Below are 57,671 nucleotides of genomic sequence, written 5' to 3' on the forward strand. Positions count from 1 at the left end.
CCGAACTCAGAAGTGAAACGCCGTAGCGCCGATGGTAGTGTGGGGTCTCCCCATGTGAGAGTAGGGAACTGCCAGGCATCAAATTAAGTAGTAAGCCGGTGCATTAATCCGGTGGTTACAAGCAGTCTTCGGTGGAGCGGTAGTTCAGTCGGTTAGAATACCTGCCTGTCACGCAGGGGGTCGCGGGTTCGAGTCCCGTCCGTTCCGCCACTTATTAAAAGCCCTGAGTTAACGCTCAGGGCTTTTTTCATATCTGACGATTAATTATTGCGAAATTAGCAAAAATCCTCTGCGTTTTACGATCTTTTTCTCTATAACACCGCCAGCGATAATCGTCCTCAGTTAACGAACATAACGATTGAGGAATATTATGACTCTCCCTGCATTTGGTCTGGGCACTTTCCGCCTGAAAGACGACGTAGTTATCGCATCAGTTAAAACCGCTCTTGAACTTGGCTATCGCGCAGTGGATACAGCACAGATCTATGAAAACGAAGCAGCTGTAGGACAGGCTCTTGAAGAGAGCGGTGTACCGCGTAATGAACTGTTCATCACCACCAAAATCTGGATCGAAAACCTCAGCAAAGACAAGCTCATTCCAAGCCTGAAAGAGAGCCTGAAGAAACTGCGTACCGACTATGTCGATCTGACGCTGATCCACTGGCCGTCACCGAACGATGCCGTCTCCGTAGAAGAATTCATGCAGGCGCTGTTGGAAGCGAAAAAGCAGGGTCTGACCCGTGAAATTGGTATTTCCAACTTCACCATCCCGCTGATGGAAAAGGCGATTGCCGCTGTTGGCGCTGAGAATATTGCGACCAACCAGATTGAGCTGTCTCCATACCTGCAAAACCGCAAAGTCGTAGATTGGGCAAAGCAGCACGGTATCCATATTACCTCTTACATGACGCTGGCCTACGGTAAGGCTCTGAAAGACGAGGTAATTATCCGTATCGCAGAGAAACATAACGCGACTGCTGCGCAGGTTATTCTGGCATGGGCAATGGGTGAAGGCTATGCCGTGATCCCATCATCAACCAAGCGCGAAAACCTGGCCAGTAACCTGCTAGCGCTGGATCTTCATCTGGATGACGATGATAAAAAAGCGATCGCAGCACTGGAGTGCAACGACCGCCTGGTGAGCCCGGAAGGTTTAGCCCCTGACTGGGATTAATAAGACCCTCCCTCTGTAACCCGAACCCTCACACAGCTCCTCCGGGAGCTGTTTTTATATGCTCGCTCAGGAAGTCGATAAAGGCGCGTATGCGCGTGCTTACCGCTCTGTCGCTGTAATAAACCGCGCTGAAAGGCATCTCTACCGGCAAACGTTTATCGGCCATTAGCTCTACCAGTTCACCCCGCGCTATCTCTTTATCAATCATATAGTCTGACAAGCAGGCGATCCCATTCCCTTCCAGGCAAAGCTGCTTCAGCGTTTCTCCGCTGTTAGACGATAACCCGCAGGTAATTTCATGAAGCTGGCCATCATGACAGGCAACAGGCCAGGTGTTCAGCGACACCGGCTCCGTAAAGCCCAGGCACAGATGCTGCTTCAGTTCTTCAACCGTCTCCGGTTTACCATGTTCAGCAATATACTGTGGCGACGCGATAATTTTACGATAGCTGGCAAACAGCGGGCGGGCCCGCAGGCTGGAATCCGTCAGGGTTCCCGCCCGAATAGCCACATCCACTTTCCGCTCGATGAGGTTAATAAACGTCTCGGACGAGACCAGAGAGAGCGTCATCTCCGGATAGCGTTCACGGAAAGGTTTGATTAACGGCATCAGAAAATGAAGCACAACCGGCGTGGCAGCATCAATGCGCAGCAACCCGCGCGGCGTGCTGCGGGTTTCCATAATCTCTGTCTCCGCTGCGGCCATCTCCTGCAGCACCGACTGCACGCGGCGGAAATAACGTTCCCCTTCTTCCGTCAGACTGAGCTGCCGCGTCGTTCGGTTGAGCAGACTCACCCCAAGCTTCATCTCCAGCTTTTTCACCGAACGGCTAATGGCCGAGTTAGCCTGTCCCAGCTGCTCGGCTGCGCGGCTAAAGCTGCCGCTTTCGACGACGGCGACAAAGATTGTCAGCTCTTCAGACGTTGCTTTCATTGTTGCACCACCTGCAAAATTCTATTGATATTTTGACCATTTTTGTTATTTAAGCACTGGCGCATACTGCCTGTCATCTTAATCCTGATGATACGGAGTATTTTATGCCACTGGCGCTACTTGCCCTGACGATCAGTGCCTTTGCAATTGGCACGACCGAATTTGTTATCGTGGGACTGGTTCCCACCATCGCTAACCAGCTTGCCATCTCGCTGCCCTCAGCCGGGTTGCTGGTGTCCATCTACGCCCTGGGCGTTGCCGTCGGCGCGCCGGTGCTGACGGCCCTGACCGGACGCTTTCCGCGTAAACAGCTGTTAGTCGCGCTGATGGTGCTGTTTACCGCCGGGAACATTCTGGCTTGGCAGGCACCGGACTACACCACGCTGGTGATTGCCCGCCTGTTGACCGGTCTGGCACACGGCGTGTTCTTCTCGATTGGTTCCACCATTGCAACCAGCCTGGTCCCCAAAGAGAAAGCGGCTTCAGCGATCGCGATCATGTTCGGTGGGTTGACCGTCGCACTGGTCACAGGCGTACCGTTGGGAACGTTTATCGGACAGCATTTCGGCTGGCGTGAAACGTTTCTGGCCGTCTCCTTACTGGGCGTTATCGCTCTGGTGACTAGCCTGCTGCTGGTACCGTCGAATATCCCGGGCCGGGCGAGCGCCAGCCTGCGCGATCAGCTGAAAGTGCTTACCCATCCGCGTTTGCTTATCATCTATGCGGTTACGGCTCTGGGCTATGGCGGCGTATTCACTGCCTTCACCTTCCTGGCACCGATGATGCAGGACCTGGCTGGCTTCTCCCCGAATGCCGTGAGCTGGATTTTGCTGGGATACGGTATTTCTGTGGCCATTGGCAATATCTGGGGCGGTAAGCTTGCGGATAAGCATGGTGCGGTACCGGCGCTGAAATTTATCTTCGCCGCCCTGGTGGTTCTACTGATGATTTTCCAGTTCACGGCTTCAATGCAATACGCCGCGCTGGTCACGGTACTTGTGATGGGGATCTTCGCCTTCGGTAATGTGCCAGGGCTTCAGGTTTACGTTGTCCAGAAAGCCGAGCTCTATACGCCGAATGCGGTGGATGTGGCATCCGGTCTGAATATTGCCGCTTTTAATATTGGTATCGCGCTGGGCTCCATTATTGGCGGACAAACCGTCGAACACTTCGGATTAACCCAGACCCCATGGATTGGCGCGGTGATTGTCCTGGTCGCCTTCCTGCTGATTGGCCTGAGTGGACGCCTCGATAAGCCAGCCCGCGTAGCGCTGGGATAACATCAGTAAGTGCTTGCTTACAAAACTGGAAAGCGGTTTCTCAGAAATTGCGTTGAAAGTGTGACCTAAAGTCCCTATAACATTAGAACCAGTCCGTTTTCAGGGCTGGTTCATGTTACAGGGGCTTGTTTCCAAAAGTGCGAAAAAATACCTATGCCATGCGTTATGTTGCCGGAATGCCCGCGGAGAGGATCTTACCTCCGGGGTCGTTTGCGAGCATAAGCCAGGCATTACCCGCCGGCACACCGTTAAGCAGCGATGATAAAATCCGGGTTCTGGTCTGGAATATCTTCAAGCAGCAGCGCGCGGAGTGGTTATCGGTACTCAAAAATTTTGGAAAAGATGCCCACCTGGTTCTGCTCCAGGAGGCGCAAACTACCCCTGAACTGGTACGGTTTGCCACCACGAATTACCTTGCCGCCGACCAGGTGCCGGCATTTGTTCTGCCGCAGCATCCCTCTGGCGTAATGACGCTTTCTGCTGCCCATCCGGTCTACTGTTGCCCGCTCCGCGAGCGCGAACCTATCCTGCGTCTGGCGAAATCAGCGCTGGTGACGGTCTATCCGCTGCCGGATACCCGTATGCTGATGGTCGTCAATATCCACGCGGTAAACTTTAGCCTCGGCGTGGATGTGTATAGTAAGCAGTTACTTCCTATTGGCGATCAGATTGCGCATCACAGCGGGCCCATCATCATGGCAGGCGATTTTAATGCCTGGAGCCGTCCGCGCATGAATGCGCTGTATCGCTTTGCGCGCGAAATGTCGCTGCGTGAAGTTCGCTTCAGTGATGACCAACGTAAAAAAGCTTTTGGTCGTCCTCTCGACTTTGTCTTCTATCGCGGTTTGAGCGTGCACGACGCCTCTGTACTGGTGACGCGCGCTTCGGATCACAACCCTCTACTCGTTGAATTCAGTCCCGGCAAACCTGATAAATAATGGTGTGTCAGGTCTGCCGTGGGGCAGGCCGCGCGGGTGCTGCCCTTTTATTTTTAACCAACAAAGGACAGTACGATGACAACAACACACTCCCATCATGACAACGTAGAAAAACAGTTTGGTTCTCAGGCAAGTGCTTATCTGAGCAGCGCCGTGCATGCTTCAGGTCGCGATCTGGTGCGTCTCGGTGAACGTCTGGCGGCATTCCCGCAGGCGCACGTGCTGGACCTGGGATGTGGGGCAGGGCACGCCAGCTTTACGGCTGCGCAGCAGGTAGCCCACGTTACCGCATATGATTTATCGAGCCAGATGCTGGACGTCGTTGCTGAGGCGGCGAAAGCGAAAGGGCTGAAAAATATAGATACGCGGCAGGGCTATGCGGAGTCTTTACCGTTTGATGACGCGTCGTTTGATGTCGCGATCAGCCGGTATTCCGCACACCACTGGCATGACGTCGGCCAGGCATTGCGCGAAGTCAGACGTGTTCTGAAGCCGGGGGGCACCTTCATCATTATGGACGTGATGTCTCCCGGACATCCGGTGCGTAATATCTGGCTGCAGACGGTCGAAGCGCTGCGCGACACCTCGCACGTGCAAAACTACGCCAGCGGGGAGTGGTTAACGTTTATCACTGAAGCCGGGCTGATTGCGCGCTCGTTAATAACAGACCGTTTACCGCTGGAGTTCAGCTCCTGGATAGCCCGTATGCGTACCCCGGAGGCGTTAAGCCAGGCAATTAGGCTTTACCAGGAGAGTGCGTCCGCAGAGGTGAAGGCGTACTTTGAACTGCAGGCGGATGGCTCATTTACGAGCGATACCATCATGGCTGAAGCGCAAAAAGCGGGATAAACAAAAAAGGCACCGAGGGGAATCGGTGCCTTTTTATCTTTCGATCGTGTTATCAGGAGTCTGGCGTGGCGCTGTTCTTCACAAACAGCGTCAGCTGGTCGCCCGGTTTCAGATTGTCAGTATCATTATTCCAGCGCATCACATCTTTGATGTTCACACCGTGTCGTTTTGCGATACTGGACAGTGAATCGCCTTTGCGCACGCGATAGGTGATGCTATCGCTGTTGCTGGCGAGACGCTGTGCGCTGTTACCTGCACCCACCGTCAGTGTCTGACCCACCTTCAGCCCAGAGCTGCGCAGATTATTCCACTGCTGCAGATCTTTCGCCGTCACGCCAAGACGTGAGGCAATGCCTGAAAGGGTATCCCCTGAACGCACCTTATAGCTGCGGCTGCTAACGGATGAAGCATCGGCGATCAGCGTTGACTGAACGGCGGCAATCTCACCCGATGCTAAAGACTCACGTAACTGCGCCGCATGTTTCTGCGGAACCATCACATACTGCGGGCCGCTTGCCCCCAGCGTCGAGCCTTTAACGCCTGCATTAAAGGTTTTCAATTTACTTACCGACATACCCGTCATATCAGCAACTTGTTGAATATCAACCGGATTGCTGAGGCGAACGCGCGCCAGTGCACGACTTTCGTCTGGTGTTGGCAGTTGTACACCGTAACGCTTGCTGTTCTTGAGAATATCGCTCAAGGCCAGCATCTTCGGTACGTAAATCTTCGTTTCCTGTGGCAGTGAGAGCGACCAAAAATCGGTGGATTTACCCCGTGCTTTATTCGCTTTCATTGCCTTCAGTACACGACCTTCGCCACTATTATACGCTGCGACCGTTAACAGCCAGTCGCCGTCAAACATCTTGTTCAGACGTTGCATCATGTCGAGAGCGGCTGTCGTTGAAGCGACAACATCGCGACGCGCATCATAGTTGCGGGTCTGTTTCAGACCATAGTTTCGCCCGGTGCTCGGAATGATCTGCCAAATGCCTGCGGCATTGGCGCCAGACGTCGCGTGTGGGTCAAAAGCGCTCTCCACTATGGGTAGGAGTACCAGCTCCATAGGCATGTTACGTTTTTTAACTTGCCCGGCTATCCAGTACATATACGGCTCTGCCCGTAACGTTACATCGTGGAGATAGCTCTTATTTCTTAAATACTTCTGTTTCTGTTCGCGAATCCGGCTGTTTTCCGGAATTCCCATCTTTAGCTCGTCGCCAATAGAGGTCCACAAGTCTTGCTCCTGCGCGAAAGATGTCCCATCGTCCATCCAGCGCGCCGAACTTGTAAACTTCCCTGCTTCCCCTTGACCAGCTGCAGAAAGGCTCTGTGCGTGCTGTTGTACGTTGCTGCCGTTCTGCGACTGGCAACCTACAAGCAGGACAGAGGCGAGTAATATCGCTTTTGCCTTCATGTGTGTGTCAATAGTTGCTTAAAAGACGAGCGATGATAACGGCGAAATTTTGAAAAGGCAACCCGCATTTATCTGAAGTTATCTTTCTTTGACCTTAACCATGCAAATCGCTGTTCTGGTTGTTGCAAATTTGTTTCTTGGTTAATTTTATTAATTAAATCAATATCATCTGTTCGTAAAAATAAATTAATCTGGCGCTCATTTTTCAGAATTACGGGCAGTGTATTTTGGTTTTTTGCACGTAACTCCTTCACTTTGTGATAATAATCCTGAATCGCCCGATCCTCAGGTAAGAGGCTTGCAGCAAACTTCATATTTCCTAATGTATACTCATGGGCGCAACAAATAAGGGTGTCATCCGGTAACGCACTAATCTTTTGTAAAGACTGATACATCTGTTCCGGCGTGCCTTCAAACAGTCTTCCGCAGCCGCCAGAGAACAAGGTGTCGCCACAAAAAAGATAAGGTTTGCTGTAGAAACACAGATGTCCCAAAGTGTGACCCGGTGTAGCAAATACGGAAAACTCCCACTCGTGGATGAGGATATTTTCGCCTTCTTCGACTACTTGCGTCGTTCCCTTATTTTGTGTCTCAGCCGGTCCGTACACCACAAGATGCGGAAATTGGGCGCGCAGTTCCTGCACGCCGCCAGTATGATCGTTATGATGATGCGTCAACAGAATGGCGTCAGGCTGCCAGCCGTTATCATTTATGGCGCGCAGTACAGGGGCGGATTCGCCGGGATCGACAATGACGCATCGACGATCGTCATCGACCAAAACCCAGATGTAATTGTCCTCAAAAGCGGGAATACTGATAAGATTCATACATTACCTCTTATAGCGTGGCGGGTGTTTTGATGAAACCGGCAAGGATACCTCAGACTGTCGCAGCACCGGAACGTTGGGCGGAATTGCCCTGGGGTGAATACTATCGCGAGGCACTGGAGCAGCAGCTGAAGCCCTGGCTCGCGAAAATGTATGGCTTTCACCTGCTTAAGATTGGCAATCTCAGCGCGGAAATCAATACCGAAAGCTGCGCTATCTCACATCAGGTTAACGTCTCTCTCGGCGGATCGCCGGTTCAGGTGAAGGCAGACCCGTTGCATCTGCCATTTGCAGAGAAATCCGTTGATGCATGCCTTCTTGCACACGCGTTGCCCTGGTGCAGCGATCCTCACCGTATGCTGCGTGAAGCCGATCGCGTTCTGATTGATGACGGCTGGCTGATCCTCAGCGGATTCAATCCGCTGAGCCTGATGGGGCTGCGCAAGCTGGTGCCCGTGCTGCGCCGAACGCCACCCTATAACAGCCGAATGTTCACCATGATGCGCCAGCTCGACTGGCTTTCACTGCTGAACTTTGAAGTGCTCTGCTACGGCGGTTTTCAGGTACTGCCGTGGGCGCGGAAGGGGGGAGTGTTGTTAAGCACGCATTTGCCCGCCTTAGGCTGCATGCAGTTTATCGTCGCGCGTAAGCGAACCATCCCCCTTACGCTTAACCCGATGAAGCAGAGCAAATCGAAAACGCCTATCCGGCAGACCGTTGGCGCAACGCGGCAGTACAGAAAGCCCTGATCAGGATTCAGGCTGGTAGCCTGCATCCTCATGGGCCGGGTTTAAAGCCGCCGCGCGTGCCAGTTCGTCGCAGCGTTCGTTCTCAGGGTGACCAGCATGTCCTTTTACCCATTCCCATTTTATTTGGTGCTGACCTAATGCCGCATCCAGCCGCTTCCAGAGATCGACATTTTTAACCGGCTTTTTATCCGCAGTTTTCCAGCCGCGTTTTTTCCAGTTGTGGATCCACTGGGTGATACCCTGGCGCACGTACTGGCTGTCGGTACTGAGCACCACGTCGCAGTGTTCTTTTAAGGCTTCCAGCGCCACAATGGCCGCCATCAACTCCATACGGTTGTTGGTGGTCAGGAAATAGCCTTCGCTAAAAGTTTTTTCATGCTGGCGATAGCGCATAATCGCGCCGTAGCCGCCGGGCCCTGGGTTGCCGAGACAAGATCCATCGGTGAAAATTTCTACCTGTTTACGCATCTCTGGTAGACTTCCTGTATTTGAAACGTTCAGTTAAACGATAAGTCTGACATAAATGACCGCTATGAGCACTGCAATTACTCGCCAGATCGTCCTCGATACCGAAACCACCGGTATGAACCAGATCGGCGCGCACTACGAAGGGCATAAGATCATCGAGATCGGCGCCGTTGAAGTGGTGAACCGTCGTCTTACGGGGAACAACTTCCACGTCTACCTCAAGCCTGACCGGCTGGTGGATCCCGAAGCGTTCGGCGTTCACGGGATTGCCGATGAGTTCTTGCTGGATAAGCCGACGTTTGCGGATGTGGCTGACGAGTTTCTGGAATACATCAAGGGCGCTGAGCTTGTCATCCATAACGCCTCGTTCGATATCGGCTTTATGGATTATGAATTCAGCAAGCTTAATCGTGATATCCCGAAGACGAACACCTTCTGTAAGGTAACAGACAGTCTGGCGCTGGCAAGGAAGATGTTCCCGGGCAAGCGTAACAGCCTGGATGCGCTTTGTTCGCGCTACGAGATAGACAATACCAAGCGAACGCTCCACGGGGCGTTGCTCGATGCCCAGATCCTCGCCGATGTCTATCTGACGATGACCGGTGGGCAGACGTCAATGAAGTTCAGCATGGAAAATGAGTCACAGCAGACGCAGGGCGAAGCGGGCATTCAGCGCGTTGTCCGTCAGGCAAGCCGCTTGCGGGTTGTTTTAGCCAGTGATGAAGAGCTACTTAACCATGAATCCCGTCTCGACCTGGTGCAGAAGAAGGGCGGAAGCTGTATGTGGCGCGCCTGAAAAAACGCCACAATGCCTGTAAAATCATCGGTTGGGTGAATTTTGCAGCAAACGATTCAAAACGTGAGAAAAAGCGTTGACGAGATCGGAGGCACACCGTAATATGCGCCTCGTTCCCCAAGCGGGAACAGTGGAGCGGTAGTTCAGTCGGTTAGAATACCTGCCTGTCACGCAGGGGGTCGCGGGTTCGAGTCCCGTCCGTTCCGCCACTATTCAGGCCCACGTTATTTATAACGTGGGCCTTTTTCATATCTGTACTTTTTCGTCTGCGCGTTCGATCTTCGCGACTTTCCTTTGCGAGGCGCGAGAGCAGAGGGCAATGCCAAACAGAATCAGTACCGTGCTGACCAGATGATACGAGTGCAACGTAACGTGCAGGAACATCACGCTGAACAGACCGCCGCTCAGCGGAATAAGGTGGGAATAAATCTCCCCGCGGGTTGCACCGATAGCCGCAATGCCTTTATTCCACAGCAGGTAAGAGAGCCAGGAAGGAAAGACCACCAGGTACATCAGCCCGCTTAAAAAGCCCGGTGCGGTATAGGCCGTCCACTCAGGTAAGCCGGTCTTTATCAACGATATCGCCAGTACCGGTAACAACACCAGGGCACCGAGGACCGCGCTCACGGCCACAAAGGCATTCCCACCGACGCTTTTCGGCTTCATCCGCAAGAAAGCACAATAAACGGCCCAGCTGGCGGCAGAGCCCATGGTCCAGATATCGCCGCGATTCAGATTTTTAAGCGTATCCAGATGCAGCAGATCGCCCTGCATGACCAGCCAGACGACGCCCAATGAACTGAGAACAACGCCAGCAATATTCTGTACTGATATTTTCTCTTTAAAGACCAGCTTATTTATCAATAAAACCAGGACAGGCGTTGTAGATAAATAAATAGCTGCATTAAGAGATGAAGTATATTGCAGACCGATATACAGCGTGAGTGGGAACATAACCTGTCCGCACAGCGCAAGAAATATGATCGTACCTTTCGCCTTTTTCATCATCGGCCACTGGGCGCGAATCTGTCTGATATAAAGCATCGATAAAAGAAGAGCCGTAATTATCCAGCGTGCGGCGGATAATATAATCGGGTCTGCATGCGCCACCAGTAAATGACCGACGACATAATTACCCCCCCAAAAACAGGCCGCGAGACTGAGTAAAAAATAGGGCATAGAGGCTCCTGATAATAAACATTTTGTCTGCCTTTAGAGTACTGCCGGTGCAGAATTAAATGCTAATATAATATTTTCATCTCACGGTATTGGCTGAAACTATGAAGTTTACTCTCAGGCAACTTGAGTTCTACATTGCGTTAGCGGAAACATTACAAATTTCCAAAGCGGCCAGCCGTTGTCATATATCGCAATCTTCCATGACGGTCTCTATGCGCAACCTGGAGGAGGCGGTGAATGCCCCTCTCTTTATCCGCCATGCAAAAGGGATCCAGTTAACTCCCGTCGGCGAGCGATTTCTCAATCATGCCCGCAAGATCCTCCACGATAGCCGCGCGGCGGTGGAGGATCTCCATCAGCAGCCTGAGGCGATTAACGGCGTCGTGCGCATCGGCATTGCCGAAACCCTTTCCGCTTATCTGCTGCCCAATCTCTGGGGCGATATTGCGCAGCGTTTTCCGCTGCTGGAGACGGCATTTCATGAGGCGCCCGCATCGCAGCTGCTTCAGGCCTTGCGTCAGGGAGATCTCGATTTTTGTCTTTTGCTGACCTCCAATATCAGCCACGATAGTACGCTTGAGGTCGAAACGTGGATCCGTTCGCCGCGCCGGTTATGGACCGCCATCGGCCATCCTCTTCTCAGCGTGCCGGAGCTTCGGTTAAAGGATGTGGAAAAGGTGCCATTTCTGTTGCTGGTGACGGACGATTATCCCGATGTGATATCCGACTACTGGCAAAGCAGGGGCTGCCATCCTGACATTCATTTTCGCACCAACTCCTTTGAGGCGATTCGAAGTCTGGTCGCGCAGGGAAAGGGGGTGACGATTTTATCCGATCTGGTCTATCGCCCGTGGGCGCTCGGCGGTCAGCGCGTGATCCGGCGCACCATTGACGACTGCATTACCTATATGGATGTGGGCATCGTCAAAAACGTCGGGCAGCCGCTTTCGCCGGCCTGTTTGCGGTTGATGGATTTTTTACGACAGCAAACGGCACGCCTGGGCGAAGCGCGCTGAACTGCGTCCCTGAGATTTCCGTTATCCGCCAGATATTTCCTGATTTCCCTGAGGGCCTTCTTGCCCGCAGGTCGTGTATTCCGCTGCTGGGGATGAAGACAATAAGCGCCTTGCTTATTTTCTTTACCGAAACGGAATTGTGCTATGTCTGGTATCACCGCGAGCGGTATTCGTTCCCTGCTCGCCTCCCGTCCACTCTTGTTGGTTCTCTGCTGTGCCACCGCTTTGCCGGCATACGCTGAAGAGTCGATGACCGTTGAGGGGTATTATCGCGATCCCGCGTCATTTATCGCTCCGGCTCATACTCCAGCACAACAATTGCCTGCCAGCGACGGTGCGGGCGCGCTAAAAAACATCCCGGGTTTTTCCGTACTGCGCAGCGGCGGGAGTAACGGCGATCCGGTGTTGCGCGGGATGTTCGGTTCCCGGCTGACGTTGCTTGCAGACGGCGTCAGCACACAGGGGGGCTGCGGCTCGCGCATGGATACCCCAACGGCCTATATCACTCCGCAAAGTTACGACACGATAACCGTCATCAAAGGCCCACAAAGCGTGCTCTGGGGGCCAATGGGGTCCGCCGGAACATTGCTTTTTGAACGCCAGCCGGACTATTTCAGCGTACCTGAGCTAAAAGGCAGCGCTGAGCTGCTGCGGGGCGCGAACGGACGCGCGGATCAAAACCTTAATCTTGCGTTTGGCGACCCGCGCGGCTACGTCCGCCTGGACGGTAATCATTCGGAGGCGGATGACTACCGGGATGGTCATGGCAACCGCGTGCCGGGCCTGTGGCGCAGATGGAACAGCGGCGTCACGGTTGGGCTCACGCCTGATGAGGACTCGCTGGCGGAGCTAAGCGTGGGAGCCAGCGACGGTAAAGCCCGCTATGCGGGTCGGATGATGGATGGTAGCCGTTTTGCCCGTAAAAGCGCGGCGCTAAAACTGGAGAAATACCACCTGAGCGAGCACGTCAGCAAACTTAGCTGGCAGCTCTATGCCAATGATACTGACCACATCATGGATAACTACAGCCTGCGTCAGCCCGTTGGACCGAAGCGTAAGTCTGAAGTTGGCGGCGTGGTGATGGGCAGCCGCCTTGCCGGCGTGTGGGAAGATGAAACCACCACGCTTACCGCCGGCGCGGACGTAATGCGTAAAAGTCACCGTAAAAAAAGCGCAGGATCGTGGCGTGACGATGCCCGTTTTACCCAGGCGGGTCTGTTTAGCGAATGGCGCCAGTCCGTCACGGCGGACGATACGGTCATCGTGGGTGCGAGACTGGATAGCATTCGCGCGGACGATCGGCGCAGCGCGCAAAATAGCTCCCGGCACGACCTCCTGCCCGGCGCATTCACGCGCTATGAGTATCGCGTACCTGACGCACCCGTCATGCTTTATAGCGGCATCGGTTATACCGAACGTTTTCCTGATTACTGGGAGCTATTTTCCGGCAAGGCTGGAGAACAAAGCTTTCGTCAGCTGAAAACAGAAAAGACCCTGCAATGGGATAGCGGCGTGCAGTTACACGGCGACAAGGTTAGCGCCTGGGCATCGGCCTATGTCGGGCGAACTACCGATTAAATTTTGTTTGATTATAGCCGCACGCCGTCGCAGGCCAGCAACATCAATGCCGCCGTAATGGGCGCGGAGACGGGCGCAAGCTGGAGCCTGACGCCCAACTGGGCACTGACGGGAAGCCTGAGCTACGCCTGGGGCGAGAATCGTAGCGATAAACAGCCGCTGCCGCAGATGCCGCCGCTCGAAGGGCGGCTGGCGCTGGACTATACCGGGCAACAGTGGCGCACCGGATTACTCTGGCGTGTGGTTGCGCCGCAGCATCGCGTGGCGCAAAACAAAGGTAACGTCACCGGCCAGGATCTCGGCCCGAGCGCGGGGTTTGGCGTGCTTTCGTGGAGCGCGGGCTACACATTTAACGACCATTTTGAGTCCCGCGTGGGTATTGAGAATCTGTTCAATAAATACTACAGCGAGCACCTCAACCTGGCGGGCGCCAGCCAGTTCGGATACGCCGCAAATCAGCAAATCCCTGAACCGGGGCGCGTCTGGTGGCTGGCGATGACATACCATTTTTGATCCTGAGCGTCATTGCTGAGAGCGACCGTTGAGGCGTACGTTTGCCTCTACCGCCTGTTTACAGGCGGTTTTTTTATGTCAGATAGCAATATCGAACATTTGCGTTTTCGCCAGCAGGCAATAGAGCTGACAGTCGCTGTTTACCCCCAGTTTTTCCATCGCGCGCAGTTTATGGGCGCTGACGGTTTTATTACTCAAATGCAGCTGTCTGGCGATCTCTGTCAGACTCATCCCTTTGCAGAGCATACGCAACACATCAATTTCACGGGGCGAGAGCTCTTGCTCCGTTTGTGCGCCGGTCTGGAACAGGGAATGCATCAGCTCGCGCTCAATATAAACTTCCCCATTGATCACTGACGTCAGCGTTCTACTCAGGGTTTTCTCACAGGTGTCCCGACTAATATAGGCTTTGGCGCCTGCCTCCAGCGACATGCGGATAAGCTGCGTGTTCTTGTAGGGCGAAAGCACAATGATTTTAAGCTGCGGATATTTACGGCTGAGCCATTTAATCAGCAATACGCCGTCCATTCCGTTGAGCGGGTTAACGGTTTGGCTGGTGGCAAGAGAAAAGCCAAGGAACAGAATGTCGACAGGCTGTTGGGATAGCAGTGAAAGCAGCTCAGATGGCGTTGCGGTATCGCCCTGAATGCAAAACTCCGGGCGGGGTGAGCCGTCGCTGAAAAGAGAGGGCATATTGGTGATCATGGATAAGACGCCACGACGGATAATGGTGTGCTCATCGGCAATAGCGATACGGACTTTCATGGTTTCTCCTTCGAAAATGTGGGCGACGGTAGGGATAACGCCGCCGGATGACCAGAAAGATACAGATCCTATGCAGAGCATTCTTTAGTACTTGTCAGATAATTCCTTCAGTGCGGTATCAAGTTGCTGCAGATTGGCTTCCATGCGCGCGCAGAAACGCGATGTCAGCGCAGGCAGGGCTTCAGTCGTTATGACCCCTGCCGCCAGCATCTCCGGCAACACTTCAATTGCCTGACAGGTGCGGGTGGCGTTGCGCATGGCAAAAAGGCTCCAGGAGGCCTTCAGACGATGCGCGAGCTGGCTTAGCGTTTGCGGTGACGGGGGGTTTTCCCGTAGCTGTCGAGTATCAAGGGTAATGGCTTCGCGCATTTGCTGGCGCATCAGGGTCATGATCTCCGGTTGACCGTTGGCCAGACGCCGGAGTTCGCTGAGGTCAGGCCCCTGATTGCGCAGGCTGTATTGCTGCGTCAGCGCCTGATGCAGGGCATTGAGGGAGAGCGGTTTTCGCAATAACGCGTCCATTCCGGCATGTTTTGCCCGATCGTCCTCACTCTGCAGCGCGCTGGCGGTGTAACCGAGAATAGCGGCCGGCGCGGTGATGCTGCCGGCAATATCGCGCAGGAGTATTAACGATGTAAGTTGATAGCCGTCCATGAGGGCCATCTGGCAGTCGGTTATCAGGATATCCACCGGCTCGTTTTCCAGGCGCGCAAGCGCTTCGCCAGCGCTGGCGCAAGGAATAACCTCCTGACCCAGCTCCTGCAGCTGGAGCGCTAACACCGTCAGGTTTGCCGGAAAATCGTCAACGATCATGATGCGATGCGGTGGCAGCGGGGTTATTACAGGTGTCTCATCGGCCGTTGCCGCCGGGCTGGCGACATGAAGCGGTATGCTCACCGTCACCTGCGTACCGCTCCCCGCTTCGCTGGCTATCGTCAGCACGCCTCCCATCAGCTCGACTAACTGGTAACAGATCGCCAGCCCCAGCCCGCTGCTTTGCGGCGTGCTGCTGTCAGTCTGAAACCAAGGCTGGCCGAGGTGTGGAAGGGCATCGGCCGGGATACCGATGCCAGTGTCGCGAATCAACAGCTGCAAATGTTCACCGTTGAGCTCGGCGTGAAAAACAATTTCTCCCTTCGGCGTATATTTAATGGCGTTGCCCAACAGATTGGCGATGACCTGATTCAGCCGTGCTTTATCGAACAGGAACCAGCCGTCGTGCGGCACGTTCAACTCGCTGCGCCAGTGGAGACCTTTAGCGTTGGCGCTGCTGGCAAAAATCTCCGCGCTGGCGTTAAGCGTCTGCCACAGGGGCCAGGCCTGTGGCTCCAGCCTTAACTCGCCTGCTTCAATGCGCGACAAATCCAGTACGCCACCAATCACGTCGCGCAATGACCCGGCTGCTTGCCAGGCGATGTTGAGGGACTCGCTTTTGTCGCGCTCCATCTCAAGCAGGCCCAGCATGGCGTTGAGCGGGGTACGAATGTCATGGCTCATGCGGGCGAGGAAGTTCGATTTTTCAGTGCTGGCCTGCTCCGCCTGCGCCAGCGCCTGATTGAGCGCAGCGGTCAGCGCGGCTTTTTCAGTGATATCGATCCAGCCTCCGACCACGCCCTGAGGCCGCCCCCGCGTATCGGTATAGCGGCAAAGCCACCAGTAAAGGGTGGAATTGTTCTGTGTGGTTTCACCCGTTAACGGCGACGCGGCATGGAGCAGCGAGAGGCGATGCGGCAACGTAAACTGTTGGGCAAGCTCTCCCAAAGGCAGGCTGGAAAAGGGGGCGCCCTCTTCGGGCAGTGCCGTGAGTAACGGTGAGTGAATAAAGGAGTCGTTATAGCGCGTCAGCCGCCCGGTCGGATCGCAGACAAACAGCGGCACCGGGACATTGTTCATCAGAGTTTGCCAGAGTGAGAGCGCGTTGTGCAGCTCTGCCGTGTCCCGCTCGCGCTGGCGTCGCTGGCTCTGCGCGGCGCTAAAGGTCAGCAGGGCGACGAATGCCGCGCAAATCGCCACCACGGCGAGCATGACCAGCCATAGTGATTGCACCGGGGCGGTGGTTGTCGTCTGTACGGCCTGCGACAGGTTAAGGCTCGCGTAGATATCAGCCTGCGTTACGGACGCCATGACCGCATTCACCCTTTTGGCATCCGCCGGGTCAGAAATATTTGGTACAAACCATAGCGGCACTTCCGGCAGCGCCAGCGGCGTCAGCGACAGATTGCTGGCGTTATGCTGGCGCAGCAGGTGATGGAGTATAAACGCATCGCCCGCAAGCCCGTCCGCGCCTCCGGCTTTGAGCAATTCAAAACCCTGATCGAGCGAGTTAACCAGCACCAGGTTATCCGCAGGTAACGCCTGACGCAGTAACGTGACGAGCGGAGAGATGCGTATGACGGCAATCCGCTTATGCTGTAATGCGGACAAGGAGCCGGAAAGCGGGTTGCTGTCCTCATTGAGCAGGGCCCAGCTCAGTGAGTCAAACGTGATGGCACTCTTTGACGGTGGCGTCGCGCTGGCGACTATGCGCAACGTGTTCTCCGCATACTGAAGCGGGGGCGCATCAAGGTTGAAGGTCAGGCTATACAGGTTGGACGGAAACAGATTGAGCAGCAGATCGCGCCATACCCCCTGAATATGCCCGTCAGGCGTGAGCGTGACCATTGGCGGCGAAATAGCGGGAAGCAAAACGTGCAGCGTGATTTTGGGCGCATTTTCCTTCACGGGGGAATGGCGGGCGTCAAAGACGCTGCCGTCCGGCAAAAGCCACTTTTGTTCCAGCCATTCAGCGTCTTCCGGGTTAAGGGTGTGAATACGCTCGTTGAAGATTTCCAGCGTGTTTGCCTGCTCAGGCAGAGCCCAGGCACGAAAATGTAGCGGGGGAGTATCGTCCAGCGGCGTCAGGGTCAGCGTGGTGGCGGGGGAGTGGGTCAGCCAGTTACGTAAAACAAACTCCGGGGCGATGAATTCCCGCGCTTTCCCTGCTGCCAGCTGCCTGACGTTTTCTCCCGGTGAGGCTGAACCCGTCGCAGAGCAGCGGGTCGCGACCTCTGACGGTAATTCCGGAAAGCACAGTGTACCGCCGCGTCCCTCTTTTATGCTCAGGGACGCCAGCGGGAAAGCGAACATTGGCTCGCTGGCGACCAGATCGGCTGCAGGACGCCTTGCGGCAATTAACACATCGATGCGCTTTCGCTTCAACGCATCCAGCGCCGTTGCCGGGTCGCTAAAACGCTGGACGTCCGGCAGCGTCGTATTGCTAAACAATATGCTGAGTTCATCATCCAGAATGCCCGGCGGCCGATCGATAGCGAGAAAAGGCGGCGCGGCGCTCAGCAGGCCCACGCGCAGCGTACCAGCCGCCGCGTGCCCGCTTATCAGCATGAGGATAAATAATGTCGCCAGCCAGCCTCTGCGCATACTCAGCTAACCAGCCCCAGACTTTGCGCGCACTGGAGCAGCTCGAAATCATTCCTGGCGTTGAGTTTGCTCATGGCACTCTTTTTTTGCGTACTGATGGTCTGCTTCGTCCGGTTAAGCTGGGCGCTGATCTCGTTCACGGTGAAACCGCGCACCAGCAGGCGCAGCACTTCTGTTTCCCGTTCGGTCAACTGTGCCTGAGGCTTCACTGGTTCGATTTGCCCCCGCAGGGTGCTGCGCAGCGTCTGCAGCAGATTGTTGGACAAACTGGCTTTGTTGAGAACGGCATGCACCCCGCTGCGCCGCAGCGAGTCCAGAAGCTCAGGATTGGTGATCATGGTGACCACCACAATCATGCTCTGCGGATAATGGCGAATCAGCGAGCGGATCATGGTTAATCCGTCCGGGCTGCGCGTGCCGGGCATACTCAGGTCGGTGATGATGATATCGACAGGCTCGCTCGCCAGTTTATTCATGAGTTCATCAGCACTGAGCGCTTCGTGAACGACCCGATAAAGGTCCGGGCGCGTCTGAAGCAATGTGCGCAAGCCTAATAAATAGACAGGGTGGTCGTCGGCAATCAGAACTGTTTTTAGCATGACATCCGATCCGGCAAGGAAAAGACAGGTGTTCACCGCACATCTTAGCGAATGGCGCTTTAGCATCACTCTTACAGTGTAGAGCAGAGTGAGGTGAAAAAGAGTAGCTAAAAAGTGGTGGGCTGTATAGTTGCTGGGGGGCATCAGCCGATCCTGATGGAAAACCGAAAGGTAAAGTAACGACGTTTTCACATTCTATGATAGAGATTTTTTCCGGAGCAGCTGAATGGTTTGTTATTTATCGCGAAATAGCGGCATGGAGGACGATATTTCTCAGGTACGGAAAGGAATTCCTTATTGTTCAGGTTGGATATCAGGTATTACTCAGGCGTTACTCAGAATAAACTTTCTGAAATCATGAATTGGTTGTGGAAAAATCAGGACGGGAAATAGCGCAAAGAGCGAAGGTACTATCATTTATAAGGATATGTTGTTAATTTGTGCCTGAATTAGATAACAGACATGTAACTGTTAATACCTGCGCTTTTTCGTCATAACAATGTAAACGCTGTAATTTTATTATCCAGGACCTACCCGTGAATAACGAAGAAATCTCTCTTTCAGCGTCAGTAACGTTCGTACCGGAAAAATCATCTCTGGCAACCGTGGATCATGGTGATATACATCTGACGCCCAACGAGCGTCGTTTGCTGGAGTTGATCCTCAGCGGCAAATGTAAAAAAGAGACCATATTTGAAGAGATCTGGCTTAACCAGGGCATGATTGTTAGCGAATCCAGCTATCACCAGCTTATAAAAATGCTCCGCCGCAAGCTGCAAAATGCCGGCCTGCCGGGCTCGATCATTAAAACCATTCCCCGTTATGGTGTAGTACTGGCACCCTGCGAAACGCAGGACAGTGAGGTCGCTTGCCCGCCGCCAGAAGAGCCTGATAACGCGTCTTGTCCCACTCCCGTCGATTGCCCGTCGTTGCCTGCTATCACGGCGGAGTCAATGAAAACTCCCTCACGTCAATACGGGACTCTGCTGGCGGCGCTGTGCAGCTTGTTGATTATCCTTCCAACGCTGGTGGTGGTCTGCACGGCCGACACGCCGCAGGCGTTTCAGGAAAATCTCTACGTAGATGGCGTCATGTTTCATCTCTCTTCGCTGCGCAGTGTCGATCGGCAGGCGCTGGCGAGAAAGCGGCATGCCCTGCCGGCGGGCATCAATAACGTGTACATCGCGTCGAACGGTCCAAAAGTGTTCGTTGCGCAATGTGAAGGCGAACTATCTCAGGAGGGAAAATGCGGTTACGAATACTATTCGTCATATTGATGGTTTGCATCAGCGTTTCGCTGGGTGGCGCGCTGGCTTACCTGACCAGCAACTACCTGGAGAGCAGAAAAGTGCCCGCCGAGCCCTGCAGCAGCGTCATACGTAATGGCAAATTTATTGATGAAAGCCTGCAGCATTACCAGTTTAATGGTGTGATCACCTGGTGGCCTAAACTCCACAGGCTAACGCTATTTGGTGTAAAAACCGATGAGGCCGGTAACCGGGTATTCAACCGAACCCTGCAGTTAAAATCGGTGACACAGAAGGGAAACGTCATCAATGGCCGGGTGGCAGAATTAAAAATTGCCGTTGGCGATCAGTTGCCGGAGAAGACCTTTCTGATAAGTGAAGATGGTCAGTATATTAACCTGTTATTCAAGCCGATTAATAAAGATAGCTGGCTGATGAAAATTAATGATAACTGGGTAGCAATGTGTGAGTATAAATAATCTCACGATAATTTTATTATAAGACATATCCAGGCTGGCGAGTTTTAAATCTGCTGCTGCAGTGAGCTGTTCTCCTGTTTTCAGGGAGATGAATATCCTATCTTGCGGGACAGGATTTCATTATTAAACCTGGAGCAGGATATCTCCCATGTTAAAGAAAAATAAAATATCTCTGAGCGCTATCGCCGCAGGCCTGGCGTTAAGCGGAATGCTGGTCAGCACGTTTAGCCATGCGGCCGCAACCGACGCCGCCTCACAGATGCCGGATATCAGTCAGAAAAAAATTCTCGTAGGTTATTGGCACAACTGGGGAATTAACCCGGAAGAGATAGACAAAGCGCGCGGCTATCAGGGAGGCTTACCTTCTGATATGTCGCTGCGTGAAGTGCCGAGAGGCTACAACGTCGTCAACGTCTCCTTCATGAAAGTTATGGATGGGCAGAGCGGGAATATCCCCACCTTCAAACCCTACAACGCGAGCGATGAGGAGTTCCGCGCTCAGGTTGCAGAGCTGAACGAGCAGGGGCGCGCGGTGTTGATTTCACTGGGCGGCGCTGACGCGCACATTGCACTGAACAAAGACCAGACTGAGGCGTTTGCGGCGGAGATTATTCGCCTGACCGATTGCTATGGTTTTGATGGTCTTGATATCGATCTGGAGCAGACGGCCATTACCGCTGCTGACAACAGTACGGTGATCCCGGCAGCGCTGAAAATGGTGCGCGACCATTATCAGCAGCAGGGCAAACACTTCATCATCAGCATGGCGCCAGAGTTCCCTTATCTTCAGTCCGATCGCGGGGTGAACTACAAAGCCTACCTGCAAAATCTTGAGGGCGTGTATGACTTTATCGCTCCACAGTATTACAACCAGGCGGGCGACGGCGTGAATATGATGACGCAGGAGGAGAAGGACGAAGTCGGTGAATGGTGGCTGCCGCAGGAATGGGGGAAGGGCTATAGCGACCGTCAAAAAGAGCTTTTCCTTTACTATCTCACCGACAGCCTGGCAAACGGGACGCGTGGTTATGTGAAGATCCCGGCGAACAAGCTGGTGATTGGTCTTCCGGCCAACCCGGATGCGGCAGGAACCGGCTATGTACGAGACGCGCAGAGTGTCTTTAACGCACTTTCGCGACTGGAAGCGAAAAATGAAGCGGTAAAAGGGCTCATGACCTGGTCAGTGAACTGGGACAATGGCAACACTAAAAATGGTCAACATTACGGCTATGAATTTCTGAACCGCTACCAGAGCATCCTTGACGGCAGTCTGCCGGATGGGGGCGACGAAACGGATACTCAGGCGCCAACACAGGTGCAGGGCGTGCAGGCCACGCTGAAGGGGCAGGATGTTTCGCTCAGCTGGCTGCCAGCTAAGGATAATACGGGCGTGGCGGGGTATGCCATCTGGCGCGGTCTGGAAAAGATCGGTGATACCCATGAACTCAACTTTACCGACAGCCAAACCCAGCCAGGCATGAGCTATCGCTATACGGTCATCGCCTATGATGCAGCCAACAACTTCGCTACGCCGAGCCAGCCGGTCAACGTTACCGTGCCCGATAATGACGATGGCGGAGGCGAAGAGGGCGGCCAGGGCGGCGACGTTACCCCATTCACGCCGGGCAAACTCTATGCCGTAGGGGATAAAGTGCTCTATGAGGGCAACGTTTACCGCTGTCAGATTGGCCATACAGGTGCCAGCCATTGGTCGCCGGATCGGGCCCGCAACTTGTGGGTAGCTGAATAACCTCTTTTTTAAACAGCATGGCTTCGCAGGGAGCCGTGCTTTTTGTTTTACAGGACAACGACTATGCAAACTTCTCTGGTTATTGCCAAACGTTACGATCGGTTTTCTCGCCTTCTGCACTGGGTGGTCGCAGCCGTCATTATCTACGCGATGTGCATGGGCTATATTCTGCACGCGCTGGAAGGAACCCGCTGGTTTACCTTTTTCTCCGTGCTGAATATGTCGCTGGGTACCATCGCCACGCCTATCATGATAGTGCGCTTCGTCTGGCGTTTCTTCCGCCCTTCGGTGCCCTATCCGGCAACGGTAGCCGGACGTAAAAAACAGCTGGTGGTATTTATTCATGAGCTGTTTTATCTGACCATTATGGTGGTGCTGGTTAGCGGTTTTCTGATGCTGCAAAAAGACTACAACCTGTTTGGTCTGGTGCCGGTTTCCCGCCCGATTGCCATCGCCGAAGTGAATGCGTTTTTCTTCCAGGTGCATCGCTATAGCTGCATTCTGCTGGGTGTGATTCTGCTTGGGCATGTCGCGGCGGTGTTGAAGTACACCTTTAGTGGGCAGCGGGAGATTCTGCAGCGGATGCTGTGAGAAAGAGGCTCACTCCCCCCATCAGATGCGCGGTGTTGCCAATCCTGTGAAACAGCACCATCCCGCGCATCTGCCTTCCGTGCAGCGTTTGCAGAACAACTTCCCGGGCAAAGCTGCTTTCACGTTGCTGTGAGTACCAGGCGCGAAAACCGGGCAGGAACGGCGTATCGCAGTGTGCGTCCAGTAACGTCAGGGTGCTCAGCGTCTTTTCCTCATCAGGGAACAGCGCTTCCGTACTGCCTTGCCAGTGGATCTCCTCCTCTGGCATCGAGAGGCGAAACACGACGCAAGAACCCGTCTGCGACAGGCGAATAATGATGGCACTGGTGCTGGCCGCGAGCGCCTGCTGCTGTTGGATCCAGCGGCGGTACTGATATAAACAGTTGGCAAAAATCGCCGAAAATACCAGGTACCACTGCGCCTGCCAGATTGCGGGGATGAGATCGGGCGTTAGCGTGTAAAAAATCCCTTCCCGCTGCTGGGTCGCCAGCACCACAATCAGGTATTGAATAAGCAGCAGAGCGCCAACGCCGCGTCCGGAGAGCGCAAACACGCTCAGTAAAACCACCGTCGTTTGCACCAGCAGCAGATTTAGCCCCTGCCAGAGCGGTGGCAGGAAAAAGTACCCCGTCATCAGCACCAGGGTATTCGCGGCAAGAAGCAGAGCTTCCCGCCCGTTAAACCGCGGGTGCGACGGCATTTTGCTCTCACGCAGCAGCGGCAGAATGGCGAGAATGCCGGTTAATGCCGCCAGCACCCAGGAAAAAAAATGCAGAGGCGCAATCGGATACCCTGAGAGTAACAGCGCCAGATTAAGCAGCAGGCTGCCGCAAAAAATGCTGAAGATTAACTGCAGGGGGTAGATCAGTTCACCAATAATCGGCCTGCGCGCAAAACGCAGCGCAGGCAGTTGCGCATTCAGACGAAAGACGGCGACGCACAGTGGAAATATCGCGACGTCGAAGAGGGCGAACAGGCACGCCAGCGCGAGCGGGCGGCCTATCCAGACGCCAGCAAACACATGCAGCAAGCCCGCGGTAGCTAGCCACAGCGGCCACTCTCGCGGGGCCGTCAGCCATAACGCGGCGAAAAGCAGCGGCGCCGGGAGCCAGAGCGTGGTGGAGAGGCTCCAGCTATCCCGCGTATGAAAGCTCAGCAATGCCAGCAGGATATAGAGACCCGAAAAGGCCAGCCAGCGGATAATATTGGTAATCAGCGTTGTTCTCCCACTGAGGCATTCAGCGTTATTCAGGTATTTATCATTTTAAGCTCAATTATTTTATCGTCGCTATTGATACGCTGGGATTTTTTCTAAAGGGCTTAACGATGGACTGGCAAAGCGACAAACGCGATCCTGCTACCCTGTGGTTTTCACTTTCTTCACGAGCGGCAGAACATGAACAGGGAAAGGAGTGGCATATCGCGGCATTATTGTGGAAAGAAGCGGCACAATATGCAAAAGCGCATCTGAATATTGAATGGGCGAACTTGCGCGGAGACTTTTGTACTTTACGTGCAAACAGACTGCCTAAATATAACGAGTAGTCTCTGCTATTATCGGAGATTGCATGTCCCTCAGAGTGTGGAACCATGGTTGAGAGTGTAATACTCGTTTTTAGCGTTTTTCTGGGCGCCATTATCGGCAGTTTTTGCAATGTCATCATTTATCGGCTCCCCTTGATTCTCCACGGTGAAGCACTCTCTTTATCGTGGCCTGCTTCCCACTGCCCACGCTGTAAACACCCCATTAAATTTCGCCACAATGTTCCTCTGATGGGCTGGCTGTTGCTGCGCGGGCGCTGCGCCAGCTGTGGTCAGGCGATATCGTGGCGCTATCCGCTGGTTGAAGGGCTTATGGCGCTGCTGTACGGGGTGATTATCTGGCAGCAGGGCGTCACGCCGCAGAGCCTGTTCGACCTGCTGGCGGTGACGTTTTTGCTGCCGCTGCTGTTTATTGACCTGCGCACCATGCTCCTGCCCGACCGTCTGACGCTCCCGCTGCTGGTGATGTCGCTGGCGTTTGCCGTCAGCGGCTATAGCCGGGTGGAGCCAACGCAGGCATTAATCGCCGCTCTGCTGGGATTTGGCGTGCCCTGGACGCTCTCTTTGCTGTTCCGTTTATTGCGCGGCCATGAAGGGATGGGGATGGGGGATATGAAACTGCTGGCGGCGATCGGGGCGTGGCTTGGCCCGCTGGCGCTGCTGGATGTTTTTGTTGCCTCGACCCTGCTGGCGCTGATCGCGGCGCTGATTCTGTTGCGGATCAAGCCCGGTCAACCGTTTCCTTTCGGCCCGTATCCGATTATTGCCGCGATAGGGTGGGTGATCTTATACCGATAAAAAAGCGCCGGAACGAAGGGGCGATTTCCGGCGCAAAAATGATAACGAAAGTGTAGGCAGGGAATGATAATGTGAGGCGCGGGTCAGTGAAGACCCGGCCAGAGTTAACTTACAGTATTATTTGCACTCTTTAGGCATGTTGGCAGCACCTTCTTTCTTCCAGACGCCCCACTCGCCATCGGAACCAGGCTTAACGCCTCGGGTTTCCCAGCTGTTCAGCCAGATGTTGCCCTCATAGCTCACTTTTTCACAAGGTGTCTTGTAAGTCTTGCTGTGATCCCAGGCTTTTACCTCGGTTTGCGCCGGGCGCAGCTTGATCACCTTCGTTGCCGTAGAGACTTTACCGGTGTCAGGCGCCGTCACTTTCACCTGCAGCGTCACGTCCACATTGTCGGTATACGGATGTTTACCCTTGAGGTTGGTGCTGAAGTTATTTGGTGACGAGATCTGAATCTTATCGGCGTGATTCAGTGCGGACCATTCAATTTTTGCCCCTTTTAACGAGTCATTATTTTTGGACACGACGGCGGCAGCAATAACGTCACTGCCTACGATGGTGTCCTGGTTGTTGCCCGTATTGATCTGCACATCAGAAGCCTGCTGCGCTTCCTTCACGGTCACGGTGATATCGTCGGTGCTGGTTTTGCCATTTTTGGCCGTCACCGTCAGGCGATAGGTCACTTTACCGATTTTGCCGGGCTTAATCAGCGCACGGGCTTTTGCCGCGTGGACGGTTGAAACCCATTCGCCACCGTTAGCGACCTGCAACGCACCAATGTCCTGCCCTGAAACGATAGTCCATTGGTATTTTTCAGCATTGACGCTTGCGGAACCGTTAAGGTCATAACCACGTGATTCACTGTTGCTGTGAACGGTGAAGTCACTGCCTGCCTTCGCCTCCGGTGCCGTGCTATCCGCTTCAGCTTTGGCATTCAGGGTGACGGTTTTTGAATCACTCACGTTTTTATCATTGGTGACGGTCAGCTTCACGTTGACGGTAAAATCGCTCTCAGGTTTAGCCTTCAGGCGAATGCTGGCTTTAGCACTGGTGCTGTTTTCCAGAATGACCTTATCGGCATTGCTGGTGACAGCCCAGCTGTACTTCAGCTCTTTCCCCGTTGAGGCGCTACCGTCCAGCGACAGCGTGCTGGTTGACAGGTTATGACTGGATGGCGTGACGTTGGCTACCGGTTTGGTAATGACTTCACCGCCAAAATCGACGTCAATCATCTGATAAAATGCGTTATCGGTATCGCGCACGCGCCAGACGGCATAAATTTTCTGCTTACCTTCACGCTCCGGTACGTCGCAGGTGTGGGTTTCGAAGCCTGTCGGGAGAGAAATATCGGCCGACGGGTTGCCTGGCGCATAGGTATAAACCTTATGGCAGAATGGCTTATCTTCAAACATCGCCCTGGTCAGGCGCGAATCCGCACCCGGAACAGACTGCCAGTCCGGCTTAGTGATGTAGTAGGTAAAATAGGTGGTGCGGTGCTTAGCCGGTAAATGCCATTTAAACTGGTGCGGACCCGCAGACATCGGGTTGTTGTAGGTATTCTGCTTTTCGTCATCGAGCTTGCTGAAGGCGGGAGTTGCCGTTGAACCACCGCTTGCCAGTTTTCCATCCGGCGGAAACTGGAATAACTGTTCGTTGGCGATCGGGGTTGGGCTCATATCGTTGCCAGCCGGGAGCTTCGGCGCTTCCACGGCGTCAGCAGGCCAGACGTTACTATGCTCACCTTTATCGTTCATCGGCGGGAAATGAATCACCGAACGGGATTTTGGTTCAAAAACATAGCCATGCGCCAGTGCGCCCGTGGAATACATACCAATCAATGCCACGGCTAACGCCGACGTAATATTATTCATCTTGAGTAGTTTCAAAATAATCTTCCCTGAATTAATTGAAGGACACTTCTACGTGACTGAGAGGGTTGTTCTGTTTGGCATACACCTTATTTGGCTCTGACTCATCGGGTGTAATCTCGCCGTTGCTGTGCCTGAAACCGGCACGCAGTTCGGGGTGCTGCTGGTTGATAGCCTGGGCGAGGGCGTAGGACCAGTGGGCTTCTTCGCCAGCAAGAATGGTGACGCGCGTTTCCAGATTTGGCAGTTCGGTTCCGTCGTTAAAGAAGCGCGCACGAATCGTTTGCCCTTCAACGACCTTCACTTTCTCACCGTTGACGGCGCGTTCCAGCGTGCCTAGTTCTTTCATGCAGTTCTGGTGACCCTGTTCGCAGTTTGCCGATGGCGAGGTCGTGGCGGCGTTAGCTGAAACGCTGACGCCCGCCCCTGCCAGTAAAGCGGCAAGGACAAAAGCAGATCCTGTTAATTTCATAAGTTCCCTTATTTATTACTGAACAATAACGAAAAGTTAATCTCACCTGCGGCGCAGGTAAAAAGGCGTTATTACCGTGTGATAACAGGGACAAATAGTAACGGGAGGAGACAACCGGCTTGAATAAGAGACTTCTCTGAGCCATTAAGAGTCGGGGAGTTTCGGCAGAGAAGAGCGACCGTTCGTGCTGTAAAGAGGGCGGAGCGCGACAGAGTATGAAATAGTAATGCCAATTTCAGTCCTTGACGCGTATTAATAAAATCTGAGCGAGTACGGAGTTTAAGAAATGACGTTTTTACGGTTTTCCTGAGTGTTGAATTAATAAAAATAAAGCCTGGCTTATATCCAGGCTTTACTATTATGTTAACCAAAAGGGTTTTTAAGGGCAGCTATTATTAGCTGCATCCGACGTTCGCCATGCCCCCCACTCACCGCCGCTTCCTGGCTCTTCTTGTCCTGCGTTGACATACCACTGATTCAGCCAGATTTTGCCGTTATGCGATACGCGTGTACATTTCACCGGGTAGGCGATCCGCGGGTTATACGCTTCTGCGCTGTCATCAGGAATATCAGGTAACTGTGGTTTTTTCACCGTTACGGTGATCTTCTCAGCGCTCACGCTTCCGTCTTTGCCCGTGACGGTTAACCAGTAGGTTGCTTCTCCGTCTGTATTGGCGGGAATGAGTGCCCGGGCGGTAGGCCCTGAAACTTCACGTACCCAGCCTCCGGCATGTTTCTCCTGTAGCCAGAATGTGCCAGTACTGTTTTTGTCGATAGTCCATTTCCAGGAGACGGCATTCTTGCTGGCGCTCCCGTCTAACTGATACGCACGGGAAGAATCGGTCGTGCCGGTAACGGTAAAGCTTTCTCCCGGCACTGCCTTTACTTCCTCCTGTTCTTCCTCTTTGAGTTCCAGAATCCTGGCTACCGCTTTTGCCATATTGGGGTGAGTACCTACTTTCGCTGAATCCCCCGCAGCTAAGGGTGTACCGGTTTCCTGGAGAATGGAGCGCATCTGTTGAGGCGTGACGGTGATATTGTGCGCTTTTGCAATGGCCGACAGGCTGGCGACCACGCCTGCGATAATCGGGTTCGCGGAGGACGTGCCGGAGAAACTTGAGGTGTATTCCGCATTTTTTATGCTATGCAAACCGCCGTAACCCGTAGTAACCACATCCCAGCAGCCCCAGCTGGCGCTGGTCACACGTGAGCCATAGGTGCTGAAAGAGGCTTTTTTGCCATTGTTTGCACAAAACGCGCCCGCAATGATCGCGCCGGAATCCCGCTTTTTAACGTCAAATTTTCCATTAAATCCGGCGTGATCGAGGTTGATATTGCCATTGCCTGCCGCCTGAATCACGTGCACGCCCTTATCCGTAAGCGCTTTTATCACGTCATAATAGGCTGGAGCGTTTTCCTGGGGAACATAGCAAGAGGAGGTGCAACCTGTCACATCTCCTCCGCCGGTCTGCATACCAATTTGCACCACATCTCCTGCCTGGAGTCTGGGGATCATATTGTAGAGATTATTGGCCTGCCATTTGACGTATCCCATACGGGCGTTCCACGTCAGGCCTTTGATGCCCGCATTGATATCTTTCGCCGCCATAATCCCGACGGAGCTGGTGTCGTGATCTTCGCCTGGCGTATAGCGCTTATCACCTTCATGGAAATCGATCGGCGGCAAATTCACATGGCTGGTATTCCATGCGTTGTTTTCCATTGAGACCAGCGAAATGCCGCTACCATCGTGCCCTGAATACTGACTTACGCTGTCGCGATTAACGCCACCCATATAGTAGCCGGGCCGTTTTTCATCTGGCGATTTGGTGTAATCCTGCAATCCACGAAAATCCGGGACGGTGGCCTGGCTGGTACTGTTCAGGGCATAGCTCAGCCCGGAATAGGGCGGCAGGTCGGGAGCCGTGACCCCCTTTTCCAGCGACACCGGCATAGATTCCGGGTAAGCCAGCTCAATATCTTGTCGCGCCGCCAGTTCATTAATTACGTCATTGATATATGTCGCGTCGTGTTGCTTATCGGCTGGCAGGGCTATACGTAAATAACGGTTAAAGCCGTAGCGTTCATTAAGCACATCCATCTCGCTTAATTCACTGCTGCGCAAATGATTTGCCGTAAATAACGGACTCACGGCGAGGGTACTGTCGCGTAATGAAAAGGGTGAAGACTTATTAAGCGTTGTACCGGGTTTTAATTTCACGATAACGGAGAGATACGAAGTGCCTTCCCAGGCTTGCTCGTGCGTGACGGAATTTTGCGCAAAAGCGGGGGCACTCAATAGTGCACAAATAAGCAGGGCCAGTCCAGTTTTATTCATGTCAACGATCTTCCTTATTAAATGACATCCAGAGTATTGCTGGGATCATCCTGCCATTAGGGGAAAATCTGCATAAGAAGACGGTCAGCAATAAAATTGCGAGGTGTCTGTTCCATGTTAAGAATTACCTGCTCCGGAAAATATACGGCTGAAATTGGGCTGAGAAATTTATGAAGCAGGCTGAAAGAGTTGTTAAACATCAATGCCTAAGTATTGAATTTAATGAGGGACGGAAAATCTCATGATCATCTCCTGATTACTGTATGGAGTTTAGGAATTATCTGGATCTTAATATCGCTAACCAGGGAGTTTAATTAATTAGGGATGCGTCACAATGCCCAGTGTTTCGTACTGTTCTTTACGTCAAAAATTATCCGTGTGGATAATCCTTTTACATTATTTATTTTCCATCTTTTTGCTCACGGTTCCCCCCGTCGCGCGGGCGCAAACTGAAACTCACGCAACCATTGAAAGCGAAAGCAATCAGCCCCTGCGGGATAAAATGGCCGGCATGTGGGGAAGCGCCCAACAAAACGGCGCGGGTGATGCCCTGCGCGGTGCGGCAAATAGCGAGGTGAATGCCGCGTTAACCCAGGAAGTGGAAGCGTGGTTAAACAATATCGGCGGGAAAGCCCGCGTTACGGCAGATGTCGGTATTGGCGGGAGCGATAGCCGCGATTTCGGGCTGGACTATCTGTGGCCGGTTAAAATCTGGCAACACGACATTCTGTTCACTCAGATGAGCGCACACCGCTGGAACGAGCGCGATATCCTTAACGTTGGACTGGGCTGGCGACATACCTTTAACCCGCATCTGATGGCGGGTGGAAACCTCTTTTTCGATCAGGATGTCACGCGGCACCATAACCGAATGGGGGCCGGCGCCGAGCTGTGGAGCGATGGGATTCGTGCGTCCGCGAACTACTACCTGCCCCTGAGCGGCTGGCGTCATTCTGACGACAGCATGTTTAATGACGATCCCGACCGCTATGAACTGTATGAACGTGCCGCCCGCGGCTGGGATCTCAATCTGGAGACGGCCCTTTCACAGCACGTCGCGCTTAAATTGGGCTGGTTCCAGTGGTATGGCGACAAAGTGGACGTTAACGGCAGCCGCAGCGAAGCCAGCCACAATCCTCACGGGCTTAACCTCGGGCTTAAGTGGCAACCTGTGCCGCTGGTAGGGGTCAGCGCGGAGCAGAGCATGATTAGCGGGCAGCGGGATAACTTCTCTGTGGGGCTGAATTTCCACTGGGAGTTTGGCCGAAAACTTTCCGAAATGCTGGCAAGTGAAAATGCGGCGGCTTTGCCATCGCTCATGCAGTCCCGCACGGAGTTCGTTACTCGTAATAACAACATTGTTCTCGCCTATAAGCAGGAAGAAAAAGACAGACGCCTCTATTTCAGCCCGACGGAAAAAATCACGCAGGCTGGCGTGCCTTTGCTGCACGCGGTGAAAGGTGGGCAGGGGGGCGTCATTCGCTACACCTCCTCCAGCACGGCGATCGCGACCGTGGAGCCGGGCAGCGGTCTGGTGAACCCAACGCATCGGGGCGATGTCACCATCACCGCGACGGAAACGTCACCTGTCGATCCGGAGCACGTATTAAGTTCCGCCAGCTATCACCTGACCGTGACGCCGGGCGATTTTGCCCCTTCCGTAGAGAGCGTTGCCATTAAGGGGGACATGTCCCCGGGCCAGATCCTGGAGGGGAGTTATCTCTATAAAAGCAATGAAGGGGAGGATGAAGACCCTGAACAAACCCGGATGCGTTGGTATGACGCAGATTCAGGCGAACTGCTCAAGGAAGGGAGTGCTACGTATGAGGTGCAAACGCGTGATATGGCCCGAAGCGTGGTCTTTGAAGTCACACCGTTCAACAAAAAAGGGATACCAGGGGAGAGCGGAACGGCGAAAGTTACCGGGAGCGCAACGATAACCACCCTGCGTATCGATCATCTGCTTTCACCCGGTGAGATCCGCCGTGACGGCAGCGTGAAGTTCTTCGAAGAGAGTCACGGTGCGTTGCTGGTGTTAGCCGAGGTGAAAGACGGTCAGGGCTCCCCTCTGACCGATCAGATGGTGTACTGGCAGAGCAGGAACTCGCTTGGCTCGTTGTCGCAAAACAGCGTACGCACCGATGAGCACGGTCAGGCGCTGGTAAAAATAGAAAACATCATGGCGGATGGTGAAGATGAAATTACGGCCTCGCTGATCCCGCCAGGCGGGATCCAGACCCAGAGCACCGCCAGTGATAACAATGTTCAGCAGGAGAAGATGGCGCTGGTGGTCGATTTTGCCCACCCGCTTGCCATCCGCTTCGTGGCCTCTCCCGAGCGCGCAGAAGTTGCCACGGAAAAGACGTTCACTATTGAAGTTACCGATCAGGATGGTAAGCCTCTGACAGTTGAGAAGAACGTCACGTGGAGCAGTAACGGTGAAACCCTGAGCGGCAAAACGGATAGCGAGGGAAGAGCATCCATCGCGCTTATCGCGCCGCAAAAAGCAGCAGAGAAGTGGGTGGTGAACGCCACGGTAGATACCGTGAGTAGCCCGTCAGCGCCCGTAAGCCTTGAGCCAGGGCCGGTGGAAAAAGTGGTGCTGGACGTCCCGGAAAACGCGGTCGCAGGCAGTGAGGATAAAACCGTCAGCGCGCAGCTGTATGACCGGTTTGATAACGCGGTTATCAGCCGTAAGCAGGCCATCACCTGGCGGATAGAAGGGAGTCAGTTCCGGGAAGCGCCTACCGGAGACAGCGATGAGCACGGTATTGCCAGTGCAACCGTCGTAGTACCTGAAAAAGCGCCAACGCAGGTGAAAGTCTCCGCCGGTGATGAGCAGAAGATCGTCAATGTGACTGTCGGGAAAGTGAATCATGTTGAGCTTAAAGGTACCCCAGATACGCTGAATGCCAATGGGAGCAGCACTTCGACGCTGACCGCCATCGCGCTGGATGAGCACAACAATAGCGTACCGGACGCACCCGTAACGTGGTCGTTAATCACGCAGCAGTTTGGCGCGCTAAGCAACGCGATCGAAAAAACCGATGCAGAAGGCAAAGCGACGGCCACGTTTACGACCGCATCCGCGGGGGGCAATGCGCAAATAGAGGTCGATATTGGCGGCAAAAAACAAGCGACGCAGCTGACGCTCAACGGTTACCCGATTATCCGCAGCATCACGCTGAACCAAACCGCCGGGCTGAAGGTGGGCGATACGGTAAGCGTGGAAAAGGTGGACGTGGAGCAGAACGGCGGCGGTGAGGTGACGCTGAGCTACCAGTGGCACCGTGACGGTGGCGCGATCGATGCCGCCACGTCAGACAGTTATCACCTGACGGAGCAGGATACGGGGGCGACTCTCTTTGTGGTGGTGACCGCGACCAACGAGGCCAAAAATGAAGGCGATAAGGCGTCGTTGAAAACGGAGCCGGTGGTCGGGAAGGCGTCAGATGTTACGGTAACCGCCAGCGCGGACAGCGTGGATGCGAACGGGCTCAACACCATTACCTATACCGCCACGGCGAAGGATCGCTTCGGCCGTGCGGTGGTGGGCGAGGCGATTGTCTGGGACATCGACAAGCCGGAGCTGGTGAGCCGGGGAGAGGCCAGCGCCGTCACCGGTACAGAAGGCACGGGAACGATGATCGTCACCGCGAAAAATACCGGCGGAAACATCACGGTGAGCGCCACGGTCAACGGCAAAAAGGGCGAGTCCGGCGTGGCGCTGCAGGGGATTCCGACGATCAAAAGCATCACGCTGAACCAAACCGCCGGGCTGAAGGTGGGTGACACGGTAAGCGTTGAGAAGGTGGACGTGGAACAGAACGGCGGCGGTGAGGTGAAGCTGAGCTACCAGTGGCACCGTGACGGTGGCGCGATCGACGGCGCCACGTCGGAAAGTTATCACCTGACAGAGCAGGACACAGGGGCAACGCTGTTTGTCGCGGTAACCGCTACCAACGCGGCCAAAAATGAGGGCTATAAGGCGTCATCAAAAACGGAGCCGGTCACCGGGAAAGCGTCAGCCGTGACGGTCACTGCCAGCGCGGCCAGCGTGGAAGCTAACGGGCTGAACACCATTACCTACACCGCCACGGTGAAGGACCGCTTTGGCCGTGCGGTAGTGGGCGAGGCGATTGTCTGGGATATCGACAAACCGGAGCTGGTGGCCCAGGGGGAGACCAGCACCATCACCGGAACCGGAGGCGTGGGGACAATGACCGTCACCACGAAAAATACCGGTGGAACCATCACGGTGAGCGCCACGGTCAACGGCAAAAAAGGCGAATCCGGCGTGGAGATTTACGGCGCGCCGTTGGTGACAGACCTGCATATCTCCGGCACGCCGAAGGTGGGGCAGACCCTGAGTGCGGAATACACCTTCTCGGCAAACGGGAGCGGTGCGGATGCGTCTACCTACCAGTGGCAGTGGAAGGACGGAGAGACATGGAAGAATGCGGCAGCCGCTGGCAATACGGCAAGAACGTTCACGCTGCCGGACAGCTATGCGGGCTACAGCGTGCGGGTGGTGGTGACGCCGAAGGGCAGCAGTCACCCGTCGCTGACCGGAACGCTCCAGGAGAGCCAGGCGGTGATGGCTTACGGCACGCCAGCGGTGGAGGACGTGCGTACATCCGGCACGCCGGAGGTGGGACAGACCCTGAGGGCGGAATACACCTTCAAGGCGAACGGAACCGGTGCGGATGCTTCAACCTATATCTGGGCGAGGTATGAGAAAACCAGCTGGATGCCGATCGAGGGGGCCAACGGCCGGGAATACACCCTCCAGGCGGGAGACGCGGGTTACAGCATTAAAGTAACGATAATACCGGAGGGCAGCAGTCAGCCGTCTCTGGTCGGGGCGGTGCAGCACAGCCCGGCATTAGATGTTTACGGTGCGCCATCGGTGACAGATCTGCACATTTCCGGCACGCCGGAGGTGGGGCAGACCCTGAGGGCGGAATATACCTTCACGGCGAACGGAAGCGGTGCCGATGCCTCAACCTATATCTGGGCGAGATATGAGAAAACCAGCTGGATGCCGATCGAGGGGGCCAACGGCCGGGAATACACCCTTCAGGCGGGAGACGCGGGTTACAGCATTAAGGCGGTGGTGACGCCGACGGGCAGCAGCCAGCCAGCACTGGCCGGAGCGGTACAGAGCAGCCCGTCGGTAGACGCTTATGGGGCGCCGTCGGTAACCAATCTGCACATCTCCGGCACGCCGAGGGTGGGGCAGACCCTGAATGCGGAATACACCTTAACGGCAAACGGGAGCGGTGCGGATGCGTCCACCTACCAGTGGCAGTGGAAGGACGGTGAGACCTGGAAGAATGCGGCCGCCGCTGGCAATACGGCACGCACGTTCACGTTGCCGGACAGCTATGCGGGCTACAGCGTGCGGGTGGTGGTGACGCCGAAGGGCAGCAGTCACCCGGCTCTGGCCGGAGTGGCGCAGGAAAGTTCAGCGGTCGAAGTATATGGCGCGCCGTCGGTGTCGGGCCTGAAGATTTCCGGCACGCCGAAGGTAGGGCAGACCTTGAGGGCGGAATATACCTTCAAGGCGAACGGAACCGGTGCGGATGCTTCAACCTATATCTGGGCGAGATATGAGAAAACCAGCTGGATGCCGATCGAGGGGGCCAACGGCCGGGAATACACTCTTCAGGCGGGAGACGCGGGTTACAGCATTAAGGCGGTGGTGACGCCGACGGGCAGCAGCCAGCCAGCACTGGCTGGAGCGGTACAGAGCAGCCCGTCGGTAGACGCTTATGGGGCGCCGTCGGTAACCAATCTGCACATCTCCGGCACGCCGAGGGTAGGGCAGATCCTGAGGGCAGAATACACCTTCACGTCAAATGGAAGCGGTACGGATAAATCCACCTTTATCTGGGGGAGGTATGAGAAAACCAGCTGGATGCCGATTGAGGGGGCCACGGGTCGGGAATACACCCTCCGGGCCGAGGATGCGGGTTACAGCATTAAAGTGACGGTAATTCCGGAGGGCAGCAGCCAGCCTCAGCTGCAGGGCGATACACAGCACAGCCCGGCGGTGGATGCCTATGGTGCGCCGTCAATAACCAATCTGCATATCTCCGGCACGCCGAAGGTGGGGCAGACCCTGAGTGCGGAATACACCTTCACGGCAAACGGTTCCGGGACGGACGCCTCCAGCTTCCAGTGGCAATGGCAGGATGGTGCAACATGGAAGAATGCTGCAGGCGGCACGGCAAGAACGTTTACGCTTCCAGACAGCTATGCGGGCTACAGCGTGCGGGTGGTGGTAACGCCGAAAGGCAGCAGCCAGCCGTCGCTGACCGGGGCGGTACAGGATAGTCCGACGATGGCAGCCTATGACGCGCCGTCGGTAACGGGTCTGAGGATCTCCGGCACGCCGAAGGTGGGGCAGACCCTGAGGGCGGAATACACCTTCACGGCAAACGGGGCCGGTACGGACATCTCCAGCTTCCAGTGGCAATGGCAGGATGGTGCAACATGGAAGAATGCTGCAGGCGGCACGGCAAGCACGTTTACGCTGCCGGACAGCTATGCGGGTTACAACGTGCGGGTAATGGTAACGCCGAAGGGCAGCAGCCAGCCGTCGCTGACCGGTGCGGTACAGAACAGCCCGGCGGTAGCGGTGTATGGTATGCCGTCTGTGACGGGGCTAAGGATCTCCGGCACGCCGGAGGTGGGGCAGACCCTAAGGGCGGAATACACCTTCACGGCAAACGGGGCCGGTACGGACGTCTCCAGCTTCCAGTGGCAGTGGAAGGATGGCCAGACGTGGAGGAATGTCGCAGGCGGCACGGCAAAAACGTTCACGCTGCCGGACAGCTATGCGGGTTATGACGTGCGGGTGGCCGTGACGCCTAAAGGTTCAGGGCAGCCGTTATCTGGCACTGAGGCCTTTAGTGGTGCTGTTACCATAAGATCTAAGCCTGCGCCTTTCGTTACAAACCTGGGTTACAGCGGCAGTACCGGAGCCTGTAACAGAATAACGGCAACCTACACCTACAACGCTAATGGCGGTGCATCTGAAGGCAACACGATATTTCAGTGGAAGTGGGGAAGCACCGTCGTTTCCAACATAAAAAGCGTTACTTTAGGCTATTGGGGGGAAGTCACGCTTTATGTGACGCCAGTTAATAAGGACGGTATCAGAGGAAAGACGGAATCAAAAACGTTTAAAAATACGGGCTTAAGTAGCTGTGATTGGTAAACACGTTAATTCATTCTGAGGTGTTTTTGTAAACAAGGGGGCATAAGCCCCCTGAACTCTACCTGTCGAATATTTCCAAAGTGCAGGGCTAAAATTCATGAATAATGTCTATCCTGAAAAGCAAGCATCAATACTCATTGGCGATGCCGCCACGCAATTATCCTTGCAGGGGATTAATATTGATCATGTTTCGCTTAGTTATTATCTGGGTAAAAAACTTGAGTATGCCCGGAGTATTAATGATTGCTTGTACGCTGAAGTCATTTATATTGCGCTATCAATGTTGAAGGAAAACGCTAAGTCATCCGGGCAGTGCTGCTGTAAATATAAAGAATGGATTGAGGTATCACTTGATTAAGGGATGGACTTATTACGTTTTCAGATCTGCCTTTTACTGTCTCGGGATATTTTCACTTCTTCAGCAAAATCCAGTGCTTCTTTGTAATCAAAGCTACGCGTTTTGGCATTATGCCTGCCCGGTAACGGTGCCGGTATTTTCACCCCGAACAGCTCACCCGTCGTCATGAGCGCATACACTAATTCAGCCTCGGTGACATCGGCCATTTTCGCCAAAACATTCGTCCTGATACAAAAACTTAACTTCACGTCTAGTCCTCCGTTTGCAAAAGATTTTCAGTCATGTTGCCTTCTGTAAAAATCGATAACGCTGTCGAGATTGGGTCGCATAAAGTTCATGGCATCAATGGTTTCGCACCAGCCCGACAGGGATTCATTTGCTCTTACATACCATGCGTGCTGCTCGCTTCGGGTGTGATGACCCGTGATCAAAACAAGCATGTCGGGTTTAATTCTTCTGATGAACTCCAGATACTTCACCAGATGCGTCTTCGTGCCAAACGTGTCAGCATCGATAATGCACAGTATTTTATCTCTGGCGATAAAATAAAATCGCGCTATTTCTTCAAGCCCTTTTTCGAATAAAAAAGAGTTTGTTCGCACGCAAACCCGAATTTTTTCATGAGTCTGTTTAATTGATGGTTCCATCTTATGTCTCGCTCATCAGGGTAAAATATATGAGATGGCTATTAAGCCTACTATTCCAGCCTGAATAGTGGCAAGGCATTATATTCATTCCTCAGAATAAAATAAGACGGTGCTGGTCTTCTGATTAATAAGAATCTTCTCTGTATCTATGAGTTAAAAATAAATAAACGATGATTTTATCTGGTGGTATGTTTTACGGCCTGACGCATTAAGATATGGTCACTGTTGAGTAAACTTGTTGTTTTTATTTTTCTCAAAGAGGATTTTTTCATGACAAAGACAGTCGTTGCATTAGCGACCACAAGCCGCAGGCAGCGGGGCCTGCGGATCGCTCTCTACCTGAAATTTCCAGTCGTAATACGTTTTCGCTTTGGCAAACTGTTTTGGATCGTGACGAAAGCCGACTTTTTTCCGTGGCGTACCCTTTCCGAGACTGCGCACGCCAATCCAGCGCCCCTGAGGATCGAGGATCATCCCCCAGTTTTTACTCCCGGTTAGCGGGTCGGCGTAGTGCTGGCGCAGGTGATAAAGCGGTTTTCGCCCGCGTTTATCAATAAGCAGCTGTTCGAAACGCACGGGAAAACAGCCATCACCGTTGCCGCGGTAGGCCTGTATCGCTGCGCGGATTTGATCCCCGCGAAATAAAAGCTCAGCCTCCTGTTGCGCCTGATAACGCATCTGCACCTCATCGCGGCTTTTCAGCAGCGACAACGCCAGCGTGGAGAGCGCAATCAGCAGCAGCAGATAGGTAAAACCTCCCTGTCGTTTAATCGAACGCATCGCGATGATCCTGCCCGGGTTTAGGTGGCGTCTCGACGTCAATAATTTGCCCTTCGTCATCGGTCTTCGCCTCCCAGATATCGCGGCGGTTGGTGATGGGATCCAGCGGCATCTGGCGCAGATAACCGGCCTCGATCAGATCCTCCAGGCTGTATGGCCCCGCCAGGCGATCGCGGCGGTAGTGATCGATCGCGCTGCGCAGCGCATGCAGGTTATGCTCGCGCACCACCTCTTTGGCTCTGTCCGCGTGCTGGAAAAAACGTGGAGCGACAAGGGTCATCAATGTCGCGATGATCGCCATCACCACCAGCAGCTCGATGAGCGTAAAACCTTTTTCACCATTGCGCATAGGGCACTCCATTCAGACCGCTGGCCGTACTGGTACTACTGACATCAAACACGTCTTTCCCTCCGCCGCTGAAATCGCCGGGTGGCTGCGTGGATGCGCGTATCCGCCAGGTCTCTTCATCATTTTTTCCCTCGCAATCGCACATCGGATCGCGCGGTATATGGCGCAGGAAGTAGATCATCGCGCCAGTGGGCGATGTCTTATCCCGCACGCCTTCCACCAGGCTTTTTAGTGTCGGCGGATATCCCGATTCGCTGGTTTTTTTCTCAATGATGCCGTCCACGCTTGCCTGGTGATAACGGTCAATGGCATCGCGTAGCGTGCGCAGCGACTCACGTAATTGCGTCTCCTGCTGCCGCTGATGGTAGTTACGCATCAGCGGCGCAGCGGCAGCGGCAAGCGTGGCGAGTAGCGCCAGCGTGACGATCATCTCAATCAAGGTAAAACCGCGCTGGCGCTGCATTACGATGCTCCGTTTTCCGTCTCTGACTCATCGAGGATCGGTGGCGGCAGCGTGGCCGCCCGGTCAGGGAAATGGGCCGGCGGCGCTAGCGCCGGTGCGGTAAACCCGCTCCCCGGCTCGTCGCGCTGCAGGTCGCGCAGTTGAATGCTGTCGCCCGTTAAATCGTCGCTGCCCATCTCAATGGTACTGACGTGGCTTCCCGGTAAATCGAGGTTGCGCTCAATGGTCGGCGTAATTAACAGCACCACCTCCGTGCGCTCTTTGTTGTCGGAATTGCTGCTAAACAGGCGGCCCAGCCCCGGGATGTCACTTAATAACGGCGTTCCTTTTTGGGTCGTGGTTTCATCCTGCTTGATCAGCCCTGCCAGCATCTGGGTCTCGCCGTTCATACTGCTGAGCGTGGTATTGGCTTCGCGTTTCGTGGTGCGGTAATACTTTGCTCCGTTCTCACCGGGTTCTTCGGCGCCCAGGGCACTGAGCGTGAACTTCACCTCCATTGAGATATTGTCATCCATACTGACTTCCGGGGTGACTTCCAGCTTCAGGCCAACGTCCTGATAATCCACTTTCTGTTGCGAAATCCCGTCATTGACGGTTGTGGTCAGTACCGGGATCGTTTGACCAATATCAACCAGCGCTTTTTTATTGTTTTTCACCCGGATCCGCGGGTTGGCCAGCACTCTGGCGTTGCTCAACACTTTTTTCATGTCAATGGTCATATTGTCGATATCGACCATGATATTTTTGGCGCTCAGGTCGCCCAGCGGGATCCCGCTTCCCTTTAAATCACCTTCTTTACTTTTCGCAAAACCCGCACTAATGGTTTGCGGCAGCTTCACGCCAAGCGCTTCGAGATCGTTGGTATTTACTTCCAGCACCTCAACGGCCAGCGTGACCTCCGCTTCAGGCCGGTCGAGCGTCACTAACAGGCGCTCCGCTTTTTCCACGTTCTCTTTTGGCCCGCGCAGGGTGACGGAGTTGGTTCGCTCATCAACGTGCACATCCTTCAGCTTGACCATATTGCGCAGGGCGACGTTGACCTCTTTTGCTTTCGCATAACCCAGGAAGATGGTTTTGACGACCACGTCGCGATAGATCTTCTCTTTTTGCGCGGTGGCGGGGTAGATCAGCAACGTATTGCTGTTCAGCACCTTCTTCCGCAGGTTATTCGACAACAGCAGCACGTTGATAGCATCTTCCGCAGTGGTGCGTTTGGCTATCAGGCTGCCGGTAGTGCTGGAAGAAATATCTTTGTCAAAAATGATATTGACCCCGGTCATCTGGCTGATGGTGTTAAAGATGGCCATCAGGCTGTGCTCGCGAAAATTAAGCGCTATCGTTTTTTGCAGTTCCCGGTTCAGACGCTGCTCCGGCTGGTTGATCCGCGACACCTCACGCATCAGGTGATCGCGCAGCGCGCGCGCCTGGGGCCAGTTGGGATCTTCTTCCAGTACCTGCTGGATTTTGTGCAGCGCGCGTGCCGGGTCGCGGGTGCTGTTAGCCACCGCCTCCTTATACAATGCGTCCAGCGCTCTACGGGCATCGAGTTTGCGTAAGCCCTGCAGGGCGCGCAGGTTGCCGGGCTCATAGGTAAGCGCATCGCGCCACATTTGCGTCGCCAGGGTGTAATTGTTCTGACGCACCGCGAGATCGGCGTTTTTCAGATAGTCATTTACCAGCTTTTTGCTGATGTCAGCCTGCTCGGCGCGAAGCGCAATATCCTGTGGGCTGGCGATGCGCTGTTGGTCTATCTCCTTAAGCCGCTTAACCAGCACCTGCGGCGAGGCGGTCACTGATTCCCGGACCGGAGGCGCCGCACGTTGTGCACAGCCGCTCAGTAGCGCGCATGACAACAAAAAAGTGAGAGCAATTGTTTTTTTCATGATTAATGTGTCGGTTCCGATTGCAGCTCATCCAGTTCCAGCCGCTGCTGGCTATGGGTGGGCTGCCATTCAAACAGGAGGTGGTCGTTCGCCACCGCTTTTAAAATCCAGTTGTTGACCGGCGAACTGCCGATCCAGATCCTGCCGTCCGCCCTGCAGCGCTCGCAGACCGGCCAGGTCTCTTTGCCATCCGTCAGCACAACGATTCTCTGACGGTTTTCCCACCAGGCACCGAGGAGCTGAAGCGGTAGCGGCGGTGCGGTTGGTGTCGCCTCTTCAGGCCGATCGTTTTCCGGCGGCTTTTCTGCTGCGTCTTGCGCCCTGCTATGTGGCGTTGAAAAGAGATCGATGCGCGTTGCGTGAGCCGTCTCCGGCTTTGCTGTCGCGGGGCGCGGGCGTGAGACCGGCTGCGCCTCAAGCGGCGCTTGCGATATCTCGTCATCGGCAAACTGGCTCCAGAAAACAGCACCGGCGGTCAGCACCAGCGCCAGCTGTAAATAGCGCGGCAGTTTCATGGCGACTCCTTCAACAGGCGAAGCTGCACGGTGGCGCTGAGCTGGCTTTCCGATGGCCCGGCGCGCCGCAGGCTTAGCTGCTCAATGCGTAACGGCAAAGTGCGGCTTAGCGTTTCCAGGGCGTCCATCAGCGGCAGATATTCACCGCGCAGCGGAATATCCAGCCGTAGCGCGGTTTTGCCGTCGTCGTTTTCCAGCTGATAGCGGCTGGCGTCGACCTTCATCCCTCGGCTCCTGAACTGCTCAAAAATGAGCCTGACCTGCTGATATTCTCCGAGGCTGATGCGGCTTTGCAGTTCCGGCTGCTGTTTATCCAGCGGCAGCGCGGTTTGTAGCTGCGCCTGGATCCGGGCAAGGTTCTCCTGCAAATGGATGGTGTGCGGCCGCACGCCGCCAAGCCATAACAGCAGCAGTCCTGCGGGCAGCCCGGCGAGCACGAGCGGAACCGTTCCGATGCGCCCGGCAAATAACGCCGCCTGCCAGCGCAGCACAGCGGGTTTATTCTGAAGCCGCATGGTGCGCCTCCGTCGTCACCTTGACGTCGAGTACCGCGTTAATCGGCCAGGCAGGATCGCCCTGCGCCGACTGGCGATGGTTCTCAAGCACCACATGCGCCGGCAACTGCTGTAGCCGCTCGCTAAAGGCGAGCAGGGCGTCAAGATTGCCTGCATTCACCGTAAGCCGCGCATCGCCTTTACTGGCAATGACGTCAATGCTCAGGAGCGCAATATCAGGCGTCAGTACGCTGCCGATGTTGTCCAGCAGCTTGATGGCCGGCGGAACGGCCTGCAGTTGCTGAGCCTGGCGCAACCGGCGCTGCTCCGCTTCACGCAGCTTGCGCAGCACCTGCTGCCGTTGGGCGAGCTGCTGCTGTACCTGCGACGTCTCCAGCTCAAGGCGCTGGTGCTCAAACAGGCCATACATCACGGCACCGGTGAGCGGTAAACAGAGGAGTCCGGTTAACAGCAGCGTGCGTACGGCCCATGGGGAACTACGCGTAAACAGCGGCGTCATGAGGACTCTCCTGTAGCGCGACTTCCTGGTGATGCTCACCGTCGGTATGAATGACGTAGCCAGGACAGTCCTGCATTCCGCTTAGCCGGGCGATAACCCGCAGCTGGGCGTCCATCTCCTGCTGTGGCAGGGTGAGTGTCCAGACGTCGCGCCAGCTGTGGTGCTGACGGCTGGCAATCCGGCTATGGTGGGGGCTCATCGCCACAAACAGGCCGTTTTCCGGCAGTGCGGAGGCGAAGTGGCTAAACAGCTTTTGAAACGGCGTGACAACACCGCGAAAACGCAGCCGCTCCCGACGCGCCAGCGTGACAAGCAGGTGCCAGCAAGGTTGCTTCAGGCACGCGGCCAGCGCTGACTGCTGCCAGTTAAGGGTCTCGAAGCGCACCTGCCAGTCGACGGGCGGACTCGCGCGAAGAACCGCCTGCTGTCGGGCGAGCTGGAGCAGTTCCTGCGGTGTGGTCACGCCGTCATGCCAGGGCTGAATTAAAAACGTCAGATCGTCGGTATCGAGGTGAAACTCCACCGCGTCACGCCACGGTAAGACGGAAGGGCGCAGGCGCAGCAGCGTTTCGAGCGCGGCTTCAAGAGGCTCATCTGGCCGGCGTTCATGGGTGGCGAGAACCACGTTGTTGCGGCGCAACCGCACGGCATGAGGCCAGATGTCGCACTGCCAGGTGTTAGTGAGTGATAACACGGTTCACCTCCTCCCAGGTGGTTTTGCCTTCGACCACGGCGCGCAGCGCGATGGTCGAGAGCGGAACAAAACCGTCATTCAGCGCCACTTCCTTTAGCTTGCGCCGGGGCGATCGCGCCAGCATTGCCTCTTTCATCGCATCGCTGAAATGCAGCACTTCCGCCAGCGCCAGCCTGCCGCGAAAACCGCTGTCGCGGCAGGTATCACAGCCTCGCCCTCGACGCCAGCGGGGCGTGAGCTGCTGCAGAGGTCCGGATTGCCACGCCGCGAGAAGGTCATCTGTGGGCGTGGCGTCATCAATACAGTCCGGGCAAATCTGGCGCACCAGCCGTTGCGCCACGACGCCGTTAAGGGCGGTGATCAGGCTGGCGGGCTCCACCTGCATATATAAAAAACGTTCCAGTACGCTAAAGACGTCATTGGCGTGAACCGAGGAGAGCACCACGTGGCCGGTGAGCGCCGCCTGCACGGCAATGCCGGCGGTTTCACCGTCGCGGATCTCACCCACCAGGATGATGTCCGGGTCGTGACGCAAAATGGCGCGCAGGCCGCGGGCGAAGGTGAGCCCTTTTTTATCGTTGACCGGAATTTGCAGCACGCTGTTGAGCTGGTACTCCACGGGATCTTCAATGGTGATAATTTTGCATTCACCACTGTTGAGTTCGCTGAGTGCTGAATAGAGGGTGGTGGATTTCCCGCTCCCCGTTGGCCCGGTGACGAGCACCATACCGTGGGGCAGATGGGTTAACTGGCGAATCGCGCCCAGCGTGTGCTCATCAAAGCCGAGCGTCTCCAGGCGCAGGTTTTGATCGTGAGATTTATCCAGCACGCGCAGTACGGCATCCTCGCCATAGACGCCCGGCATGATGGACACGCGAAAATCAACAGGACGCTGGAGAATCAACGCCTTAAAGCGCCCGTCCTGTGGCGTGCGTCGTTCGGAAATGTCCATGCAGCTTAATACTTTGAGACGGGAGATCACCTGCTCCGCCTGCTGAAGCCCGGCGCAGTGGCGAATGCTGTGCAGGACGCCATCGATGCGGTACTTCACCATCAACCCATCCGCGACGGCGCAAAGATGAATATCGCTGGCGCGGCTCTGCAGGGCATCAAACAGCGTGGCGTTAACCAGCTTAATGACGGCGTGGGGTTCACTGGCGATGGCCGATGGGGTGATCTCCAGCCACCGGGCCTCTTTATTCTCTTCACTCTGCTGCTGCTCCAGCTGATCGAGCGTGCGCTGCTGTTTTGCCAGTTCATCAAGGCGGGCATTAAGCTGAGAGAGCGGGGCGAGCGCGGGGAGCGCATTCACGTTATAAGCCCACTGGCGCAGTGCCAGTGAAAACGGATCGCCCAGCGCAACGTGGAGCTGACCGTTAACGCGCAGCGGCAATGCTCGCTGGCTGAGCGATTCGGTCAGCGGCACGGCTTCGAAATCCTCTTCGCTGTCGGCGAGCTGTGTGGGTGAGAGCGGCGTGAGCCCCAGGGAACCGGCGGCTTCTTCTAACGCGCCGGGGAAACTGTCCAGCAGTTCCGCCAGCGCCTGACAGCGCTGCTCGTCTGGCAGGTCGAAAAGGGGTTCTACAGACGGTGAGTGAGACATTATTGCAATCCTCCTGCCAGTTCAAAAATGGGCATGTACAGTAAAAACACGACGAGCCCAACGATGCCGCCAACGACCATCATCAGAATCGGTTCAAAAATTTTGCTAAAGGTTTCAATCGAGCGTTCCAGCGATTCGTCATAAAAAGCGGCGATCCGCTCGCACATGGCAGGCAGTTCGCCGCTGCGCTCGCCGACCTGCAGCAGGCGGCTGGCGACAGGGGTCGTCATCTGTTGCGCTTCCAGCATGCGGGAGAGCGACTCGCCAGCGGCGACGTCGCGGATAACCTGTTCAACCTGCTGACGATGCGTGGCGGGCAGGATTTCCCGGCTCAGCATTAACGCATCTGGCGCGGGAAGGCCGCCCTGTAACAGCAGGCCCAGCGTGCGGTAAAAACGCACCAGCACAGAAAGCTGGTGCTGCTGGCGTAAGGCGGGAATGCGCAGCAACAAACCGAGCGCACGCTGGCGCAGGCGCGGGCTGCGCACCGCCATCACGATGCCTGCAACCGCTGCCGCGCAACCGGCCAGCAGCAGCGAGCCATGGGTTTGCGTCAGGCGTCCCCACCAGAGGATAAGCTGTGCGCTGGCGGACGGGTTCTTCATCCCGTCAAACACCACGGAAAAACGCGGAATAATAAAGCCGAGCAGAAAGAACAGAATTATCCCGCCGGCGGCAATGACAATCGTCGGATAGAGCAGGGTTGATTTAATCCGCTTGCGCAGAATTTCCATTCTTGATTCGTAAAACTGAAAACGCTTTAGCGCTTCGGGTAAGTGTCCGGTTTGCTCAGAAGAGGCAACGGTGTTAATCAGCAGAGGCGGAAACAGTGCTGGTAGCGCCATCATCGCCTGGGAGAGTTGCGCTCCTTCGTAGAGCTTTTTAACCAGCGTATCCAGAACCAGCGAGGTGCCACCGTCGCGGCTGCTTTCGCGCAGCGCTTCGACGGCCTCGACCACGACCAGCCCGGCTTCCAGCAGAGCGATAAGCTCCTGCAAGAACAGATTCAGTGGAAAGCGTTTCTCCTTGCGGGCGGGGCGTTCCTGTACCTGCAAAACGATGCCGCCGCAGGCAATAATTCGGGCGCTGGCATCATCAGGCGACGCGGCAAGTACGGTCTGACTGACGCGTTTCCCCCCCTGGAGGATGGTGACGGTATATGATTTCATTTTGGCGACAGTGTATGGCTCTGCCTTTTAAGGCGGGCATAATGCGGAGCCACTTTTCTTATGTATTGTTGACGAAGCGCGCGGCGCTGGGGGGTATTTGCCGTTCCGGCGTTATACGCCCCCACCGCGTCCCAGGTATAACCAAAGCGCTGGATTTGACCTGCCAGGATCCAGGCGCCGGTCATGACACTTTGGCAAGGGTCGGTTAGCAGATCTTTTTGACTAATACGAAATTTACGCAGCGCATCGAAGTGAATGCTATTGATCTGCATCAGACCGACATCCATTGAGCCATCACGATTTTTGTTGATGGCCCGGGTATTACCGTTGGATTCCACTATCGCTATCGCCTGTAATAGCTCTGGCTCAATGCCGTAACGTTCTCCCGCCAGCTGCCAGCAATCGGCCCGGCAGGAAAATACGCTGAAGATAAACAGCGAATATATGGACAGGCGCAGCATAGTCAGAACCCGTAAGTGACAGGCTTACCGTCTTTACCGCCGGAGGTTATTTCGACTTCATTAATGGCGTCTTTTGTCCGGGCGGGGTTATGCCACTGGTACGGATTGCCCCAGGGGTCTAACGGCACATGCTGGCTAAGATAAGGGCCATTCCAGTTTTGCGCGTTGGAAGGCTTTTCAGTCAGCGCTTTCAGACCTTGTGTTTCAGTTGGATAACTGCCGGTATCGAGGCGATATTGCCCGAGTGCCTCAGCAAGCGAGCGCATCTGGCGCATGGCGGTTTTCTCCTTAGCCGAGTCGACATTTGAGAAGACTTTTGGCCCGACAAATCCTGCCAGCAGCGCAATAATCATCAGCACGACCAGCAGTTCAAGCAGGGTAAAACCACCCTGTTTTCGCATCACGTTTGTTGCATATTTCATTGAGAGCGTCCCTAGTTGGATAATAGTTGTGATTAATTCCTGAATTTTCCCTGATAAAAGAGCGGGAACACAGGTATGCCATCTTTTTTAATTGGTGAAGATGGGAAAAATAAATAAAGAAGCGTCTTACAGGATGCGAGAATTCTCCCGCGCTGTCGTTGAAGTATTTATTATAAATGCGAGAGATATTTCTTATTTAACGCGGAGGGTTTCCTGATTCACCACTCTATTATCCCCAACGATCTCGGCGCTAAAAAAAAAGACAATTTGCGAGGTAATCCACAGGACTATCATCACAAAGCAATAAGGAACTTTGATGAAAAAACTTACATTATCTCTGTTAATTGGTAGCGCACTAATGGCGCAGTCGGCTTTCGCGGCGCAGGCACCGCGAGCGGTCACCTATCTGACCTCCTGGGGCGTTCCGGTCGAGTCCGTTGAGGATATGAAAGAGGTGAAAGCGGATACGTTCCTGCTTTCATTTGGTGGCTGGGATGCAAGCGGTAAGCTGTCCAGTTCCGATAATATTGTTGCAGTACCACAATATGATCCCTGGTACATTAATGCGCCAGCCTATGTCGTGTGGAGCCAGCTGAAGCTGGCGCACCCGGAGAAAAAAATGATGCTGGCGCTCGGCGGCGAGACGTATTCCGCGATGTGGTCTTATCTGAATAACGCGCAAACGCGAGAAACGCTGGCGCAGAATCTGGTGAATCTGCTGAATACCAACTTCCCGGTATATAAAAAGAACCTGAAGCCGGAAGAGATGGTTGGGGAATGCCTGAGCGCCGACTGGCAAGGCAAATGTAATATGGCGAACTACCAGAAGGCGGGTACCGTTCAGCTTGACGGCATCGATTTTGACTTTGAAAAGCCCGATCGCGTCACGCCAGAGGAAAACGCAAACCTGCTGGATCTGGCTGAACGGGTTCGTAGCAAGCTCAATGCGTCCGGCAGCAAAAAGCTGCTGAGCCTGACCACCTATCACGTTGGTGCTGACCCGGAGAACTGCACCAACAGCGCGGTAACCGAGAATTGTTCCTTCGTTGAGGCGGCTCGCTCTTCACACCATGGCGAAGTTCTGCCGCTGCTGACGCAGGGGAAAAACGTTTTCGACTTCTTCAACGTCATGGCCTATGACGCCGGCCCACGCTTTAAGTATGACGTGGCGATGGCTAACTACGCCCGGGCGGTGGGTGATAAGAGCAAAATCGTTCTCGGTCAGACCATCAACTCCCAGTGGGGGCCAGAAGGTCGCTTTGTTGAGAACCGACAGAACAACGTAAACCGTGCGGGCTGGCAGGCGGAAAACGGCTATGGTGGGTTCTTTATCTGGACGTTGGGTTCAAACGATCAGCAGCTGTCCATCCCGCAGCAGGTTGACTATTTCAATGAAATGAAAGAGCGCGCGGACCTGATGTCGCCTGAACGCCCGCAGGATACCGTCGCGCCAACTGCGCCAGCAGGACTGAAGGTGCTGAACAATGGCTTGACTATCACCCTTGCCTGGCAGCCCTCCACCGATGACCGTGGCGTAGTGGGATATGACATCTACCGTAATGACATCAAAGTCGGGTCTTCAACGGACACCCAGTGGACCGATAATGCAGTAGAGACCGGCGGTGTGGTGTACCACTACAGCGTGAAAGCACGTGATGCAGCGAACAATATCTCTGAAAGCAGCAACGTGGTTAAGGTAGAAACCGTACAGGTCGAAGAGGGACGTCCTGACGCGCCAGGCGGCCTGGCCCTGGTTTCTTCGACGGAAAACAGCCTGACGGTGAAATGGAATGCGGTAGACAACGCGGTGAAATACCACGTACTACGCGATGGGGCGGAGTTACTCACCGTAAGCGGAACGCAGATCTTCGACAGCGGCCTGCGCGCGGGAACAACCTACAGCTACCAGGTGATCGCCGAAAATGCCAAAGGTCATCAGTCTCTCGCCAGTACACCGCTTAAAGCCACGACGAAAGAGGGGTCTGTGACGCCTGAGCCGGAAGGCGAGTGGAAAGTCGGTACGCGCTATAAGACTGGAGAAATTGTCACGTATAACGGCACACAGTATCGCTGCGTGCAGGGGCACACGTCTCAGTCCGACTGGGCGCCGACTGCGGCTGCGACGCTTTGGCAGCCTGTACCTTAATCTTTCGCGGCCCTCGCAAGGGGGCCATTTTCAGGCGTAAGCGCGCCTTATTTATTACTTTTTGTTAACTTATTGTTATCATTTATAGTGCAAAAAATTAACAATGGCACTATTGTAGTGCAATATTTGCACTGGTTTTGTGCGTTTCATGTTCTTTTCTGGCCTTTATCGTCTCAGGATGCCGCTTGCATCTGTAACAATACGTTGCTGTAACCCCTTCATTTACTACCGCTTTTTTAAATCTCTTTTGAACCATTAAAAAATTGGTTCGTTTATTGCTTAATCATTAGCACGATAAGTAGCACGCCATATCAATAACTTATCGTTCATAAAAAGAAAATAATGATGATAGTGAGCGAACCAATATGGAAAAACCGTCACGGTTTCTGGCCAATTCCAGCACCGCGCTTGAGCAACTGCGCGGGCTAATCAACCAGCATGAGTCAACACCAGGCACTCCGCTGCCCACGGAACGTGAGCTGTCGGAAACACTCGGCGTAGGACGACGCGAAGTGCGTCGCGCGCTGGACGTGCTGGAAGAAGAAGGGCGGATCTGGCGTAAACAGGGCAAAGGCACCTTTATTGGTCCGGCTGCCCCTGTTGAACCGCTGGCCCTTCAGGGATTGGTTCAGCAGACCAATCTGCTGGAAGTGATGGAAGCTCGTATACAGATCGAACCCGGCTTAGCCCGGCTTGCGGCACTGCGTGCCACCAGGGAAAACCTCGCGCTCATGCAGCGCATGCTGGAACGCATCGACAAGGTCAGCCCGGATGACCGCGATCTCAATGAACTCTGGGATAGCGCCTTTCACCGCGCCATTGCCGAGGCGGCGGGCAATCGCCTGATGCTCGGCCTGTTTGACGCCATTGACGCCGTGCGGCGCGAACCCGGCTGGCAGCATCTGCGTGAATTAGCCCGCACGCCCGAACGTGTCGACAGCTACAATGACCACCATCACAAGATCATGTCCGCGATTATCCATCGCCAGCCTACTGAAGCAGCGGCCGCCATGCGCGAACACCTGCTCAGCCTGCAAAACGCCCTGATTCAGGCGATCCACCTTGAGGACGATTTCACGCTATGACGACGATCCCGTTTAAGGACTCCACGCCTGTACTCCGGCTGAATAATCTCAACGTTAAGTTTTCCGGCTCGCCGGTCAGCGTCCTGGACGGCATTTCCCTGACGGTCAAAGCGGGCGAAACGCTGGCGCTGGTGGGGGAGTCTGGCTGCGGGAAAAGTATCACCTCACTGGCGCTGATGGGTTTACTGCCCACCAGCGCGCAGATTGTCAGCGGCGAGATGCAGTTTCGCCGCCACGACCTGCGCAAGCTTTCGCCGCGGGAGTATGCCGACCTGCGCGGGAGCGAGTTGGCGATGATTTTCCAGGAGCCGATGACCTCGCTCAATCCGGCCTTCACGTTAGGCGATCAGCTCAGTGAAGCGGTCATGCGTCACCAGAACGTTACGCGCCCGGAGGCGATGAAGGTCGCGCTGCAGATCCTTGAGAAGGTGCAGATCCCGGCGGCGGAGATGCGCCTCAAGGCGTATCCGCACCAGCTTTCCGGCGGCATGCGCCAGCGCGTAATGATTGCCATGGCGCTGATCAACCACCCTAAACTGCTGATTGCCGACGAACCCACCACTGCGCTCGACGTCACCATCCAGGCGCAAATCCTGACCCTGCTGAACACCCTAAAAGAGGAAACCGGCACGGCGGTGCTGATGATCACCCACGATTTGGGCGTGGTGGCCGAAGTCGCCCAGCAGGTGGCGGTGATGTACGCCGGGCAGGTGGTGGAGCAGGGAAGCGTTGAGGCAATATTCGCTGACCCGCAGCACCCGTACACCATCGGCCTGATGGGCTCGATCCCTTCGCTGGGCGCACGCAAAGGCCAGCTCTCCACCATTCCCGGAACGGTCCCGCTCCCGGAATCCATGCCGCAAGGCTGCCGTTTCGCGACGCGCTGCCCGTTTGCGCAGTCGCGCTGTCATGATGAAAAACCGCAGCTCACCACGCTCGGCGCGGGCCATCAGGTCGCCTGCTTCCGCGTGCCGCTCGAACACCACATTGCCCTGGGAGAGACCGCATGACCACGCCCATTCTTGAAGCCCGGGACCTCAGCAAGCTTTTCCCCGGTCCGAAAAAACTCTTTTCCCCGGCCCGGTTTGTCACGGCGGTCGATCGCGTTTCGCTTGCCGTGATGCCGGGCGAAACGCTGGCGATTGTCGGCGAGTCCGGCTCCGGGAAATCCACCCTCGGCCGTCTGCTGCTGCGTCTGCTGGCCGCCAGCGAAGGACGCGTGTTTTATCAGGGGGAGGAGATTACCCACGCCACAGGCGCACGTCTGAACCAGCTCCGGCGCGAACTGCAGATTATTTTTCAGGATCCTTTTGCCTCGCTGAACCCGCGCATGACGGTGGAGCAGATTGTTGGTGAGCCGCTGTGGCTGCACCAGAACATGAAGAAAGCGGATCGTCAGTACCGCGTCGCGGAGCTGCTCAAGACCGTTGGCCTGCCTGCCGCCTGGGCCGGGCGCTATCCGCACGAGTTTTCCGGCGGGCAGCGCCAGCGTATCGGCATTGCCCGCGCGCTGGCTTCGGGGCCAAAGCTGCTGCTGGGCGACGAGCCGGTTTCCGCGCTGGATGTGTCGGTGCAGGCGCAGGTGGTTAATCTGCTGGAGAGCCTGAAACACCAGTTGGGGCTGACGATGGTGATCGTCGCCCACGGTCTGGCGGTGATCCGCCACATGAGCGACCGCGTGGCGGTGATGTACCTTGGGCAGATCGTTGAGCTTGCCACCGTCGACGAGATCTTTGACGCACCGCTGCACCCCTATACGCAGGCGCTGATCGCCTCGGCGCCGCAGATGCAGCCGGGTATTGAGCGCGACGCGCCGCTGCTGCAGGGGGATCTGCCGAACCCGGCTAACCCGCCGTCGGGCTGTCGCTTCCACACCCGCTGCCCGTACGTCACTGACGAATGCCGCCAGGTCGAGCCAATTAATCAGGTGCTCGACGGCGGGCGTCAGGTTGCCTGCCACCGCTGGCAGGAAATTAACCGCGATCGCAGCGTTATCCAGATCGCACCGCCATCCGCAGCCTTTCTGCGCCGCCGCGCGCTGTTTGAACACGCGGCCACTCACTCCTCCCTTCCTTCAAGGAACTCATGATAATGACAATGCGTAATTCTCTTTTGACCGTACTGGGAAGTGTTATGTTGCTTGGCGCGGCGCTGCCCGCCCATTCTGAAAGCGTGCTGCGAATCGGCCTGGGGGCAGACCCGGACATGCTCGACCCGCACCTGGCGCGCACCTACTATGGCCGCTTCGTGTTTGCCTCTCTGTGCGACAGGCTGGTGGACGTCGACGAGCATCTGAAGGTCGTGCCAGGTCTCGCGAAATCGTGGGCCTGGAGCGCCGACGGCAAAACGCTGACCATGGATCTGCGCGAAGGCGTGACTTTCCATGACGGAGAGAAATTCGATGCTGCCGCCGCGAAATACAACCTCGACCGCGCCCTGACCCTCAAAGGCTCCCTGCGGAAAAGCGAGATCTCCTCCGTGGAATCGGTAGAGGTCACCGGCCCGATGCAGATAGCGCTGCACCTGAAAACGCCGGACGCCGCGCTGCTGATGCAGCTTACCGACCGCGCGGGCGCGATGATGGCGCCCGAGGCCGCGAAAAAGCCTGACTTTGCCGCCCATCCGGTCTGTTCCGGCCCGTACAAGTTCGACAGCCGCGTGTCGCAGGACCGCATCGTTCTGACCCGCTTCGACAACTACTGGAACAAAGGCGCCTACCACTTCGACAAAATTATCTATCTGCCGATCCCGGATGCCTCCGTGCGTCTGGCGAACCTGCGCGCGGGCGATCTTGATCTGACCGAAGGCATCGCCGCCAGCGACGTCAAAACCGTCGAAGCCGACAGCAAGCTGGCGCTGGCGAAGGTCACCGGCCTGGGCTATCAGGGGATCACTTTCAATATTAACAACGGCAAGGTCCCGGCGAACGATCCGTTCAAAGATGCCCGCGTGCGCGAGGCGTTTTCTCAGGCCATCGACCGTGAAGCGTTAAACCAGGTGGTCTTCGAAGGCCTCTACACCCCGGCCAACCAGGCGTTTTCGACGGTGAGCCCGTATCACGTGAATCTGCCGGTTCCGCCGCGCAACGTTGATAAAGCCAAAGCACTGCTCAAAGCGGCAGGCGTCACCGCGCCGCTGACCGTCAACCTGCTGGTGCCGAACAACCCAACCTCGCAGCAGGTGGGTCAGGTATTGCAGGCAATGGTCGCCGAGGCCGGCTTCACGCTGAACCTGCAGATGACCGAATTTGCCACGCTGCTGGATCGCCAGCAGAGCGGTGATTATCAGCTGAGCTTCTCCGGCTGGTCGGGTCGCCCGGATCCGGACGGCAGCATCTACGGCTTTATCCACAGCAATGGCACGCTTAACGACGGCCGTTACAGCAACGCGCAGGTCGATGAGTGGCTGACGCAGGCGCGCCAGAGCACCGACCAGGCCGCACGCCAGCCGCTGTATGACAAGGTGGTGAAGCAGCTGCAAACCGACATGCCGATTGCCTACCTCTACTTCGAGCCGCGCATTTTTGGCTTGAACAAGCGCGTGCAGGGCTTTAAGCCTTACCCGGACGGCATCGTGCGTCTGGCGGGTTTGACGCTGGCGAAATAAACGTCCTGAGGAGAACTCATGCTGGAACTGATTTGCAAACGTCTGCTGCTGGCCGTCCCGACGCTATTGCTGGTGAGCATGATGGTGTTCGGGCTGCAAAAGCTGCTGCCCGGCGACCCGCTGATTGCGATGGCCGGTGAGGAACGCGATCCGGCGGTGATCGCCCAGCTGCGCGCGGAGCTGAACCTGGATGCGCCGATCCCGGTTCAGTATTTCCACTGGCTGACGCGGGCGCTGCAGGGCGATCTGGGCGTCTCCTTGCGCACGCACGAGCCGGTGACCGAGCTTATCGCCAGCAAGCTGCCGGTTACGCTGGAGCTGTCGCTGCTGGCGATGATTATTGCGCTGGTGTTTGGCATCAGCATGGGGATCCTTGCGGCGGTGAACAAAAACAGCTGGGTCGATCACGGGGCGAACTTCGTGGCGATCTCAGGGATCTCTATTCCCCACTTCTGGCTGGGGATCCTGCTGATTCTGGTCTTCTCGGTGAACCTGCAGTGGCTGCCCGCGTCCGGCTACGTGCCGTTCAGTGAAGATCCGCTTCAGAACCTGCGCACGCTGCTGCTGCCCGCGTCCGTGCTCGGAACCGGGCTGGCGGCGACGCTGATGCGCCATACCCGCGCGTCGATGATTGCGGTGCTGAAGGCGGATTACATCCGCACAGCGCGGGCGAAAGGGCTGCTGCCGAAGGCGGTCATTCTAAAGCACGCGTTTCGCAACGCGCTGGTGCCGGTGATCACCCTCACCACGCTGCTGTTCGGCGAGCTGCTGGGCGGCGCGGTGCTGACCGAGCAGGTGTTCACCATTCCGGGCTTTGGCAAGATGATCGTCGACTCGGTGTTCAACCGTGACTACGCGGTGGTGCAGGGCGTGGTGCTGATCGTGGCGATCGGCTTCCTGCTGCTCAACCTGCTGGCTGACGTGCTCTACGTCCTTATCAACCCGAAAATGCGAGGTTAACGATGGCGGAACTGACGACGCAAACCGTAGCCCCCGCGCTGCCGCGCGCGCAGAACCGGGTGCTGAAGAAATTCCTCGCCAATAAAAGCGCGGTGATTGGCGCGCTTGTGGTGGGTTTCTTTGTGCTGGTGGCGCTGCTGGCGCCGTGGATCGCCCCGTTTGACCCGGTTAAAGCCAACTTCCTCGCGGTGCGCAAAGCGCCGTCAGCGATGTACTGGTTCGGCACCGACGAGCTGGGGCGCGACATTCTGTCCCGCATTATCTGGGGAGCGCGAACCTCGCTGATGGCGGGCTGTATGTCGGTGGTTATCGCGGTGGTCATCGGCGTGCCGCTGGGGCTGGTGGCAGGCTACTTCCAGAAGATGTGGGACGGCGTCATCTCGCGCTTTATCGAGGCGCTGCTGGCCTGTCCGTTCCTGATCATGGCGATCGCGCTGGGGGCATTTTTAGGCCCGAGCCTGACCAATGCGATGATCGCCATCGGTCTTTCGGCGATGCCGATCTTCGCCCGCCTGACGCGCGGGCAGGTGATCGCCATTCGCAACGAAGAGTACATCGACGGCGCGCGGGCGATTGGCCTGCCGGATCGCTGGATCATCATTAAATACGTTCTGCCAAACGTGATGTCGCCGATCCTGGTTCAGGCCACGCTGGCCATTGCCTCGGCGATTATTGCCGAAGCCAGCCTGTCGTTTTTAGGGCTGGGGCAGCAGCCGCCCAATCCGTCCTGGGGGTCCATGCTCAATACCGCGAAAGGTTTCCTTGAGCAGGCGCCGTGGATGTCCGTTTTCCCCGGCGTGGCGATTTTCCTTGCCGTGCAGGGCTTTAATTTACTTGGCGACGGGCTGCGCGATGCGCTCGATCCGCGCCACGACTAAGGAGTCATGATGACCAAAGCGCTTGATTTTACATCCGGTTACGCTTCACGCCGCCCGCCGATGATGGGCCACAACGCCGTTGCCACTTCGCAGCCGCTGGCGGCGCAGGCGGGAATGAAAATGCTGCAGCTGGGTGGTAATGCCGTCGATGCGGCCATTGCCACCGCCATGGCGCTGACCGTTGTTGAGCCGACCGGCAACGGCATCGGCAGCGATGCCTTTGCCATCGTCTGGGACGGTGAAAAACTTCACGGCCTGAACGCGTCCGGGCGCTCGCCGGCCAGCTGGCATGCGGATCTGTTTGCCGGTAAAAGCGCAGTGCCGGAAATCGGCTGGGACGCGGTGACGGTGCCGGGTGCGGTGTCGGGCTGGGTGGCCCTGGCGGAACGCTTCGGCACGCTGCCGCTGACCACGCTGGCGCAGCCTGCGATTGACTACGCGCGCAACGGCTTCCCGGTCTCGCCGCTGATTAGTCATCTCTGGCAGCGCGGCTATAACAAGCTGAAAGATCAGCCGGGCTTTAGCGCCTGCTTTGCGCCGGAAGGCCGCGCCCCGCGCGTGGGGGAGATCTTCCGTAACCCGGCGCAGGCACATTCGCTGGAGCTGATTGCCAAAACCAACGGTGAAGCCTTTTACCGCGGCGAGCTGGCGCAGAAAATCGCCGCCTTCGCCCAGGAGCACGGCGCGCACCTGTCAGCGGAAGATCTGGCAAACCATCGCGTGGACTGGGTTGACCTGCTGTCGCGCGACTTCGCGGGCGGCTCGGTACAGGAGCTGCCGCCAAACGGGCAGGGGATCGCCACGCTGATTGCGCTCGGTATTCTGGAGCAGTGCGGCATTGAGAAACATCATCCGGACTCCGTGCAGTCTCTGCACTTATCCATTGAAGCCATGAAGCTGGCGCTGGCGGATCTCGACCGCTACGTGGCGGATGAAGAACATATGGAGTTCGCAGCAAAAGAGCTGCTGAGCGACCACTATCTGAAGTCGCGTGCGGCGCTTATCGATCGCGATAACGCCTCTGACTTTGTGTACGGATCACCGACGCAGAGCGGCACGGTCTACATCAGCACCGCGGACGCCAGCGGGATGATGGTTTCGTTTATCCAGTCCAACTTTATGGGCTTCGGTTCAGGCATTGTGGTGCCGGATACCGGAATCAGCCTGCAAAACCGCGGCTGCGGCTTTGTGCTCGATCCCAAACACCCGAACGCGCTGGCGGGCAGCAAGCGTCCTTTCCACACCATCATTCCGGGCTTTGCGATGGACGGCAACGGCAAGCCGCTGATGTCCTTCGGCGTGATGGGCGGCCCGATGCAGGCGCAGGGGCATATGCAGATGGCGCTGCGCATCATGCTGCACGGGCAAAACCCGCAGGCGGCCATCGACGCGCCGCGCTGGCGCGTGGTGCAGGGCAGGGAGGTGATTGTTGAATCGACGTTCGATCGCAACACCATTGCCGCGCTGCGCGAGCGCGGGCATCAGATCGTGGTGGAAGATCCGCTCCAGGATTACAACTTCGGCGGTGCGCAGGTGATCTATCGTATGCCGGAAGGGCACTACGTGGCCGCGACGGAGAGCCGCAAAGACGGGCAGGCGTTAGTGAGTTAAAAGAAGCGAGCAACATTGGTAGGCCGGGTAAGGCGTAGCCGCCACCCGGCATTTTTTCACCCAATGCTAAACGGATCCGCATCCTGCCACGCCGGGAACTTCTCGCGATACTCCTTCAGCGCCGTTAACGATAATTCAGCATCAATGCGCGTCGCCTGATGCGGTTCGGCGGTGGCGATGATCTCGCCCTGAGGGGTCACCACCCGGCTGTCGCCGCGGT

General features: G+C 55.7%; 50 protein-coding genes, 2 tRNA genes and 1 pseudogene (1 of these 53 running past the window's edge). 26 read left to right on the forward strand and 27 right to left on the reverse strand.

What is annotated here, in order from left to right; translation table 11 throughout:
* Positions 1–133: 133 nt before the first annotated feature.
* Positions 134–210 (forward strand) — tRNA-Asp (locus IM294_RS07015).
* Between the two features lie 160 nt (positions 211–370).
* Positions 371–1,174 carry a 2,5-didehydrogluconate reductase DkgB gene (gene dkgB / locus IM294_RS07020; protein WP_126818261.1) on the forward strand — a complete coding sequence of 268 codons (804 nt, stop codon included), beginning with the start codon at positions 371–373 and terminating at the stop codon, positions 1,172–1,174.
* Between the two features lie 28 nt (positions 1,175–1,202).
* Here dkgB and yafC read toward each other — a convergent pair whose 3' ends face one another.
* Positions 1,203–2,108 carry a DNA-binding transcriptional regulator YafC gene (gene yafC / locus IM294_RS07025; RefSeq protein WP_028015603.1) on the reverse strand — a complete coding sequence of 302 codons (906 nt, stop codon included), beginning with the start codon at positions 2,106–2,108 and terminating at the stop codon, positions 1,203–1,205.
* 104 nt (positions 2,109–2,212) lie between these two features.
* Between yafC and IM294_RS07030 the strand changes: the two genes are divergently transcribed.
* The 3 genes from IM294_RS07030 (at position 2,213) to IM294_RS07040 (ending at position 5,175) form a co-directional block, all read left to right on the forward strand.
* Positions 2,213–3,388, forward strand: a complete 1,176-nt coding sequence (locus tag IM294_RS07030; protein WP_048999099.1) for an MFS transporter — start codon at positions 2,213–2,215, stop codon at positions 3,386–3,388.
* 137 nt (positions 3,389–3,525) lie between these two features.
* Positions 3,526–4,326, forward strand: coding sequence for an endonuclease/exonuclease/phosphatase family protein (locus IM294_RS07035; RefSeq protein ID WP_028015605.1), 801 nt, complete (start codon positions 3,526–3,528; stop codon positions 4,324–4,326).
* A gap of 75 nt (positions 4,327–4,401) precedes the next feature.
* Positions 4,402–5,175: a class I SAM-dependent methyltransferase gene (locus IM294_RS07040; RefSeq protein WP_126818262.1), complete on the forward strand. Its 774-nt coding sequence runs from the start codon at positions 4,402–4,404 to the stop codon at positions 5,173–5,175.
* Positions 5,176–5,227: 52 nt separating this feature from the next.
* Here IM294_RS07040 and mltD read toward each other — a convergent pair whose 3' ends face one another.
* Complete coding sequence (gene mltD / locus IM294_RS07045; protein WP_041911175.1) at positions 5,228–6,592, reverse strand: murein transglycosylase D; 1,365 nt, start codon at positions 6,590–6,592, stop codon at positions 5,228–5,230.
* Between the two features lie 68 nt (positions 6,593–6,660).
* Positions 6,661–7,419 carry a hydroxyacylglutathione hydrolase gene (gene gloB, locus IM294_RS07050; RefSeq protein ID WP_059357725.1) on the reverse strand — a complete coding sequence of 253 codons (759 nt, stop codon included), beginning with the start codon at positions 7,417–7,419 and terminating at the stop codon, positions 6,661–6,663.
* 32 nt (positions 7,420–7,451) lie between these two features.
* On the opposite strand from gloB, the gene IM294_RS07055 reads away from it, so the two are divergent.
* Positions 7,452–8,168 carry a class I SAM-dependent methyltransferase gene (locus tag IM294_RS07055; RefSeq protein WP_028015609.1) on the forward strand — a complete coding sequence of 239 codons (717 nt, stop codon included), beginning with the start codon at positions 7,452–7,454 and terminating at the stop codon, positions 8,166–8,168.
* Here the strand turns inward: IM294_RS07055 and rnhA are convergent, their stop codons facing one another.
* Complete coding sequence (gene rnhA, locus IM294_RS07060) at positions 8,169–8,636, reverse strand: ribonuclease HI (protein ID WP_028015610.1); 468 nt, start codon at positions 8,634–8,636, stop codon at positions 8,169–8,171.
* Between the two features lie 64 nt (positions 8,637–8,700).
* Here rnhA and dnaQ point away from each other — a divergent pair, with 64 nt between their 5' ends.
* On the forward strand, positions 8,701–9,432 hold the full coding sequence (gene dnaQ, locus IM294_RS07065; RefSeq protein WP_029739690.1) for a DNA polymerase III subunit epsilon: 732 nt from the start codon (positions 8,701–8,703) through the stop codon (positions 9,430–9,432).
* 132 nt (positions 9,433–9,564) lie between these two features.
* Positions 9,565–9,641: transfer RNA gene (locus tag IM294_RS07070), tRNA-Asp, on the forward strand.
* A 37-nt stretch (positions 9,642–9,678) separates the two neighbouring features.
* On the opposite strand, the gene IM294_RS07075 is transcribed toward IM294_RS07070, so the two are convergent.
* Complete coding sequence (locus IM294_RS07075) at positions 9,679–10,611, reverse strand: DMT family transporter (RefSeq protein ID WP_126818263.1); 933 nt, start codon at positions 10,609–10,611, stop codon at positions 9,679–9,681.
* Between the two features lie 101 nt (positions 10,612–10,712).
* Between IM294_RS07075 and IM294_RS07080 the strand changes: the two genes are divergently transcribed.
* Positions 10,713–11,627 (forward strand): LysR family transcriptional regulator, encoded by a 915-nt coding sequence (locus IM294_RS07080; RefSeq protein WP_049137422.1) that lies wholly within the window; start codon positions 10,713–10,715, stop codon positions 11,625–11,627.
* Between the two features lie 249 nt (positions 11,628–11,876).
* A pseudogene (locus tag IM294_RS07085) lies at positions 11,877–13,718 on the forward strand (TonB-dependent copper receptor).
* Between the two features lie 78 nt (positions 13,719–13,796).
* Here the strand turns inward: IM294_RS07085 and IM294_RS07095 are convergent.
* The 3 genes from IM294_RS07095 to IM294_RS07105 all read right to left on the reverse strand — a co-directional run bounded on the left by IM294_RS07095 (position 13,797) and on the right by IM294_RS07105 (position 18,499).
* Entirely contained in the window at positions 13,797–14,483 is a 687-nt protein-coding gene (locus IM294_RS07095) for a response regulator transcription factor (RefSeq protein WP_041911170.1), read from the reverse strand.
* A gap of 84 nt (positions 14,484–14,567) precedes the next feature.
* Positions 14,568–17,900: an ATP-binding protein gene (locus IM294_RS07100; protein ID WP_126818264.1), complete on the reverse strand. Its 3,333-nt coding sequence runs from the start codon at positions 17,898–17,900 to the stop codon at positions 14,568–14,570.
* A gap of 2 nt (positions 17,901–17,902) precedes the next feature.
* Entirely contained in the window at positions 17,903–18,499 is a 597-nt protein-coding gene (locus tag IM294_RS07105; RefSeq protein WP_028015617.1) for a response regulator transcription factor, read from the reverse strand.
* A gap of 536 nt (positions 18,500–19,035) precedes the next feature.
* Here IM294_RS07105 and IM294_RS07110 point away from each other — a divergent pair.
* The 4 genes from IM294_RS07110 (at position 19,036) to IM294_RS07125 (ending at position 22,566) form a co-directional block, all read left to right on the forward strand.
* Positions 19,036–19,776, forward strand: a complete 741-nt coding sequence (locus tag IM294_RS07110; protein WP_048958867.1) for a helix-turn-helix domain-containing protein — start codon at positions 19,036–19,038, stop codon at positions 19,774–19,776.
* A complete protein-coding gene (locus IM294_RS07115) occupies positions 19,746–20,225 on the forward strand; it encodes a hypothetical protein (protein ID WP_126296587.1) in 480 nt (159 codons plus the stop codon). Before IM294_RS07110 ends, IM294_RS07115 begins: the two co-directional genes overlap by 31 nt.
* 148 nt (positions 20,226–20,373) lie before the next feature.
* Positions 20,374–21,975 carry a glycosyl hydrolase family 18 protein gene (locus IM294_RS22190; RefSeq protein ID WP_283250579.1) on the forward strand — a complete coding sequence of 534 codons (1,602 nt, stop codon included), beginning with the start codon at positions 20,374–20,376 and terminating at the stop codon, positions 21,973–21,975.
* Between the two features lie 63 nt (positions 21,976–22,038).
* Entirely contained in the window at positions 22,039–22,566 is a 528-nt protein-coding gene (locus IM294_RS07125) for a cytochrome b (RefSeq protein ID WP_061099140.1), read from the forward strand.
* Here IM294_RS07125 and IM294_RS07130 read toward each other — a convergent pair.
* On the reverse strand, positions 22,529–23,725 hold the full coding sequence (locus IM294_RS07130; RefSeq protein WP_126818265.1) for a hypothetical protein: 1,197 nt from the start codon (positions 23,723–23,725) through the stop codon (positions 22,529–22,531). The genes IM294_RS07125 and IM294_RS07130 overlap by 38 nt on opposite strands.
* Before the next feature lie 167 nt (positions 23,726–23,892).
* Between IM294_RS07130 and IM294_RS07135 the strand changes: the two genes are divergently transcribed.
* Both IM294_RS07135 and IM294_RS07140 read left to right on the forward strand, forming a co-directional pair.
* On the forward strand, positions 23,893–24,111 hold the full coding sequence (locus IM294_RS07135) for an ANR family transcriptional regulator (protein WP_120247323.1): 219 nt from the start codon (positions 23,893–23,895) through the stop codon (positions 24,109–24,111).
* A 45-nt stretch (positions 24,112–24,156) separates the two neighbouring features.
* Positions 24,157–24,906, forward strand: a complete 750-nt coding sequence (locus IM294_RS07140) for an A24 family peptidase (protein WP_047366755.1) — start codon at positions 24,157–24,159, stop codon at positions 24,904–24,906.
* A gap of 117 nt (positions 24,907–25,023) precedes the next feature.
* Here IM294_RS07140 and IM294_RS07145 read toward each other — a convergent pair whose 3' ends face one another.
* The 3 genes from IM294_RS07145 to IM294_RS07155 all read right to left on the reverse strand — a co-directional run bounded on the left by IM294_RS07145 (position 25,024) and on the right by IM294_RS07155 (position 29,582).
* Positions 25,024–26,790, reverse strand: coding sequence for a lytic polysaccharide monooxygenase (locus IM294_RS07145; protein WP_126818266.1), 1,767 nt, complete (start codon positions 26,788–26,790; stop codon positions 25,024–25,026).
* A gap of 16 nt (positions 26,791–26,806) precedes the next feature.
* On the reverse strand, positions 26,807–27,244 hold the full coding sequence (locus IM294_RS07150) for a hypothetical protein (protein ID WP_041911163.1): 438 nt from the start codon (positions 27,242–27,244) through the stop codon (positions 26,807–26,809).
* 379 nt (positions 27,245–27,623) lie between these two features.
* Positions 27,624–29,582: a S8 family serine peptidase gene (locus IM294_RS07155; protein WP_126818267.1), complete on the reverse strand. Its 1,959-nt coding sequence runs from the start codon at positions 29,580–29,582 to the stop codon at positions 27,624–27,626.
* Between the two features lie 502 nt (positions 29,583–30,084).
* Between IM294_RS07155 and IM294_RS07160 the strand changes: the two genes are divergently transcribed.
* Together IM294_RS07160 and IM294_RS07165 are read left to right on the forward strand one after the other, a co-directional pair.
* A complete protein-coding gene (locus IM294_RS07160; RefSeq protein ID WP_193360320.1) occupies positions 30,085–36,807 on the forward strand; it encodes an inverse autotransporter beta domain-containing protein in 6,723 nt (2,240 codons plus the stop codon).
* Between the two features lie 97 nt (positions 36,808–36,904).
* Positions 36,905–37,165 carry a hypothetical protein gene (locus IM294_RS07165; RefSeq protein WP_048999698.1) on the forward strand — a complete coding sequence of 87 codons (261 nt, stop codon included), beginning with the start codon at positions 36,905–36,907 and terminating at the stop codon, positions 37,163–37,165.
* Between the two features lie 20 nt (positions 37,166–37,185).
* Here the strand turns inward: IM294_RS07165 and IM294_RS07170 are convergent, their stop codons facing one another.
* From IM294_RS07170 to gspG, 14 genes are all read right to left on the reverse strand, one after another.
* Positions 37,186–37,413: a hypothetical protein gene (locus tag IM294_RS07170; protein WP_234105963.1), complete on the reverse strand. Its 228-nt coding sequence runs from the start codon at positions 37,411–37,413 to the stop codon at positions 37,186–37,188.
* 27 nt (positions 37,414–37,440) lie between these two features.
* Complete coding sequence (locus IM294_RS07175) at positions 37,441–37,812, reverse strand: hypothetical protein (RefSeq protein ID WP_048960602.1); 372 nt, start codon at positions 37,810–37,812, stop codon at positions 37,441–37,443.
* A gap of 291 nt (positions 37,813–38,103) precedes the next feature.
* Complete coding sequence (locus IM294_RS07180) at positions 38,104–38,592, reverse strand: type II secretion system protein (protein ID WP_100170723.1); 489 nt, start codon at positions 38,590–38,592, stop codon at positions 38,104–38,106.
* On the reverse strand, positions 38,579–38,941 hold the full coding sequence (locus IM294_RS07185) for a type II secretion system protein (protein ID WP_080339181.1): 363 nt from the start codon (positions 38,939–38,941) through the stop codon (positions 38,579–38,581). Before IM294_RS07185 ends, IM294_RS07180 begins: the two co-directional genes overlap by 14 nt.
* Positions 38,928–39,404 carry a type II secretion system protein gene (locus IM294_RS07190; protein WP_126818269.1) on the reverse strand — a complete coding sequence of 159 codons (477 nt, stop codon included), beginning with the start codon at positions 39,402–39,404 and terminating at the stop codon, positions 38,928–38,930. The genes IM294_RS07185 and IM294_RS07190 overlap by 14 nt, the downstream gene beginning before the upstream one ends.
* Positions 39,404–41,197, reverse strand: a complete 1,794-nt coding sequence (locus tag IM294_RS07195; RefSeq protein ID WP_232948720.1) for a secretin N-terminal domain-containing protein — start codon at positions 41,195–41,197, stop codon at positions 39,404–39,406. Before IM294_RS07195 ends, IM294_RS07190 begins: the two co-directional genes overlap by 1 nt.
* A 92-nt stretch (positions 41,198–41,289) precedes the next feature.
* Positions 41,290–41,802, reverse strand: coding sequence for a hypothetical protein (locus IM294_RS07200; protein ID WP_126818271.1), 513 nt, complete (start codon positions 41,800–41,802; stop codon positions 41,290–41,292).
* Positions 41,799–42,317: a hypothetical protein gene (locus IM294_RS07205; RefSeq protein ID WP_028012056.1), complete on the reverse strand. Its 519-nt coding sequence runs from the start codon at positions 42,315–42,317 to the stop codon at positions 41,799–41,801. The genes IM294_RS07200 and IM294_RS07205 overlap by 4 nt, the downstream gene beginning before the upstream one ends.
* Entirely contained in the window at positions 42,301–42,816 is a 516-nt protein-coding gene (locus IM294_RS07210; RefSeq protein WP_045259776.1) for a hypothetical protein, read from the reverse strand. Before IM294_RS07210 ends, IM294_RS07205 begins: the two co-directional genes overlap by 17 nt.
* Positions 42,794–43,510 (reverse strand): hypothetical protein, encoded by a 717-nt coding sequence (locus IM294_RS07215; RefSeq protein WP_126818272.1) that lies wholly within the window; start codon positions 43,508–43,510, stop codon positions 42,794–42,796. Before IM294_RS07215 ends, IM294_RS07210 begins: the two co-directional genes overlap by 23 nt.
* Positions 43,494–45,113, reverse strand: a complete 1,620-nt coding sequence (locus IM294_RS07220) for a GspE/PulE family protein (protein WP_126818273.1) — start codon at positions 45,111–45,113, stop codon at positions 43,494–43,496. Before IM294_RS07220 ends, IM294_RS07215 begins: the two co-directional genes overlap by 17 nt.
* Complete coding sequence (locus IM294_RS07225) at positions 45,113–46,282, reverse strand: type II secretion system F family protein (protein WP_100170719.1); 1,170 nt, start codon at positions 46,280–46,282, stop codon at positions 45,113–45,115. Before IM294_RS07225 ends, IM294_RS07220 begins: the two co-directional genes overlap by 1 nt.
* Positions 46,279–46,743 carry a lytic transglycosylase domain-containing protein gene (locus IM294_RS07230; protein ID WP_100170718.1) on the reverse strand — a complete coding sequence of 155 codons (465 nt, stop codon included), beginning with the start codon at positions 46,741–46,743 and terminating at the stop codon, positions 46,279–46,281. The genes IM294_RS07225 and IM294_RS07230 overlap by 4 nt, the downstream gene beginning before the upstream one ends.
* A 2-nt stretch (positions 46,744–46,745) precedes the next feature.
* The gene (gspG, locus tag IM294_RS07235; protein ID WP_045630682.1) at positions 46,746–47,165 is read right to left on the reverse strand and encodes a type II secretion system major pseudopilin GspG; all 420 of its coding nucleotides are present in this window, start codon (positions 47,163–47,165) and stop codon (positions 46,746–46,748) included.
* 316 nt (positions 47,166–47,481) lie between these two features.
* Between gspG and IM294_RS07240 the strand changes: the two genes are divergently transcribed.
* The 8 genes from IM294_RS07240 to IM294_RS07275 all read left to right on the forward strand — a co-directional run bounded on the left by IM294_RS07240 (position 47,482) and on the right by IM294_RS07275 (position 57,451).
* On the forward strand, positions 47,482–49,311 hold the full coding sequence (locus tag IM294_RS07240) for a glycosyl hydrolase family 18 protein (RefSeq protein ID WP_048960608.1): 1,830 nt from the start codon (positions 47,482–47,484) through the stop codon (positions 49,309–49,311).
* A 365-nt stretch (positions 49,312–49,676) separates the two neighbouring features.
* Positions 49,677–50,396, forward strand: a complete 720-nt coding sequence (locus tag IM294_RS07245) for a FadR/GntR family transcriptional regulator (RefSeq protein ID WP_126818274.1) — start codon at positions 49,677–49,679, stop codon at positions 50,394–50,396.
* Positions 50,393–51,406, forward strand: a complete 1,014-nt coding sequence (locus IM294_RS07250; protein ID WP_126818275.1) for an ABC transporter ATP-binding protein — start codon at positions 50,393–50,395, stop codon at positions 51,404–51,406. The genes IM294_RS07245 and IM294_RS07250 overlap by 4 nt, the downstream gene beginning before the upstream one ends.
* The gene (locus IM294_RS07255; protein ID WP_045259782.1) at positions 51,403–52,485 is read left to right on the forward strand and encodes an ABC transporter ATP-binding protein; all 1,083 of its coding nucleotides are present in this window, start codon (positions 51,403–51,405) and stop codon (positions 52,483–52,485) included. Before IM294_RS07250 ends, IM294_RS07255 begins: the two co-directional genes overlap by 4 nt.
* A gap of 2 nt (positions 52,486–52,487) precedes the next feature.
* Entirely contained in the window at positions 52,488–54,002 is a 1,515-nt protein-coding gene (locus IM294_RS07260; RefSeq protein WP_185860357.1) for an ABC transporter substrate-binding protein, read from the forward strand.
* Positions 54,003–54,020: 18 nt separating this feature from the next.
* Positions 54,021–54,962 carry an ABC transporter permease gene (locus IM294_RS07265; RefSeq protein WP_028012068.1) on the forward strand — a complete coding sequence of 314 codons (942 nt, stop codon included), beginning with the start codon at positions 54,021–54,023 and terminating at the stop codon, positions 54,960–54,962.
* A gap of 2 nt (positions 54,963–54,964) precedes the next feature.
* Positions 54,965–55,840, forward strand: a complete 876-nt coding sequence (locus IM294_RS07270; protein ID WP_028012069.1) for an ABC transporter permease — start codon at positions 54,965–54,967, stop codon at positions 55,838–55,840.
* Between the two features lie 9 nt (positions 55,841–55,849).
* Entirely contained in the window at positions 55,850–57,451 is a 1,602-nt protein-coding gene (locus tag IM294_RS07275) for a gamma-glutamyltransferase family protein (RefSeq protein ID WP_126818346.1), read from the forward strand.
* Positions 57,452–57,507: 56 nt separating this feature from the next.
* On the opposite strand, the gene IM294_RS07280 is transcribed toward IM294_RS07275, so the two are convergent.
* Positions 57,508–57,671 carry the 3' end of an amidohydrolase gene (locus tag IM294_RS07280; RefSeq protein WP_126818276.1) on the reverse strand. The gene runs 607 nt beyond the window's last position, so the window shows 164 of its 771 coding nt (coding positions 608–771); its start codon lies off the right edge, out of view — the gene reads right to left on this strand; it ends in the stop codon at positions 57,508–57,510.

The sequence above is a fragment of the Enterobacter cloacae complex sp. P43RS genome (assembly GCF_014930585.1).
In the GTDB taxonomy this organism is placed as follows: domain Bacteria; phylum Pseudomonadota; class Gammaproteobacteria; order Enterobacterales; family Enterobacteriaceae; genus Enterobacter; species Enterobacter bugandensis.

Excerpts from the sequence above, each read along its gene's own strand:
- dkgB (WP_126818261.1), top strand. The coding sequence starts at position 371 with ATGACTCTCCCTGCATTTGGTCTGGGCACTTTCCGCCTGAAAGACGAC.
- yafC (WP_028015603.1), bottom strand. The coding sequence starts at position 2,108 with ATGAAAGCAACGTCTGAAGAGCTGACAATCTTTGTCGCCGTCGTCGAA.
- IM294_RS07030 (WP_048999099.1), top strand. The coding sequence starts at position 2,213 with ATGCCACTGGCGCTACTTGCCCTGACGATCAGTGCCTTTGCAATTGGC.
- IM294_RS07040 (WP_126818262.1), top strand. The coding sequence starts at position 4,402 with ATGACAACAACACACTCCCATCATGACAACGTAGAAAAACAGTTTGGT.
- mltD (WP_041911175.1), bottom strand. The coding sequence starts at position 6,592 with ATGAAGGCAAAAGCGATATTACTCGCCTCTGTCCTGCTTGTAGGTTGC.
- gloB (WP_059357725.1), bottom strand. The coding sequence starts at position 7,419 with ATGAATCTTATCAGTATTCCCGCTTTTGAGGACAATTACATCTGGGTT.
- IM294_RS07055 (WP_028015609.1), top strand. The coding sequence starts at position 7,452 with ATGAAACCGGCAAGGATACCTCAGACTGTCGCAGCACCGGAACGTTGG.
- rnhA (WP_028015610.1), bottom strand. The coding sequence starts at position 8,636 with ATGCGTAAACAGGTAGAAATTTTCACCGATGGATCTTGTCTCGGCAAC.
- dnaQ (WP_029739690.1), top strand. The coding sequence starts at position 8,701 with ATGAGCACTGCAATTACTCGCCAGATCGTCCTCGATACCGAAACCACC.
- IM294_RS07075 (WP_126818263.1), bottom strand. The coding sequence starts at position 10,611 with ATGCCCTATTTTTTACTCAGTCTCGCGGCCTGTTTTTGGGGGGGTAAT.
- IM294_RS07080 (WP_049137422.1), top strand. The coding sequence starts at position 10,713 with ATGAAGTTTACTCTCAGGCAACTTGAGTTCTACATTGCGTTAGCGGAA.
- IM294_RS07095 (WP_041911170.1), bottom strand. The coding sequence starts at position 14,483 with ATGAAAGTCCGTATCGCTATTGCCGATGAGCACACCATTATCCGTCGT.
- IM294_RS07100 (WP_126818264.1), bottom strand. The coding sequence starts at position 17,900 with ATGCGCAGAGGCTGGCTGGCGACATTATTTATCCTCATGCTGATAAGC.
- IM294_RS07105 (WP_028015617.1), bottom strand. The coding sequence starts at position 18,499 with ATGCTAAAAACAGTTCTGATTGCCGACGACCACCCTGTCTATTTATTA.
- IM294_RS07115 (WP_126296587.1), top strand. The coding sequence starts at position 19,746 with ATGCGGTTACGAATACTATTCGTCATATTGATGGTTTGCATCAGCGTT.
- IM294_RS22190 (WP_283250579.1), top strand. The coding sequence starts at position 20,374 with ATGTTAAAGAAAAATAAAATATCTCTGAGCGCTATCGCCGCAGGCCTG.
- IM294_RS07125 (WP_061099140.1), top strand. The coding sequence starts at position 22,039 with ATGCAAACTTCTCTGGTTATTGCCAAACGTTACGATCGGTTTTCTCGC.
- IM294_RS07135 (WP_120247323.1), top strand. The coding sequence starts at position 23,893 with ATGGACTGGCAAAGCGACAAACGCGATCCTGCTACCCTGTGGTTTTCA.
- IM294_RS07140 (WP_047366755.1), top strand. The coding sequence starts at position 24,157 with ATGGTTGAGAGTGTAATACTCGTTTTTAGCGTTTTTCTGGGCGCCATT.
- IM294_RS07150 (WP_041911163.1), bottom strand. The coding sequence starts at position 27,244 with ATGAAATTAACAGGATCTGCTTTTGTCCTTGCCGCTTTACTGGCAGGG.
- IM294_RS07155 (WP_126818267.1), bottom strand. The coding sequence starts at position 29,582 with ATGAATAAAACTGGACTGGCCCTGCTTATTTGTGCACTATTGAGTGCC.
- IM294_RS07160 (WP_193360320.1), top strand. The coding sequence starts at position 30,085 with ATGGCCGGCATGTGGGGAAGCGCCCAACAAAACGGCGCGGGTGATGCC.
- IM294_RS07165 (WP_048999698.1), top strand. The coding sequence starts at position 36,905 with ATGAATAATGTCTATCCTGAAAAGCAAGCATCAATACTCATTGGCGAT.
- IM294_RS07175 (WP_048960602.1), bottom strand. The coding sequence starts at position 37,812 with ATGGAACCATCAATTAAACAGACTCATGAAAAAATTCGGGTTTGCGTG.
- IM294_RS07180 (WP_100170723.1), bottom strand. The coding sequence starts at position 38,592 with ATGCGTTCGATTAAACGACAGGGAGGTTTTACCTATCTGCTGCTGCTG.
- IM294_RS07185 (WP_080339181.1), bottom strand. The coding sequence starts at position 38,941 with ATGCGCAATGGTGAAAAAGGTTTTACGCTCATCGAGCTGCTGGTGGTG.
- IM294_RS07190 (WP_126818269.1), bottom strand. The coding sequence starts at position 39,404 with ATGCAGCGCCAGCGCGGTTTTACCTTGATTGAGATGATCGTCACGCTG.
- IM294_RS07200 (WP_126818271.1), bottom strand. The coding sequence starts at position 41,802 with ATGAAACTGCCGCGCTATTTACAGCTGGCGCTGGTGCTGACCGCCGGT.
- IM294_RS07205 (WP_028012056.1), bottom strand. The coding sequence starts at position 42,317 with ATGCGGCTTCAGAATAAACCCGCTGTGCTGCGCTGGCAGGCGGCGTTA.
- IM294_RS07210 (WP_045259776.1), bottom strand. The coding sequence starts at position 42,816 with ATGACGCCGCTGTTTACGCGTAGTTCCCCATGGGCCGTACGCACGCTG.
- IM294_RS07220 (WP_126818273.1), bottom strand. The coding sequence starts at position 45,113 with ATGTCTCACTCACCGTCTGTAGAACCCCTTTTCGACCTGCCAGACGAG.
- IM294_RS07225 (WP_100170719.1), bottom strand. The coding sequence starts at position 46,282 with ATGAAATCATATACCGTCACCATCCTCCAGGGGGGGAAACGCGTCAGT.
- IM294_RS07230 (WP_100170718.1), bottom strand. The coding sequence starts at position 46,743 with ATGCTGCGCCTGTCCATATATTCGCTGTTTATCTTCAGCGTATTTTCC.
- gspG (WP_045630682.1), bottom strand. The coding sequence starts at position 47,165 with ATGAAATATGCAACAAACGTGATGCGAAAACAGGGTGGTTTTACCCTG.
- IM294_RS07240 (WP_048960608.1), top strand. The coding sequence starts at position 47,482 with ATGAAAAAACTTACATTATCTCTGTTAATTGGTAGCGCACTAATGGCG.
- IM294_RS07245 (WP_126818274.1), top strand. The coding sequence starts at position 49,677 with ATGGAAAAACCGTCACGGTTTCTGGCCAATTCCAGCACCGCGCTTGAG.
- IM294_RS07250 (WP_126818275.1), top strand. The coding sequence starts at position 50,393 with ATGACGACGATCCCGTTTAAGGACTCCACGCCTGTACTCCGGCTGAAT.
- IM294_RS07255 (WP_045259782.1), top strand. The coding sequence starts at position 51,403 with ATGACCACGCCCATTCTTGAAGCCCGGGACCTCAGCAAGCTTTTCCCC.
- IM294_RS07260 (WP_185860357.1), top strand. The coding sequence starts at position 52,488 with ATGACAATGCGTAATTCTCTTTTGACCGTACTGGGAAGTGTTATGTTG.
- IM294_RS07265 (WP_028012068.1), top strand. The coding sequence starts at position 54,021 with ATGCTGGAACTGATTTGCAAACGTCTGCTGCTGGCCGTCCCGACGCTA.
- IM294_RS07270 (WP_028012069.1), top strand. The coding sequence starts at position 54,965 with ATGGCGGAACTGACGACGCAAACCGTAGCCCCCGCGCTGCCGCGCGCG.
- IM294_RS07275 (WP_126818346.1), top strand. The coding sequence starts at position 55,850 with ATGACCAAAGCGCTTGATTTTACATCCGGTTACGCTTCACGCCGCCCG.